Source organism: Actinomadura sp. GC306 (assembly GCF_004348665.1).
Lineage (GTDB): Bacteria > Actinomycetota > Actinomycetes > Streptosporangiales > Streptosporangiaceae > Spirillospora.
The window spans coordinates 1-42949 of sequence record NZ_SMKM01000023.1 but is presented as its reverse complement, the minus strand read 5'-3'; the positions used below and the strand labels follow the sequence as shown (position 1 = coordinate 42949).

Annotated in this window: 43 protein-coding genes; 29 read left to right on the top strand and 14 right to left on the bottom strand. The window is 74.0% G+C overall.

Annotation, left to right across the window (positions count from 1 at the left end):
* Positions 1–131: 131 nt before the first annotated feature.
* The gene (locus tag E1200_RS06015) at positions 132–398 is read right to left on the bottom strand and encodes a hypothetical protein (protein WP_131950785.1); all 267 of its coding nucleotides are present in this window, start codon (positions 396–398) and stop codon (positions 132–134) included.
* Between the two features lie 143 nt (positions 399–541).
* Positions 542–964 (bottom strand): ATP-binding protein, encoded by a 423-nt coding sequence (locus tag E1200_RS06010; RefSeq protein WP_207933202.1) that lies wholly within the window; start codon positions 962–964, stop codon positions 542–544.
* Between the two features lie 516 nt (positions 965–1480).
* On the opposite strand from E1200_RS06010, the gene E1200_RS06005 reads away from it, so the two are divergent.
* Both E1200_RS06005 and E1200_RS06000 read left to right on the top strand, forming a co-directional pair.
* The gene (locus E1200_RS06005; RefSeq protein ID WP_165950213.1) at positions 1481–2371 is read left to right on the top strand and encodes a helix-turn-helix transcriptional regulator; all 891 of its coding nucleotides are present in this window, start codon (positions 1481–1483) and stop codon (positions 2369–2371) included.
* Positions 2372–2389: 18 nt separating this feature from the next.
* On the top strand, positions 2390–2593 hold the full coding sequence (locus E1200_RS06000) for a DUF397 domain-containing protein (protein ID WP_131950783.1): 204 nt from the start codon (positions 2390–2392) through the stop codon (positions 2591–2593).
* A 141-nt stretch (positions 2594–2734) separates the two neighbouring features.
* On the opposite strand, the gene E1200_RS05995 is transcribed toward E1200_RS06000, so the two are convergent.
* Genes E1200_RS05995 through E1200_RS05970 form a run of 6 tightly spaced genes read right to left on the bottom strand, consistent with a single transcriptional unit; the run spans position 2735 to position 9374 of the window.
* On the bottom strand, positions 2735–3457 hold the full coding sequence (locus tag E1200_RS05995) for a neocarzinostatin apoprotein domain-containing protein (protein ID WP_131950782.1): 723 nt from the start codon (positions 3455–3457) through the stop codon (positions 2735–2737).
* Between the two features lie 10 nt (positions 3458–3467).
* Positions 3468–4058, bottom strand: coding sequence for a neocarzinostatin apoprotein domain-containing protein (locus E1200_RS05990; protein ID WP_131950781.1), 591 nt, complete (start codon positions 4056–4058; stop codon positions 3468–3470).
* Positions 4055–5896 carry a hypothetical protein gene (locus E1200_RS05985; RefSeq protein WP_131950780.1) on the bottom strand — a complete coding sequence of 614 codons (1842 nt, stop codon included), beginning with the start codon at positions 5894–5896 and terminating at the stop codon, positions 4055–4057. The genes E1200_RS05990 and E1200_RS05985 overlap by 4 nt, the downstream gene beginning before the upstream one ends.
* Positions 5893–7017, bottom strand: coding sequence for a hypothetical protein (locus E1200_RS05980; protein ID WP_131950779.1), 1125 nt, complete (start codon positions 7015–7017; stop codon positions 5893–5895). The genes E1200_RS05985 and E1200_RS05980 overlap by 4 nt, the downstream gene beginning before the upstream one ends.
* The gene (locus E1200_RS05975) at positions 7014–8030 is read right to left on the bottom strand and encodes a DUF916 domain-containing protein (RefSeq protein ID WP_131950778.1); all 1017 of its coding nucleotides are present in this window, start codon (positions 8028–8030) and stop codon (positions 7014–7016) included. Before E1200_RS05975 ends, E1200_RS05980 begins: the two co-directional genes overlap by 4 nt.
* A 24-nt stretch (positions 8031–8054) precedes the next feature.
* Positions 8055–9374, bottom strand: a complete 1320-nt coding sequence (locus tag E1200_RS05970) for a WxL domain-containing protein (RefSeq protein WP_131950777.1) — start codon at positions 9372–9374, stop codon at positions 8055–8057.
* Positions 9375–9558: 184 nt separating this feature from the next.
* Here E1200_RS05970 and E1200_RS05965 point away from each other — a divergent pair, with 184 nt between their 5' ends.
* Both E1200_RS05965 and E1200_RS05960 read left to right on the top strand, forming a co-directional pair.
* Positions 9559–10233, top strand: coding sequence for a class E sortase (locus tag E1200_RS05965; protein ID WP_131950776.1), 675 nt, complete (start codon positions 9559–9561; stop codon positions 10231–10233).
* A 67-nt stretch (positions 10234–10300) separates the two neighbouring features.
* Positions 10301–11008 (top strand): hypothetical protein, encoded by a 708-nt coding sequence (locus tag E1200_RS05960; protein WP_131950775.1) that lies wholly within the window; start codon positions 10301–10303, stop codon positions 11006–11008.
* A 31-nt stretch (positions 11009–11039) separates the two neighbouring features.
* On the opposite strand, the gene E1200_RS05955 is transcribed toward E1200_RS05960, so the two are convergent.
* A complete protein-coding gene (locus E1200_RS05955) occupies positions 11040–11864 on the bottom strand; it encodes an IclR family transcriptional regulator (protein WP_243708366.1) in 825 nt (274 codons plus the stop codon).
* 159 nt (positions 11865–12023) lie between these two features.
* On the opposite strand from E1200_RS05955, the gene E1200_RS05950 reads away from it, so the two are divergent.
* The 16 genes from E1200_RS05950 to E1200_RS05875 all read left to right on the top strand — a co-directional run bounded on the left by E1200_RS05950 (position 12024) and on the right by E1200_RS05875 (position 29111).
* Complete coding sequence (locus E1200_RS05950) at positions 12024–13277, top strand: flavin reductase (RefSeq protein ID WP_131950774.1); 1254 nt, start codon at positions 12024–12026, stop codon at positions 13275–13277.
* 23 nt (positions 13278–13300) lie between these two features.
* Positions 13301–14581 (top strand): acyl-CoA dehydrogenase family protein, encoded by a 1281-nt coding sequence (locus tag E1200_RS05945; protein ID WP_207933201.1) that lies wholly within the window; start codon positions 13301–13303, stop codon positions 14579–14581.
* Positions 14578–16041, top strand: a complete 1464-nt coding sequence (locus tag E1200_RS05940; RefSeq protein WP_131950773.1) for an aldehyde dehydrogenase family protein — start codon at positions 14578–14580, stop codon at positions 16039–16041. Before E1200_RS05945 ends, E1200_RS05940 begins: the two co-directional genes overlap by 4 nt.
* Positions 16041–17192 (top strand): FAD-dependent oxidoreductase, encoded by a 1152-nt coding sequence (locus E1200_RS05935; RefSeq protein WP_243708365.1) that lies wholly within the window; start codon positions 16041–16043, stop codon positions 17190–17192. Before E1200_RS05940 ends, E1200_RS05935 begins: the two co-directional genes overlap by 1 nt.
* Positions 17189–18616, top strand: a complete 1428-nt coding sequence (locus tag E1200_RS05930; protein WP_243708364.1) for an aldehyde dehydrogenase family protein — start codon at positions 17189–17191, stop codon at positions 18614–18616. Before E1200_RS05935 ends, E1200_RS05930 begins: the two co-directional genes overlap by 4 nt.
* Before the next feature lie 138 nt (positions 18617–18754).
* Entirely contained in the window at positions 18755–19735 is a 981-nt protein-coding gene (locus E1200_RS05925; RefSeq protein ID WP_131950772.1) for an alpha/beta hydrolase, read from the top strand.
* 169 nt (positions 19736–19904) lie between these two features.
* Positions 19905–21533 (top strand): nitrilase-related carbon-nitrogen hydrolase, encoded by a 1629-nt coding sequence (locus E1200_RS05920; RefSeq protein WP_131950771.1) that lies wholly within the window; start codon positions 19905–19907, stop codon positions 21531–21533.
* Positions 21534–21547: 14 nt separating this feature from the next.
* Complete coding sequence (locus E1200_RS05915) at positions 21548–22351, top strand: oxidoreductase (protein WP_131950770.1); 804 nt, start codon at positions 21548–21550, stop codon at positions 22349–22351.
* A complete protein-coding gene (locus tag E1200_RS05910) occupies positions 22348–23313 on the top strand; it encodes a dienelactone hydrolase family protein (RefSeq protein WP_243708363.1) in 966 nt (321 codons plus the stop codon). Before E1200_RS05915 ends, E1200_RS05910 begins: the two co-directional genes overlap by 4 nt.
* A 12-nt stretch (positions 23314–23325) precedes the next feature.
* Entirely contained in the window at positions 23326–24474 is a 1149-nt protein-coding gene (locus E1200_RS05905) for an aromatic ring-hydroxylating dioxygenase subunit alpha (RefSeq protein ID WP_131950769.1), read from the top strand.
* Complete coding sequence (locus E1200_RS05900) at positions 24471–25217, top strand: hypothetical protein (protein WP_207933200.1); 747 nt, start codon at positions 24471–24473, stop codon at positions 25215–25217. Before E1200_RS05905 ends, E1200_RS05900 begins: the two co-directional genes overlap by 4 nt.
* The gene (locus E1200_RS05895; RefSeq protein ID WP_131950768.1) at positions 25210–26163 is read left to right on the top strand and encodes a hypothetical protein; all 954 of its coding nucleotides are present in this window, start codon (positions 25210–25212) and stop codon (positions 26161–26163) included. Before E1200_RS05900 ends, E1200_RS05895 begins: the two co-directional genes overlap by 8 nt.
* Entirely contained in the window at positions 26160–26942 is a 783-nt protein-coding gene (locus E1200_RS05890; protein WP_131950767.1) for an SDR family oxidoreductase, read from the top strand. Before E1200_RS05895 ends, E1200_RS05890 begins: the two co-directional genes overlap by 4 nt.
* Complete coding sequence (locus E1200_RS05885; RefSeq protein WP_131950766.1) at positions 26939–27568, top strand: hypothetical protein; 630 nt, start codon at positions 26939–26941, stop codon at positions 27566–27568. The genes E1200_RS05890 and E1200_RS05885 overlap by 4 nt, the downstream gene beginning before the upstream one ends.
* Complete coding sequence (locus E1200_RS05880) at positions 27565–28308, top strand: arylmalonate decarboxylase (protein WP_131950765.1); 744 nt, start codon at positions 27565–27567, stop codon at positions 28306–28308. The genes E1200_RS05885 and E1200_RS05880 overlap by 4 nt, the downstream gene beginning before the upstream one ends.
* A 14-nt stretch (positions 28309–28322) precedes the next feature.
* Positions 28323–29111: an alpha/beta hydrolase gene (locus tag E1200_RS05875; RefSeq protein ID WP_165950212.1), complete on the top strand. Its 789-nt coding sequence runs from the start codon at positions 28323–28325 to the stop codon at positions 29109–29111.
* A 22-nt stretch (positions 29112–29133) separates the two neighbouring features.
* On the opposite strand, the gene E1200_RS05870 is transcribed toward E1200_RS05875, so the two are convergent.
* Complete coding sequence (locus tag E1200_RS05870; protein ID WP_131950763.1) at positions 29134–29670, bottom strand: hypothetical protein; 537 nt, start codon at positions 29668–29670, stop codon at positions 29134–29136.
* A gap of 80 nt (positions 29671–29750) precedes the next feature.
* Between E1200_RS05870 and E1200_RS05865 the strand changes: the two genes are divergently transcribed.
* On the top strand, positions 29751–30854 hold the full coding sequence (locus E1200_RS05865; protein ID WP_131950762.1) for an FAD-dependent oxidoreductase: 1104 nt from the start codon (positions 29751–29753) through the stop codon (positions 30852–30854).
* A gap of 4 nt (positions 30855–30858) precedes the next feature.
* Here the strand turns inward: E1200_RS05865 and E1200_RS05860 are convergent, their stop codons facing one another.
* Positions 30859–31833, bottom strand: a complete 975-nt coding sequence (locus E1200_RS05860) for a YihY/virulence factor BrkB family protein (protein ID WP_243708368.1) — start codon at positions 31831–31833, stop codon at positions 30859–30861.
* Between the two features lie 62 nt (positions 31834–31895).
* A complete protein-coding gene (locus E1200_RS05855) occupies positions 31896–33491 on the bottom strand; it encodes a peptide chain release factor 3 (RefSeq protein ID WP_131950786.1) in 1596 nt (531 codons plus the stop codon).
* A 118-nt stretch (positions 33492–33609) separates the two neighbouring features.
* Between E1200_RS05855 and E1200_RS05850 the strand changes: the two genes are divergently transcribed.
* From E1200_RS05850 to E1200_RS05825, 6 genes are all read left to right on the top strand, one after another.
* Complete coding sequence (locus tag E1200_RS05850) at positions 33610–34326, top strand: spermidine synthase (protein WP_131950760.1); 717 nt, start codon at positions 33610–33612, stop codon at positions 34324–34326.
* A complete protein-coding gene (locus E1200_RS05845) occupies positions 34316–34630 on the top strand; it encodes a GNAT family N-acetyltransferase (RefSeq protein ID WP_131950759.1) in 315 nt (104 codons plus the stop codon). The genes E1200_RS05850 and E1200_RS05845 overlap by 11 nt, the downstream gene beginning before the upstream one ends.
* Before the next feature lie 105 nt (positions 34631–34735).
* Positions 34736–35794 carry an NAD(P)-dependent alcohol dehydrogenase gene (locus tag E1200_RS05840; protein ID WP_131950758.1) on the top strand — a complete coding sequence of 353 codons (1059 nt, stop codon included), beginning with the start codon at positions 34736–34738 and terminating at the stop codon, positions 35792–35794.
* A gap of 186 nt (positions 35795–35980) precedes the next feature.
* Entirely contained in the window at positions 35981–36664 is a 684-nt protein-coding gene (locus tag E1200_RS05835; RefSeq protein ID WP_131950757.1) for a CBS domain-containing protein, read from the top strand.
* 97 nt (positions 36665–36761) lie between these two features.
* A complete protein-coding gene (locus tag E1200_RS05830; RefSeq protein WP_207933199.1) occupies positions 36762–38279 on the top strand; it encodes a molybdopterin-dependent oxidoreductase in 1518 nt (505 codons plus the stop codon).
* Positions 38280–38307: 28 nt separating this feature from the next.
* On the top strand, positions 38308–38529 hold the full coding sequence (locus tag E1200_RS05825) for a heavy-metal-associated domain-containing protein (RefSeq protein WP_131950755.1): 222 nt from the start codon (positions 38308–38310) through the stop codon (positions 38527–38529).
* Positions 38530–38570: 41 nt separating this feature from the next.
* Here the strand turns inward: E1200_RS05825 and E1200_RS05820 are convergent, their stop codons facing one another.
* Together E1200_RS05820 and E1200_RS35155 are read right to left on the bottom strand one after the other, a co-directional pair.
* Positions 38571–39359, bottom strand: a complete 789-nt coding sequence (locus tag E1200_RS05820; protein ID WP_131950754.1) for a crotonase/enoyl-CoA hydratase family protein — start codon at positions 39357–39359, stop codon at positions 38571–38573.
* Between the two features lie 71 nt (positions 39360–39430).
* Positions 39431–40198: a TetR family transcriptional regulator gene (locus E1200_RS35155; protein WP_131950753.1), complete on the bottom strand. Its 768-nt coding sequence runs from the start codon at positions 40196–40198 to the stop codon at positions 39431–39433.
* Positions 40199–40300: 102 nt separating this feature from the next.
* On the opposite strand from E1200_RS35155, the gene E1200_RS05810 reads away from it, so the two are divergent.
* Entirely contained in the window at positions 40301–41215 is a 915-nt protein-coding gene (locus E1200_RS05810) for an ABC transporter ATP-binding protein (RefSeq protein ID WP_131950752.1), read from the top strand.
* Positions 41212–42855 (top strand): anibiotic ABC transporter, encoded by a 1644-nt coding sequence (locus E1200_RS05805; RefSeq protein WP_131950751.1) that lies wholly within the window; start codon positions 41212–41214, stop codon positions 42853–42855. Before E1200_RS05810 ends, E1200_RS05805 begins: the two co-directional genes overlap by 4 nt.
* The last annotated feature ends 94 nt before the right edge of the window (positions 42856–42949 follow it).

The window sequence follows — 42949 nt, the reverse complement described above, 5'->3', positions numbered from 1 at the left end:
TATAAGAGACAGGATCAGGAGGGCGGCTCCGCCGGCCATCACCAGCGCTGAGGCGATCATGGCGTAGGTGGGCAGACCGTCCGGGCTGCCGGTGTTCGGCAGGTCACCGCCACCGGTAGTGCCGCCACCGGTCAATGCCCGCCTTCACCGGCTTGTCGCTCGTACTCGTCCCACAGCTCAAGCGCCTCGATCAGCACCTCTTCCACGTGCTCGGCCGCCGCCCGGTACGCCTGCGCCCGTCCGGCACACACCCCCGCGTCCCACACCCGGCCATGCCCCAGCCACACGCGCGCCCGCGTCGCCTCCATCTCCGCCAGTGCCCGCCATGCCCCGGCCTCTCGTGGGAAAAGCTCCAAAGCCTTGCGCGCCCCCGGCCCCGATCCACCGAACAGGAACACCGCCCGGGGGTACGGCTCTGGGAACAGGTCATCGGGCCATTGGCGATCAGGTCCTTCCCCTCCGGACTCACGATGCCCCCCGCTCCGCCGCGCCCGCTTGGCCCATCGACCCCGCAGCACCCGTACCGCTGATTCCTTCCTGCTCATCGCGTCACCTCGAACCACACCGTGAACCGGCCGTCGCCGCCCGGCAGCGTCCCCCACCGGTCCGCCAGCCCGTTCACCACGAGCAGCCCCCGCCCATGCTCGTCCCAGCCCGCACCCTGTGCCGGGATTCGCGGACGCCCCGCCGAGCCGCCATCGTCCTGGATCTCCACTCGTAGGCGTTCGCGCGAGACCAGCACCGTCACCCATACCCCGCCGCCGCGCCTGCCGCTGGCGCTATGGCGGACCGCATTCGTGGCGATCTCGCTGACCATCAGGTCCACGTCGTCCAGGTCGAAGCCGTCCACGCTGCCCGCGAGCGCACCGGTCAGGGTCCGCTGCACCCGCGCCCGGACCTCCCGCACGTCCAGGACCCCGCCTGAGCACATGCGCTCGGTGTGCACTCCGTCCCAGACGATCACCGGTCCACCGACGCGATCTGCCGCGCCGCGATGAGCGTGCCGTCCGCCGCGGCCTTCTGGCCGCCGTCCCACAGGTACGACCAGCCGCCGCCGTCCTGCACGCCCAGAACCGCCATCTGGCGGGCGCCCGAACGGACCCGGACGTACAGAACCGGTTCTCCCGTGACCGGAAGAGCCAGCCAAGACCCACGCCCGAGCGCGCGCAAGTCCGTCATCAGCCGGACGAGAATCCTCAGCCGCTCCAGCTTCCCCTCGGCCGCGGCGTCCGCCCCCGCCGCCGGCGGTGTCCCGCCGTGAACCTCAGCCCGAAGACCCGGCCGCGCATGCTCCGCCGCCAACGCTTCCAAGGGGTTGCCCGTACCATCTGTCATTGGTCCGACTCCTTCCAGTCGGGCTAGGCCCCGGATTCCCCGACGTTCCAGCGTCGGTCCGGGGCCGCTTGCTCTCCCGCGTCACCCGTCCTCGCGTCGAGACGCTGCGTCAGACAGCATGCACTCATTGCGACTGTCGTGCAATATGCTCACGAAGAACAAATTGCTGATTGGAGTGATCGTGGCCGGGTCTCCGACCATGAGGCGACGCCGTCTTGCGGCGGAACTGCGACGAATACGGACAGATGCCCAGATGTCGATCACGGACGTGGTCGCTCAACTGGGCTGGCAAGGCTCAAAGCTGTCTCGAATCGAAAATCGGCAGATCGGGATCAGTACCACCGACGTCCGCAGGCTTCTCGACCTCTACGGCGTGGACGACCCGCAGCAGATACACCGCCTGGTGGAGATGGCCCGCAGGGCAAAGGAACGAGGTTGGTGGGAGTCGTACAGCGCATCGCTGCCGACCGAAACCCGGACCATGATCGGCATCGAGACCGACGCCTCGCTGATCCGCACCTACCAGCAGGCGCTCATCCCGGGCCTGCTCCAGACACATGACTACGCACGCGCCGTGATCCGCGCGGCCCGCCCTACCGACCCTCAGGAGGTCATCGACGAGCGGGTGGAGGTACGGCTTGCTCGTCAGGCACTCCTCAAAGAGAGGGAGGCCCCGCAACTGTGGGTCGTGGTCAACGAAGGAGCGATCCGGCAAGTAGTGGGGAGCCACGCGATCATGGCTGCACAACTGGAAAGCCTGATCGAAGAGCGAGACAGACTCAACGTGGTGGTGCAGGTCCTCCCGTTCGCCGCCGGAGAGCATCCGGCCATGGTCGGCTCCTTCTCGCTGTACAGCTTCCCGGCCGAGGAGCAGACGGGAGCGGTCTACATCGAGACCATGAACAGCGCATTGATCCTGGAAACGTCGCACGAGTTGGAGACCTACGCAGACGCCTTCGACCGCCTCCGCGCGGCGGCGCTGTCCCCCAGAGACAGTCAGGACCTCATACGCGCTCTTGCGGCAGATACGATTTAGCCGCAGGAAGGAGCGCGCATGCGACCAAACCCGACCACGGTGAAGTGGCGGACAAGCAGCTACAGCGGGGGGACTGGAGACTGCGTCGAGGTAGCCGACCTGATGGCGAACGTCGCAGTGCGCGACAGCAAGGACCCGGACGCCGGGCACCTCACCTTCACCGTGCGCACCTGGACGGCGTTCATGGCCGAGGTACGGGACGGCCGGTTCAACCTCCCGTGAGCTAGCCGGCCAGGGAGCCCACCCCCGCACGCCTCCGCTCAACCTTGTCGTCGGCGGGGGGACCGTTGACTTGCGGCGTGTTGTTGTTATCCGGCTCGTCATAACAACAACACGCCGCAAGTCAACGAACTCGGGGGCGGGTCAGGAGTGGTCGCGGCGGCGGCGGGGGATGATCAGCAGGGCTGCGCCGCCGGCCATCACCAGTGCTGAGGCGATCATGGCGTAGGTGGGCAGGCCGTCCGGGCTGCCGGTGTTCGGGAGGTCGCCGCCGCCGGTGGTGCCGCCGCCACCGCCGCCCGAGCCGGTGCCGTCGCCCGTGCCGCCGCCGGAGCCGTCATCGTCGCCGCCACCGCCACCGCCGCCTCCGCCGCCGGTGAAGGTGAGCGGGATCTCGGCGGTGTTCGGGCCCTGGTTGCCGGGGGCGGTGACGGCCAGGACGCAGGCGCCGGCCTTGGCGGTGCAGTCGGCGCCGCCCGCCTCGGCGACGAGCTTGATCTTGGCGTCCTTGGAGCCGTCCTTGGTCACGAAGTTGCCCTGGGCGTCGGTGGCCCCGAGGATCGCGCCCCCGGTGTCCTGCCCCGCGCAGTCGTTGGGGAGCTTGGGTCCGGGCTTGCACTGGCCCAGCGTCACGAAGGTCTCGTTGGGGCTCATGCCGGTCACCTGGACGGTGATCGTGTCGCCGACCTTGAGCCCGGTGGTCTTGCTCGCGTTGATCTGCGGTGCGGCCAGCGCGGGCGGCGCGAACGCCAGGACGCAGGCCCCGGCCAGCGCGGCCACGGCGCCGGCACGCCTCCCGAATCCGGCGGAGCCGGTCCGGGGGGTGCGGGGGGTCGCCCCCCCTCGGATGATTCTGTCTCCGGTCACGGCTTGCTCCTTATAGTTGTCTGCTGCGGCGTTGGACTACGGTGACGACTCCCCCGGCGAGGACGAGGAGCGCGACGGTGGCGGCCCAGAGCGGTGTCGAGGGGCCTCCGGTGCCCGGCTCGTCCGCGGCGGCGGGCGCCGCGGAGGTCCGCACGGCGGTGCCGCCCTTGAACGACGAGCCCTTGAAGCCCACGTGGACGACCGCGGTGTTGGTGTCGTAGACGGCGTCCGGCACGGTGCCCGGCAGCGGCCCGGCGCCGATGACGCACTGGCGGGTCATGCAGTCGATGCCGCTGAACTCGGGACGGGCCTTGAGCGTGACCTTGGGCAGCGCCCCGTGCGCGTCGATGTTGACGAAGGTCGCGCCGCCACCGAGGTCGCAGTCCTTGAGCCCGTTGGTGTAGCCCTCCCGGCAGAGCCCGACGGCGACCGCCTTCAGGCCGGGCCGGAACCCGGTCCCGGTAACGGTGATCGTCTCGCCGGGGGTGAGGTCGGCGGAGCGGCTGACGTGCAGCTCGGGCGCGGGCGGCGCGGCCGTCCCGGCCGGGGCGGCCGGGGCGGCCGGGACGAGCGCCAGCGCGGCGAGCACGATGCGGATCACGGGACGGGACCTCCGGTGCTGGCGGCCACGGCCGGCGGGTGCGGTTCGTCGTGCGCCGGGACGGGGACCTCCGCGACGCGGCCGGGCTCGACGGTGTAGGCGCGGTGGACGAGCGCGAGGATCTCCGGGGTGGCCGGTCCGGCGACGACCACGGCGGTGCCGGCGGCGGCGAGCCGGCGCAGCACGGCGTGCGCGGCGGTGGCGCCCGGGCCGCCCGCGATGCCGTCCAGCAGCAGGAGCCGGGGCCGGGTGAGCAGCGCCTCGGCGAGCGAGAGCAGCGCCTTCGGCGCGGCGGGAAGCGTCCCCGCGGGTTCACCGCCCAGTTTGCGGAGCGAGGGGAAGACGTCCAGGACGGAGTGCGCGGCGGCCTCGGGGTCGGTGTGGCCCATCGCGCGGGCGTGCCCGGCCAGCCCCGCCGCGACCGGCGCCTCCCCGGGAGCACGCGGTTCGGGGCCCGCGTGGTGGCACAGGCCCAGCGCCATGCGCTGCCCGGCGTCGAGCGCGGTCAGGTCGGCGCCGCCCAGCACGATCCTGCCCTTGCAGGGCGTCCCGCCGGCGAGGGCGGCGGCGAGCGTGCCCGCGCCGGGGCCGGACAGCGCGACGATCTCGCCCGCCGCCATCCGCAGCCGCACCCGGCTCAGCCGGACCGGGCCGCGGGTGACCGACAGGTCCCGGACGTCGAGGAACGGCGGCGGCTGCGCGCTGCCGGGGCCGCGCACGCGCAGCGCCAGCAGCGCGCCGAGGATCGGCGGCAGTGCCGTCAGCGTCAGCGCGGACCCTTCGGCGAGCAGCCCGCGCAGGATCGCCGCGCAGCCGAGACCGGCGAGACCGCCGACCGCCGCCGCGATCCCGGTGAGACCGGCCGCTGCCAGAAGGCGCGGTTCTGGCAGCGGCCGGAGCACTGCGGCGTCGAGGGCGGCGACGGCCAGGCACGCGGCGGGCAGGGCGACGGCGAACCCGGCCGCGAGCGCGGCCGGGCCGGGGGCGCTCGCCATCAGGACCGGCGCGGCTGCGCCCGCGAGCAGCAGCCACGGGACGGTCTGCGGCGTCCCGGCCGTGCGGCGGCCGAGGACGACGAGCGCGACGGCCGGGAGCAGCGCCCACGCCAGGTGCCGGACGGGTTCGTCCCCGATCAGGTTCCAGCGGAAGGTGAGCAGGTGCAGCCCGCCCATGAGCGGCGCCCCCACCACCCAGCCGGCGAGCAGGTACACGGGGAGGGACGCCTTGACCTCGGGGAGGCGGGCCACGTCCCGTACCCGCGCGACGGGCCGGCCGGCCTCCGCGGGCGCCTCGCGCAGGAGCAGGGCGGCCGCGGCGGCGAGCGCGGCGGCGCAGCAGCCCGCGATCAGCAGCGCCGACCCGGGCTCGGCGGACCGGAACACCGCGATCCAGGCCGCGGCGGCGAGGCCCGCGAGCGCGGCGGCCTGCCCGAGCGCGGGCCGACCGGCCGACCGGGCGGCGTGCGCCCTCGGCACGGCGAGCAGCGGCCCCGCGAGGGCGCCCGCCACCATCAGCGCGGTGGCGAAGACGGGGACGGCCGGGACGAGCCCCGCCAGCGCGACGGTGAGCCCGGCCAGCGCGCCGCACACCGCCGCCGCCCGGCCGGGGCGCCGCCGCCCGGCCGTCCACAGCAGCGGGAAAAGCGCCGCGCAGGCGAGCAGCAGGCCCGTGAGCGCCATGTAGGTGACCACGTCGCCGGGGACCTTCACCACGCCGCCGAGCGCGTCGGTGAGCAGCAGCACCGTCCCGCCCGCCAGTGGTCCGGCGACGGCCAGCACGATCGGCCCGGCGACGCGGGGAGGGGCGGGGTCGGTGACGGGCGGGAGCGGGAGCGTCATACCGCCTCTCCCCTCGGCGGGGCGAGGAACCGGTCCAGCGCCTCGGCGTCGACGGGTTCGAGGACCTCGCCGCTGCGCCGTTCCAGGTAGCCGATCAGCTCGGCGCGGTCGACCACGTACGCGCCGCTCGGCGACGGCGCCACCGAGTCCAGGTAGCCGAGCACGTCGGTGAGCTCCACCGCCGGGGCGGCGCTCGGCGCCACCGGGTGGTGGACGGGCGCCGCCGCCGCGCGGCGGCGCCTGCGGCGGCGCTCCGCCGCCCAGCGGCCGAGCGCCAGCCGGATGCCGAACAGCAGGAGCAGCGCGGCCAGCAGGTTCGCGCCGAGCAGGCCCCAGGGGTAGGTGCTGAACGTCGTCTCGAACGGGACGGACCCGGCGTACCGCCCGCCGACCACGAACTGCCCGAAGGCCGCCGGCGGCAGCTCCACCGGGATCCGGTACGTGGCGGTCTGGCCGGGTTGCAGGGTACCGGTCCGCGGCGCGTCGAGCGGGCTGTCGGGGGTGTCCTCGGCGCCCCAGCCGACGACCAGCGGGGCGTTCTCGATGGGTTCGGCGCCCGAGTTGCGGATCCGGAGCAGCAGGGTCCGGCGCGGCCTGCCGCCGAACAGCTCGGCGCGGTCCCCGCCGCCGACGACGTCCAGGCCGACGACGTCGGCGCGGACGGGCACGACGTCCCGGACGATCCGCTCGACGGGGTGCCCCTCGACGGTGAACCGCGCCGTCGCGGTCGCGGCCGGGCCCGTCCCGCCGGGCAGGGTGCCGACCCGGACGACGCAGGGGCACGCGACGGGCGGCGCGCCCACGGTGAGGCCCGCCTCGAACGTCCCGGCCGGGGCGACCATCGCGGTGACGGCGCGCTCGGTGTCGCAGTCGGCCGAGCCGTGCACCGCGTTCGCGCCGCAGACCTGGACCTGCACGGTCGCGCCCGGCGTCCAGGAGCTGCCGCGCACCAGGGCGGTCGTGCCCGCGGCGGCGGCGCCGGGCTCCACGCTCACCCCGGGCTCGGCCGCACGGGCGGGCGCGGCCGAGGCGGGCGCGGCCGAGACAGGCGCGGACACCGCGGGCTGGACGGCCACCGCCGCGGCGGCGGCGAGCAGCACGGCGATCGTTCGGAGCCTCACATGAACACCCCCGTCTCACCGGAGGTCAGCCCCGCCCGTTCCCGCCAGCGGCGGATCAGCCGGGGCAGGACGGACCACACCACGAACACGGTGCCCGCGAGGACGAGCAGCGCCGCCCAGGGCACCGCCGTGAACCGGGTCTGCGTGCGGACGTCGATGCCGCCCGCGGCGGTCAGCTCGACCCGCACGGTGACCCGGTCGAGGGCGGGCGGGCCGTCCCAGGGCAGCGTGATCTCGGTCCGCTCGCCGGGCAGGATCTCCGGGATGCGCCGGTCGGGCCACCGCTTGACCTCGCGGCCGAACACGCCGGTGGCCCGGACGCGGGCGGTCGGGGAGATCCGCTGGTTGCCGGTGTTGACGATGGTGTAGCGGACCGTCCCGCGCCCGCTCCGCACGAACGGGACGAGCGGCTCGGTGCGGGCGACGCCGAGCCCGTCGGCGCGCATGCCGGGCGTCAGCGGGCCGGTGACCCGCAGGTACACGCGGGCGCCGACGGCGCGCCGGATGCCGACGCGGGCGCCGCCGCTCTCCTGGACGCTCTCGACGGCCGTGTTCAGCGCGACGATCCCGCCGATGTGCTCGCCGGGCGTCGCGTTGCCGGGGACCTTCAGCGTGAAGGGGATCTCCCTGGCCTTACCGCCGGGGATCTTCGGCGACGCGGCCTTCAGCGAGATCCAGGCGCCGACGTCGCTGGACGTCTCCTCGGCCGAGCGCAGCGCGAACCCGGCGTCGCGGGGGGTGTTGTAGGCGTCGGTCCCGTACACCTTGAAGGAGATGGGCGCCTCGGTGAGGTTGGTGATGCGGACGACGTCCCGGACGGTGGCGCCGGCGGGGGCCTCGAACGAGAAGAAGGGGCGTGCCGCCGGGGCGGCGCTGCGGTTCGCGGGTCCCACCGACCATGCGCCGTTCCCCGTCGCGGGGCCGGGCGCCGCGGCGGCGGCGCCGGGCACGGCGGTCACCGCGGCCAGGCCCGCCGCCGCCGCGGCGGCGGCGATCCGGAGCAGGGGACTCATCGATCACCTCGTGCGGCCGGGCGGTCAGGACAGGGTGAGGGTGAGGACGGCGGTGTAGCGCCCGGCGCCCGTGAGCGGCGGGACGGTGAGGTTGAGGCCGGCCCCTGCGGAGAACGTCCCGCCGACGACCTGGCCGGTGCCGCCGGGCGCGGTGCACAGCGTCGCGGCGGTGGTGGTGTCGAGCGGTCCCGCGCTGCCGGGGGTGACGGCGCTGGCGCCGGGCGCGGCGGTGCAGGCCGGCGTCCAGGAGAGGTTCCCGGCCGGGATCTTCGTGCCGGCGGACGAGGTGAAGTCGGTGAGGGTGCCGGTGAGCGACCAGCCGGCGGTGCCGCCGCGCGCGTCGATGACCTCGACCCGCTTGAGCGAGCCGGTGGCGGACTGCTCGGTGCCGTTCAGGGTGACCGGGGTGAGCTCCACCTCGCCCGCCTCGCGGGACATGGTGAGCGGGCCGCCGTTGACGGTGAGGTTGATCTGCTGCTCGCCGCACCGGTCCGGGTCCTCGTCCGCGCACGCGCCGGTCGGCGGCGGCGTCTTCTCGGTGACGGTCAGCGGCACGCGCGTGCTCGCCTCGCCCTGCGCGACGACGATCGTGCGGGGGCCCGGCGCGGCGGCCTCGGCGATGGTCACTGAGCCGGTGAGCTTCCCGGCGGCATCGGCGGACGCGGTCACGGCGGTCAGGTCGTCCGGCATGCACGCGGCCCCGGCGGCGTCGCAGAGCGCCACCTCTACAGCGCCCGGCTGCCAGCCCGAGCCGGTAAGGGTGACGGTGCCGCCCTGGACGACGTTCGGGGGGCTGACCGACGCGCCCGGCCCGCCCGCGGTGACGTCGATCGTCGCGAGGTGCCCGGGGGTGCTCTTGGGCGTGCAGGCGATGGTGGCCTGCGCCCCGGCCTCGGCGACGACCGTCAGCCCGGCGGGGGCGATCCGCACCTGGCCGGAGCCGGTGAGGGTGAGTTCGCCGGAGACCTTGCCGATCGGGAGCTCGCCGTAGGCGGGGATCGGCCCGGTCCGCTTCGGCGCGCTGATCGGCACGGACCCGGACTGCGCGCCGGAGACGGCGAGCGTGCCGGACGTGACCCAGGAGTTGACCGGCAGCGGCGCCACACCGGGCATGTCGGAGAAGTCGGCCTCGACGGTCACCGTGTCCCCGGCGCCGGCCGAGGCGGGCGCGGTGATCGTCACGGTCGCGTCGTAGTCGAACACGGAACCGAAGATCTGGCACTGGTAGGGGACCTGTCCGGTGGCGGCGTACGCGGTGCCCGCCTGCATCGCGGGAGCCGCGACGGCGCCCGCCGCGGTGATCACCGCCGCGGCTCCGCGCAGGGCCGTGCGTGTGCGTCTCATCTGCCGCTGCTCCTCACTCCCGGCCATGCGCAGCTTTGTTTCTCATCGGGAAACAAAGTTTCGCAGGACGGACATAGCGAAACCGCACCGGAGCGGCGCTGTCAAGGCCCGTGAGCGGGCGGCAACCCAATCGTTTCACTGAGGGGATCGCCGTTTCCCTACCGAAGGGTTACGGTTTCCGACCATGCGCACGGTGCTGCGGAGCCTGGCGGAGCTGTCGATGACGGCCGGCCTCGTCCTCGCCATGTTCGTCGGCTACCTGGCCTGGGGCACCGGCCAGTACACCCACCGGGAGCAGGGCGACCTGCACAGCGAGCTGGAACGGCGCTGGAACGCGACCCAGACGCGCAGGCTCGCGGCGGCCGGGCCGCAGCGCGTGGGCGGGGGCGCGAGCGCGGCCGCCGCGCCCGCCGCCGGGGAGGCGTACGCGCTGATCCGCGTCCCGAAGTTCGGGCCGTCCTACCGGTACGCGGTGGTGGAGGGCGTGGGGACGGCCGACCTGCGCCGGGGCCCCGGGCACTACCCGGGGACGGCCGAGCCGGGCCAGGTCGGCAACATGGCGATCGCGGGCCACCGCACCACCTACGGCGGGCCGTTCGAGCGCAACGGCGAGCTGGCCCGCGGCGACGAGATCCTCATCGACACCGCCGCCACGACGTTCGTCTACCGCGTGACGCGGCGCATCGTGGTGCGGCCGAGCCGGACCGACGTGACCGCGCCGGTGCCGGGCAAGCCGGGGCGCAGGCCGCGCAAGGCGATGCTCACGCTCACCACCTGCCATCCGAAGTTCTCCGCCGCCTACCGCCTCGTCGTCTTCGCCGAGCTGGCGGGCCGCCGGGCGCGCACCGCGGCGGCCTGATCCGCCGTTCCACCTCTCGTGTTACCGTTCCCCACGTTGAAACAGTGTTTCCATATGGGGAGGTGCCGTGGGAGCGCACGCGCACGGCTGGTGGATCCTGCTGCACCTGGTGCTCTTCGTCTTCTGGCTGGGCGGTGACCTCGGCGTCTTCTACTCCAGCCGGTACGTCCTCAAGCCCGACCTGACCCCCGCCGCCCGCGCCACCGCGCTCAGCGTGATGAGCGGGCTCGACCTCGGCCCGAAGATCTGCCTCGTGCTGTTCCTGCCGAGCGGCGTCACGCTCATGGCGCTGGACCCGCACGGCGCCGAGCTGTTCGGCATGCCCCTCTTCGGCTGGTGGCAGGTCGTGCTCGTCTGGCTGCTGGCCCTGGGCTGGCTCGCCGCCACGATCGCCGACCACCGCACGCACGGGCGCTTCCCGTGGGTGCGCCGCGCCGACTGGGCGGTCCGGATCGGGCTGGTCGCCGCGCTCGCCGCCGTGTCCGCCTACACGCTGCTCGCCGACCGGCCGTTCGGCGTCACCACCGACCCGCGCTGGCTCGGCGGCAAGATCGCCCTCTACACCGCCGCCATCGCCTGCGGGCTCGGCATCCGGCTCACGCTGCGCCCCTTCGGGCCCGCGTTCGGCGCGCTGATGAGCGGCGGCTCCACCCCGGAAGTGGAGCGGACGCTGAAGCGCGCCGTGGACGGCTGCCTGCCGTACGTGTTCGGCATCTGGGCGTCGGTCCTGGGCGCCGCCGTCCTCGGCGTGCTCAAGCCCGGCGCCGACCTGTGACGCGGGGCCGGCCCGCGAGGTGAGCGGCGGGTCAGCCGCCGCCGTGGCCGAGCTTCCCGGAGACGCGCGCCGCGGCCTCCATCACCGGCGGCGCGCACTCGGCCAGCCGGGGCCGGAACCGGGTCTGCGGGCCGGCCACGGAGAGCGCCGCGATCACCCGGCCGTCGTGGTCGAAGACCGGCGCGGCGACCGAGGCCGTGCCCTCCTGGCGCTCGCCCTGGGACGAGGCGTAGCCGCGCTTGCGGATCGCGGCGAGCTCCTTGCGCAGGCGGTCCTCGTCCACGATCGTCCGGTCGGTCAGCGCCTCCAGCCCGTGCCGGCCGAGCAGCGCGCCGACCTCGGCCTCGTCCAGGAAGGCCAGGATCGCCTTGGACGAGCTGCCCGCGTGCAGCGGGTACGGGATGCCGAGGCTGACCTCGACCCGGAGCTCGTGCGGCGGCACGACCTGGTCCACGTAGAGCCGGGTGTCGCCGCGGCGGATCGACAGGGTGGCGGTCTCCCCGAGCTGCTGGGCGAGGCGGCGCAGCTCCGGCGCCGCGAGGGCGCGCAGGTCCATCCGGGCGAGGTAGGCGCGGCCGAGCGCGATCGCGGCGTGCCCGAGCGCGTACCGGCGGGTCACCGGGTCGACGGCGATCAAGTCGCGGCTGCGCAGCGCGGTGAGGATGCGGTGCACGGCGGCCTTGGTCAGCCCGAGCTCGGTGGCGATCTCGGTCACCCCGAGGTCCGGCCGGCCGCTGCGGCCGAACAGCAGCAGGACGTCCATCGCGCGCTCGACGGCGGCGATCGACCGGCTCTGCCCCTCGCCCTCCTCGGCGGCGGGCGCGGAGACGCTCCGGGAGGTCGCGTTACGCGACACGGCGGTTCCTTCCGACGGGGTGGGTTCAGCCGAAGTCTAGGCCATCGCGTTTCCCTTGCCGGAACACTTGTCACCGCCGGGGGCGTTGACACCCGCTCCGCACCGTCGTTACCGTGAGTGGGACGGTGTTTCCGTTAGCGAAACGAAGGGCACGGTGCCGTGGCGGTCGACGCACAGACCTTCCGTTCGGTGCTCGGCCAGTGGCCGACCGGCGTCGCCGTGGTCACCACCACCTCCGGGGACGGCTGGCACGGCATGACCGCCGGCTCGTTCTGCAGCGTCAGCCTCGACCCGCCCCTCGTCCTGGTCTGCCTGGCCCGCGACATCCACACGCACGCGCTCGTCGAGCGCAGCGGCGTCTTCGCGGTCAGCGTCCTCGGCAAGGACCAGGCGCACATCGGCCACCGGTTCGCCGGGCGCGAGACCGGCGACCGGTTCGCGCGCGGCACCTGGACCCCCGCCCCCGGCGGCGCGCCCGTGCTGGCGGAGGCGCTCGCCTGGCTCGACTGCCGGGTGGCCCACGCGTACCCGGGCGGCGACCACACCATCTTCGTCGGCGAGGTGCTCACCGCCGAGACGCGGCGGCGCACAGCACCGCTGCTGTTCCACTCCCGCGCCTGGGGCCAGCTGGCCGACCCGCTGCCGGACGAGGTGACGATCGCCGACACCGGGCTCGCCGCCGCGCTGCACCGCCGGCTCACCGCCTCCGGCAGCGCACCCGCCCGCGTCACCCGGGCCGGCGCCGCCCGGCTGCTGGAGTCGGTCCGCGCGGCGGGCGTCCGCGTCCGCACTCCGGTGCCGCCCGGCCCGCACCTCAACGGCGCGGCGGACTCCGGCCGGTCCTGGTCGACCCTGGTCGAGGACGCGGCGGCCCTCGCGCACGTCCCCCGCGACTCGCCGGTGACGGCCGAGATCGTGGACGGGCCGGCCGCGCCCCGGCTGATCGAGGCGGCCCGCGCCCGCGGCCTGGCGGTGGTCGGCCGGGTGAGCGACGTCTTCGCCCCCGCCCGCGAGGCCGCCGTGCTCGCCGCGGTCGACCGGCTCGCCGCCGCCGGATGCGCCGAGATCGCGCTCGACGAGGGCGCGACGGCCGCCTCGCCGCTGCTCGTCCGCCACGTGCTGCAGGAGGCGGTGGCGCGGGCCCGGCCGGTGCCGCTGCGGGTGCGGCTGCGCGAGGCGTACGGGCTCGGCCTCGCCAACGCGCTGACCGCGATGAAGAGCGGCGTGCGGAGCTTCGACGTGACGCTCGGCGGTATCGACGGCGGCCTGTGCGCCGAGGACCTGCTGTACCTGGCCGGCCGGCTCGACGTCGCCACCCCGATCGACAGGGCCGCCCTGGTGGCCGCCGCCGCGGACCTGGAGGCGCTGTGGGGGTCGGCCCTGCCGGGCCGCACCTACCGGGCCGCCTCCTGACCAGTTGGAAGGGAATGCAGCCGATGACCCAGCCGAGGACGCCGACCGGCGCACGGCTCGTGGAGCAGATGACCGACGCCGAGCGGGAGCGGGCGGAGCGCGTGGAGGCCGTGCTGCCGCGGCTGCGCGAGGCCGCCGCGGCGGCGGACGCCGCCGCCGAGTTCCCGTCCGGGCACGTGGCGCTGCTGCGCGACGCCGGGCTGCTCGGCCTCGTGGTGCCCGCCGAGTACGGCGGGCTCGGCGGCGGCCTGCGCGACCTGGCCGCCGCCACCTACGCGATGGGCACGGCCTGCCCGTCCACCGCGCTGTCGTACTTCTTCCACAACACCAGCGCCTCGCGCGGGCTGCTGCCGCTGGAGGCCATCGACGCCGGGCTGTTCGAGGGCGACGAGGTCAAGCCCGTGCGGGCGTTCGCCGAGAAGGTGCTGAACCGGATGGCCACCGGGACGTGGATGGCGAACTTCGCGAGCGAGGAGGTCAAGTCCTCCAGCGCCAACATCGCGATCGCGACCACCGCGTCCCCCGCCGAGGGCGGCTGGCTGCTCAACGGCGTGAAGTCGTTCGGCTGCGCGACCGGCGTCGCCGACACCTACCTGGTGACCGCCCGGCTCGACGGCACCACCGACGCGGACGGGCTGGCGCTGTTCCTGGTGCCGCGCGAGGCGCCCGGCGTCGTCTCCCGCGAGCCGTGGAACGGTCTCGGGATGCGGGCCTCCAACAACCACGGCGTGACGCTCACCGACGTGTTCATCCCGGCGGAGGAGGCGCTGACCGTCCCCGGCGCGTTCGTGCGGATGCTGCGGATGAGCCGCGGCAGCTTCGTCGGCAACCAGCTCGCCATCGCGGCCTGCTACCTGGGCGCGACGCAGAACGCCTACGACTTCGCCGTGGAGCGGCTCACCCGGCGGACCTTCGCCGACTCCGGCCGGCCGATCGCGTCCTCGCCGATGCACCAGGTGATCATCGGGGACATGACCGAGCGGCTGGAGACGGCCTACCTGTGGATCCGCCGGCAGCTGGAGCTGGAGACCTCCGAGCCGCCGCTGCTGCCGAAGAGCGATGTCTACCGGCAGTGGCGGATCGCCAAGGGCGACATCACCGAGGCGTGCTTCCAGGTCGTCATGGGCGCGTTCAAGGCGTGCGGCACCTCCGCCGCCACGATGGACGGGGTGATCGGGCGCGCGATGCGCGACCTCGCGATGGGGCTGGTGATGACCTTCCCGGCCGAGCGCGGCCGGCTCGAAGCGGCGCAGGTCATCACGGAGCACAAGGAGAACGAGCTGTTCGCGAGCGTCCAGCGGTGACCGCCCCGCAACGAGCCCCGCACCGGGATCTGGTGGCCGGGCTGTGGGCCGCCGCGCCCGGTGCCGGGCCCGTCCTGGAGGACCCGGCGACCGGCGCGGAGCTCGGACCCGCCCCCGTCACCGGCGGCGAGCGGGTGGAGCGGGCGCTGGCCGCGGCCGGCGAGGCGGCGGACGGCTGGGCCGCGCGCCCCGCCGCCGAGCGCGCCGACCTGCTGGACGCCGTCGCCGCCGCACTCGAACCGGTGACCGGCGAGATCGCCGCCCTGGAGGCGGCGGCCACCGGCGTCCCGATCCGGCAGGCGGCCCCGCTCGGCGTCATCGTGTCCGGGTCGTTCCGGCTGGCGGCCGAGCAGCTGCGCGGCGGCGGGCTGGCGACGTCCTTCACCCGCGAGGACGGCCGGGCGGCCGAGGTGCGGCGGCTGCCGTGGGGGCCGGCGCTGTGCCTGGTCCCGTGGAACGCGCCCGCGCCGATGGCCGCGCACAAGGTGGCCAACGCGCTCGCCGCGGGCTGCCCCGCCGTCCTCAAGCCCAGCGAGTACGCGCCGTACGGGGCGCAGCGGTTCGCCGAGGTCGCCGCCGCCGTCCTCGCGGACGGGGGCGTGCCCGGCGGGGTCTTCCAGCTCGTCCACGGCACCGGGGAGACCGGCGCGCGGCTGACCGCCGACCCGCGGATCCGCGCGGTGTCGTTCACCGGCGGCGCCGCGGGCGGCCGGGCGGTCGCCGCCGCCTGCGCCGCCGGGATCAAGCCCGTCCAGCTGGAGCTCGGCGGCGACAATCCGCTGATCGTCATGCCGGACGCCGACATCGGCCGCGCCGCGCGGACCGCCGTGGACCTGCTCACCACGCTCAACGGCCAGTGGTGCCGGGCGCTCGGCAGGCTCATCGTGCCCGAGGCGCTGCGGGACGCGCTGCTGGACGCGATCGGCGAGCGGCTCGCGGCGCTGCGCGCGGGCCCGCCGCTGGACGAGGCCACCGACCTCGGCCCGCTGGTGCACTCGCGGCACCGCGACCTGGTCGCCGGCCGGCGGGACGCGCTCGGCGGGCGGATCCTGTCCACCACCAAGGTGCCGGACGAGGGCAACTACCTGGCGCCCGCGCTCGTCACGGGCGTGGACCCCGGCGACGCCACCGAGGAGATCTTCGGTCCCGTCGCCACCGTCCACCCCTACCGGACGCTGGACGAGGCCGTTGCCCTGGCCAACGGCACCGCGTACGGGCTGGAAGGGTACGTGGCCGGCACCGACGAGGACGCGGCGCTCGCCGTGGCGCGGCGCGTCCGCGCCGGGGAGGTGAAGGTCAACGGGTCCAGCGTGCTGAGCCTGCACCTGTTCGCGCCCCGTCCCGCGTGGGGCGCGTCCGGGCTGGGCGAGGAGGGCACGGCGGAGACCCTGCGGTTCTTCACCAACCCGCGGGTCGTCGGCGTGGAGGACGGGTTCGCCCTGCACTCCCGGGAGCCGTGATGGAGCCCGTGCTGGAGCCTGTGCTGGTGGCCGGGGCCGGGCCGGTCGGGCTCACCGCGGCACTCGCGCTGGCACGCCGCGGCGTCCCGGTCACCGTGCTGGAGGCGGAGCCGGAACTCGCCGCGGAGTCGCGTGCGTCCACCTTCCATCCGCCGTCGCTGGAGATGCTGGACGGGCTCGGCGTCCTCGGCCCGCTGCTGGAGCGCGGCCTCGTCTCCCGGACCTTCCAGTACCGGGAGCGGCGCGGCGGCGTCGTCGCCGAGCTGGACCTGTCGGTGCTGGCGGGCGACACGCCGTACCCGTTCCGCGTCCAGTGCGAGCAGGGCAAGCTCACCCCGATCCTGCGCGACCACCTCGTCCAGGCGGGCGGCGAGGTGCGGTTCGGCGCGGCCGTGCGCACGGTCGAGCCGGAACCCGGCGGCGTGACGGTGACGACGTCCGCCGGCGAGCGGGTGCGCGGCGGCTGGCTGATCGGCGCGGACGGCGCCGGCTCGGCGGTGCGGCAGGATCTCGGCATCGCCTTCGAGGGCATGACCTACCCGGAGCGGTTCCTGGTCGCCTCCACCCGGACCGCCGTCGAGGACCTGCTGCCCGGCATCGCCGCGGTGAACTACGTCTTCGACCCCGGCGAGTGGCTGGTGCTGCTGCGCACCCCGGACCACTGGCGGGTCCTGTTCCCCACCCCGGAGGGCACCCCCGACGCCGAGGAGCTGGCGCGGCTCCCCGAGCGGCTGCGCGGGGTCGCCGACGCCCCCTGGGACGTCGCGCACGCCAGCCTGTACCGCGTCCACCAGCGCATCGCCGCGACGTTCCGGACGGGCCGGGTGCTGCTGGCCGGGGACGCGGCGCACGTCAACAATCCGCTCGGCGGCATGGGCATGAACAGCGGCATCCACGACGCCGTCCTGCTGGCGGGCGCGCTCGCGGACGTCCTGGCGGGCGGGCCGGAGTCCGCGCTCGACGCCGCCGCCGAGGCGCGCCGCGACGTCGCGCGGTCGTTCGTCGGCCGGCTGACCCACGCCAACTGGGAGCGGATGCGCGACCCGGACGGGTACCGGGACGAGCTGCGCCGGCTGGCCGCAGACCCCGCCGAGGCGCGCCGGTACCTGCTGCGCACGTCGATGATCGCCTCCCTGCGGGACGTCGCTTGACGGCCGGTGAGATCGTCCGGGAGAACCCGGCCCGCGCGGACGAGATCGTCGGCCGGGTCCCGGTCTCGGACGAGGCCGAGGTCGACCGGGTCGTGCGGGCGGCCGAGTCCGCGCAGCGCGACTGGAGCCGCGTCCCGGCCGCGGACCGGGCCGCCGCGCTGCTGACGGCCGCCGACGCGCTCGACGCGATGCCCGGCGTCGCGGAGCTGCTGGCCCGCGAGTCCGGCAAGCCGCGCGCCGACTGCGCCGGGGAGCTGCGGTTCGCCGCCGCCTACCTGCGCTGGGCGGCGGAGCGGGCGCCCGCGGTGTTCGCGGACCGCGAGACCGACGACGCCGCCGGGCGGCTCGTCCTGCGGCACCGGCCCTACGGGGTCGTCGCGGCCATCACCCCGTGGAACGCGCCCGTCATCCTCACCCTGCTGAAGGTCGGTCCCGCGCTGGCGGCGGGCAACACGGTGGTGGTCAAGCCGTCGCCGCTCGCGCCGCTGGCGGTCACCCAGGCCATGGGGGCGTTCCCGCGTGGGCTCGTGCGGGTCGTGCACGGCCATGCCGGGACGGCGCGGGCGCTCGCCGGCCACCCCCGCGTGCACCGCGTCGCGTTCACCGGCGGCGCCGAGGCGGGCCGCGCCATCGGGACGGCCGCCGCCAAGGCGATCACGCCGACGCTGCTCGAACTCGGCGGCAACGACCCGGTCGTGCTGCTCGACGACGCGGACCTCTCGGACGCGGCGATGGACCGGCTGGTGATGGCGTCGTTCGCCACCGCGGGCCAGGTCTGCATGGCCGCCAAGCGCCTCTACGTCCCGCGGCCGCGGCTGGCCGAGTTCCGCGCCGCCTACCTGGCGGCGGCCGGGCGGACGCTCGTGCTCGGCGATCCCCTCGACGCCGCGACCACGGTCGGCCCGGTCATCTCGGGCGCGGCGGCGGACCGCGTCCGGGCGCTGGTCTCCGACGCGCGGCGGTGCGGCGGCACCGTCACCGAGCTGGGCGCCGTCGCGGCCGACCTGGACCGCGGCTACTTCGTCCGGCCCGCCCTGGTCACGGACGTGGCCGACGACGCGCGGGTGGTCGCCGACGAGCAGTTCGGCCCGGTCGTGCCGCTGCTGGCCTACGACGACGAGGACGAGGTGGTCGCGCGCGCCAACGCGGGCGACCTCGGCCTCGGCGCGTCGGTCTGGTCCGCCGACGAGGACCGGGCGTTCGCGTTCGCCCGCCGCTTCGACGCGGGCTTCACCTTCGTCAACACCCACAACCGCACCGGGATGGCGCTGCGCGCGCCGTTCGGCGGAGTGAAGCGCAGCGGGCACGGCCGCGAGTACGGCACCGAGGGCCTGCTGGAGTACGCGCAGACGTGCGCGATCCACGCCCCGGCCGCGTTCCGCGCGGGCGGCGCCGGAATGGGCGCGGGCGCCTACCCCTCCTGACCTCCGCCGGGGAGCCGCGCCGCCGATTCGCGGCACCGGGCCATTGCCTTCGCCCGTCCCGGCGTGCTTAATGGAGAGGTCCATAATGGAAACTCTGTTTCGGTGTCCGAAACAGACCCCCGCCCCCTCGGAGACTGCATGCGCCCCGTACGTGTCGTCCGGACCCTGGCCGCGGCCGGCGCCGCCGCCCTCGCCTTGACCGCCCTCGGCCCCGTGGCCCCCGCACAGGCCGCGGTCACCCGCGTCCAGACCACCGTCGAGATCCGCTGCGCGTTCACGACACTGAACCAGAACGCCGACTGGTACTTCCCCTCCGGCTCCCCGCAGGGCCTCGTGTGGCTGCAGCACGGCTTCGCCCGCTCCAACGGGAACGTCGCCGACCTCGCGTCCAAGTACGCGACGGCCGGGTACCTGGTCTTCGCGCCGAGCCTGCCCAGCGCCAACCTGTTCGGCTGCACGCTGCAGAACATCGGCAACAACACCGACTTCCTCGGCAACGTCGCCGACCTGTTCGCCAAGATGGGCGACCCGAACGACAAGCTCGGCCGCAGCTTCACCAAGGCCAAGACGCAGGCGGGACGGCCCGGCCTCACGCTACCCGGCTCCCTCGTCCTCTCCGGGCATTCGGCGGGCGGCGAGGCCGTCAGCTACGTGGCCGGGCGCCTGCGCACCGACAGCGCGGCGGGGTGGGCCCGGGTGCGCGGCCTCGTCCTGCTCGACCCGGTGAAGTCGTTCCTCGGAAGCAACCTCGACACCGGACTGCGGGCGGTCGACGGCACCGGCCGCATGGTCCGCACGATCTCCGCGCCGGACGGCACCTGCAACAACAGCGGCAGCGGCACCGACGCGGTGCAGGCCAGGATGCACGCGCCGTTCGTCGGCGTCCGGCTGACCGGCGGCGCGCACACCGACGCCGAGGGCGCGAGCACCGACACCGTGGGAACGATCGCCTGCGGGACGCCGAAGGCGGAGAACATCGCGGTCCTGCAGACGTTCGCGGTCGCCTGGGCCACGGACGCCTTCCGGGGCACGCAGACCGCCGCGTACCTGCCCGGCGGCTCCTACTACCAGGCGCAACTGGGCGCGGGCCGGATCCAGACCCTCACCGGCGCCTCCTAAGCCCGGTCACCGGTAGGGGGCCGACCCCCCACACCCCCCGGAACGGCCCCTTACCAGCGACCGCCAGGGCCCGTGAGCGGGAAGTTTCCGCCCGCGGGCTCTGGCGGTCCCGGGACCGCGATTGTAGTGTCATGGAAACAGCGTTTCGCTAGAGGAACCGGGAGGCCGGATGGGTCCGGTCCGCGTGGCCGCCGTGCAGTTCGCGACCGGCCGGGACGTGCCCGGCAACCTCGCCGCCTGCCTGCGCCTGATCGACCGCGCCGCGGCCGAGGGTGCGAGCATCATCGTGCTGCCGGAGTTCTGCAACCGGCTGTCCTGGTACGCGGACAAAGCGGAAGCCGTCCGGTACGCCTGCACCCCGGACGGGCCGTTCCTCACCGCGATCCGGGAGCGGGCCGTCGCGCACCGCGCGCACATCAAGGTCAACGTCACCCTGACCGAGGGCGGCCGGGTCACCGTGGGCAACCTGCTCTACGGGCCGGACGGCGCCCTGCTCGGCCGCTCCGACAAGCTCACGCTGATGGGCGCCGAGGGCGACCACCTCGACCCCGGCACCGCCGCCGGGCCCGTGATCGCCACCCCGCACGGCCGGCTCGGCATGTACGCGTGCATGGAGGGCGTCACCAGCGACGTCCCCCGCGACCTGGCCGTGCGCGGGACGCAGGTGCTGCTGAACAGCCTCAACTCGTTCGCCACCGATGAGGCCGCGCTGCACGTCCCCGTCCGCGCGGCCGAGAACAAGGCGTGGGTGGTGGCGGCCAACAAGGTCGGCCCGCTGCTGCCGGCCGAGCTGCTGCCCGCCATCGCCGAACGGCTCGGCGTCCCGGCCGGACTGCTGGACGGGGCGGGCGAGAGCCAGATCGTCGCCCCGGACGGCACGGTCGTCGCGAAGGGGCCGCGGACCGGCGAGGCCGTCGTCGTCGCCGACATCGACCCCGCGCTCGCCGACGACAAGACCCGCCCGGACGGCACCGACCTGTTCGCCGCCCGCAGGCCGCGGCTGTACGCGCCGATCGTCGCGGCGCCGCGCCCCCGCGCAGCGCCGCCCGGCGACGCGAAGGTGGCCGCCGCCGTCGTCCGCTCACCCGGTGCGGTGCGCGACGCGGCGCTCGCGGGCGCAGAGCTGATCGTCCTCCCGGAGCTGGCGTTCGGCGCGGACGCCGACCCCGGCGCCGTCGTCTCCGCCCTCGCCGCCGCGCTCGCCGGCACCACCGCGCACGCGGTGACCAGCGTGCGTGCGGGCGCCGCGCACACCGCCTACCTGGTGAACGCCGGCGGCCTCGCCGGGAGCCAACCCCAGCTGCACGCCTGCGTCCGGCACTCCGGCTGGGCCGCCGAGTACGGCGAGCGGCTCGCCGTCTTCACCCTCCCCTGGGGCCGGCTCGCGCTCGTCACCGGCGACGACGCCCTCTACCCCGAGGTGTTCCGGCTCGCGGCCATCGCCGACGCCGACGCCGTCGCGGTCCCGTTCACCCCCGCCGAGGAGTGGGAGATCGCGCTCGGCCTGCCGGAGCGCGCCGCCGAGAACCGGCTGAACATCGTCGCCGCCGGGCCGGACGACGGCGTGATCCTCGCGCTGCCCGCCGACTTCACCCTGTGGACGTCCTGGACGGGCCCCTTCGAGGGCCGCATCAGCCACCCCCTGGTCACCCGCGCGACCGGGCCGGTCACCGTGGCCGCCGTCCATCCCGCGCAGGCCGTGAACCGGCTCGTGTCCAAGAACACCGACCTGGTCGGCGGGCGCCCCGCGCACGCGGTCGCCGCACTGGCCGAAGAAGCGAGCGGAGAACGCCGTTGAAGGAGACCCAGCCGTTGAAGGAGACCCTGCAGCACGTCGAGCAGATGGTGGACGAGTCCCCCACCGTCGACGTCACCGACACCTTCCACCGGTTCGGCGCCATCCTGGACCGGCTCAAGGCCCGGATCGACGCGCGGTTCGAGCTGGCGCGCGACCCGTCCACCGAGGACCTGGAGTCGTACGGGAACCCGCCGGAGAGCCCCGGCGGGCGCCTGGCCGCCTACAGCGGGCCCGAGGTCGACTGGATGGTCCACTCGTGGCTCGGCAACCCGACCGCCGGGTTCGCCAACCTGCACCTGACGGTGTGGCTCGGCCCGCAGATCCGGGTGCCGCACCTCGGCATCGCGCTGCTGGTGTGGCCGGAGGGCTGGTTCTACGTCGATTCGGTGCCCCGCACCAACCTGCTCGCGGACGGCGCGTACTACGACGCCTACTACGAGCCCCTCAACGAGGACTGGCTGACGGTCCGGGAGCAGAACCCGCAGCTCGAATGGTTCACGAGCCGCGCGGGGTTCATCCGGGCGAGCCTGTCGCCCACCGCCCACTGCCACTCCTTCCCTCGCGAGGAGGAGAACATCGACCTGGTGGAGCGGCTGCTCACCGAGCACGTGGACCGCTGGCTCGGCTGGGTGGACGAGGCCGAGCCCGTCCCCGCCGCCGAACGCGACGCGCTCGCCGCCACCGACCTCGCGACCCGCCGCAACATCGCCGAGCGCGACCCGGCGAACGTGATGGGCGTCCGGTACTTCGGCCCGGAGATGACCGACCGCCTCGTCCGCGCCCTGTGGGGCGGCGACCGGAAGCTGCCCCGGCCATGACCACCGCCCCGGAGAAGCCCCCGGCCACGGGCACGATGGTCCGGTCGCTGTGGTGGTCGGCGGACACCGGCGGCCCCGCGCCGTTCGGCACCGCGCACCTCAAGGTGTACTACCCGGCCCGCGCGGAGGGCACCGACGCCGAGCGGCTGTCGGGCGAGTTCCCGGCCGACCCGAGCGGCGCGCCCTACCCGGTGGTCGTGTTCTGCTCCGGGGTGAACGTCGAGCAGGCCGCCTACCGCCCGCTGGCCGCCGCCATCGCGGAGGCCGGGTTCGTCGTCGTGACGTTCGACCGGGTCGCCGAGCTGTTCGGCGGCCGGTACGGCCTCACCCCCGGCGTCGACCTGGACGCCGCCCGGCCCGACGCCTACGGCACGCGGCCGACCTGCCCCGCCATACCCGCCGTCCTGGCCGCGCTGAACGAGATCGAGCTGCTCAAGGGGTCGCTCGACCCGACCCGCATCGCGCTCGGCGGGCACTCGGCGGGCGGCACCGTGGTGCTGCAGTCCGCCCGGTTCGTCCCCGGCGTCCGGGCCTGCTTCGCCTACGGGACGCACACCATGGTCGCCACCATGCTCGGCTGGCCCGCCGGGACCGTCCTGCCGGCGCAGGCCGACTGCCCGGTGCTGCTCGGCGTCGGCACGCGCGACGGCGTCATCCTGGGCAGCTCCGACCGGTACGGGCAGGACGCGCCGTCCGACCCCGTCACCCGCACCTTCACCGAGGCGCTGCGCGATCCGCGCGACCTGCTCGCCGTCGTGCGGGGCGCCAACCACTTCGCCGTCGCGGACCCGGTCGACCCGACCGCGGCCCGCGCGTTCCTCGACCTGCCGCCCGAGACCGACCCCGCCGAGGCACGCCGCGCCTTCACGGACCTGGTCGTCGCCTTCCTGCGCGCCCACGTGCGCGGGGAGGACGCGGCACCCTCCGCCGACCCGGCGCTGATCGACCTGCGGCGACGATAGGGAGAGCCCGTCATGCTCAAGAACTTCTGGTACGCGGTCGAGTTCGCGCACGCGGTCACCCGGGCCCCGAAGCGGGTGACCTGCCTCGGCCAGGACTTCGTCCTCTACCGCAAACGCGACGGAAGCGTGGTCTGCCTGTCCGACCTGTGCGCGCACCGGGGCGCGGCGCTGTCGGGCGGCACCCTCATCGAGGACCGGATCGCCTGCCCGTACCACGGCTGGCAGTACGAGGCGGACGGCGCGTGCAGCAAGATCCCCGCCAACCCGGAGGGCCGCGGCATCCCGAAGCGGGCGCGCGTCGACTCCTATCCCGTCCGGGAGGAGTACGGGATGGTCTGGGCGTTCCTCGGCGACCTGCCCGAGGACGAGCGCCCGCCGCTCCCGCACTTCCCCGAGCACGACGACCCCGCGTTCCGCACCGTGTACGTCGAGATGGTCATCGAGGCGAACTACGAGCGGACGTTCGAGAACGTCGTGGACGCCGCGCACACGCCGTTCGTCCACGGCACCCGGTTCGGCAACCCGGACAAGCCGGAGATCCCCGACTACGACGTCACCGAGGACGAGTGGTCCGCGACCGCCGACATCCGGCTCAGCCCGCCGCCCGCGGGCGGCCTGTGGAAGCGGCTGTACAAGGGGCGGCCGGAGGAGGTGATCGTCACCAACGGCTGGTACCTGCCGAACATCGTGAAACTGCACGTCCGGCTGCCGTTCGGGGACATGATCCTCTACGACCACAACGTCCCGCTCGACCGGCACCGCACCCTCGTCAAGATCGTCGGCTACCGGAACTTCTTCACCGGCAAGTGGGCCGACAACGACGCCCGCAAGCGGATCCGCAGCATCCTGCTGCAGGACAAGGTCGTCGTGGAGACCCAGCGGCCCGAGCTGCTGCCCTACGACCTGCCCGACGAGCTGCACCTGCGCTCCGACGCCCTCCAGGTCGCCTACCGGCGGCGCCGGCAGAAGCTCATGGCCGACGGCTGGTGGCTCGGCGAGGACGAGGAACTGCCGGTCAACGGCAAGCGCGGCAGCGCGACCGTCATCCCCTCCCCCGCCCGCCGGGAGAACCCGGAACTGGCCCGCGCCTGGCAGCACCGCCCCCGCGGCGGCACCCCGGTGCCCCTCGACACGTCCGCCGGCAAAGGAGAGAGCAAGTGAGCGTGTCCGCCCCCAAGGCGCTGAACGACCGGACGCTGGCGGCCCTGGCCGGCGTCGAGCCGCTGACGACGGTCCGCGAGAAGGTGCTCACGAGCGTCATGTCCCCGGAACCGGCCGGCACGCTGACGGTCCTGCGCGGTGAGCGGATCGCCAAGGTCGTCTGCATCGGGCTGACCGTCGAGCGGATCGGCATGGACAGCCACATGATCTTCGCGTTCACCGGCGCGGACTCGGCCGTCCCGCACTTCACGCTGGACTCGGTGCTGGCGGGCGGGCAGCTCGCGTACCACATCGACCTCGTCCCGCGGGTCGACCTCGGCGCGCACCTGCCGTACCTGAACGCGGTGTTCCAGCCGCTCACGCCGGTGTACGAGGAGGTCAAGGAGCGGTTCGGGCCGTCCACCGCGGCGATCGGCCCGCGCCAGCACGCCATGATGTCGCCCTGGATGCTCGTCAACCGCGCCGACGACGAGCACTTCGCGCAGATCGGCGCCTATCTCGACCGCTACTTCGAGCACTGGCGCGAACTGCTGGTCAAGGGCGTCCCCGATGACGTCCTCGGCACGCTGACCCCTGCCGACCTCGCCGAGCGCGACGCCCGCAACCGCGCCGCGCTGTTCAGCCCGGAGGTCGACCCGGTGTGGGCGAACGTGGCCCGGCTGCTCGGCGACGAGCAGGCCGAGGAGCTGCGCGCCGAGCTGCTCAGCAACGATCTGCGGGGCGGAAGCGGCGCCGATGGCTGAACCGAGCGAGTGGCAGCGCCGCATCGAGGGCGAGTGGCACGGCCGCCCGTCCCTGTTCGACGCCGCCGGCACCTGGCAGGGCTACGAGGACATCCGCCGCTCCTCGGTCTTCGAGGACGGCGTCACCACCTACTACATGGACGGCGGGCTCGAAGGCGGCGGTCCCCTGGCGGGCCGGTTCCGGCTCGGCGCGCCGTTCGCGTTCGGGGTGGTCGACTCCGACGGCGACCGCGTCTACACCGGGCCCGACTTCCACGGCACCGGGCAGCCCTACGGCGGGTTCGTCGACGCGAACTACTACGGGCCCGGCTGGCAGGTGGACCTCAACACCTGGAACCACGTGCTGCCGGACGGTGAAACGCAGGTGTACTCGTCCACGCTGTACCAGGGATGGGCGGTCGTGGGCTGCTTCAACGGCGTCTACAAGCGCACCACCGACTACGACACCAACCCCGCGACCAGGGACGTGATCGAGCGGTTCCTCGCGGACGAGACCCGGCACGGCCCGATCCCGTTCATCCTGCCGACCAAGCAGCGCGGCGCCTACAGCGGCACGTGCGAGCTGTGGGGCGCCGACCAGAAACCGGCCGGCGAGGTCACGGTGTCGATCGGGCTGGAGCCCATCGACCTCCTGCGCACCCGCCACCACGTCACCTGGACCGGCGCCCTCGACCGCGCCTACACCGTCGAGGCCCGCCGGGACGGGACCCGCGCCTTCTACGAGGGCCCGGACGCCTGGGGCAACGCGCAGGCGTTCGGCCGGGCCAACTACCCCGTCCTGCACTTCTCCGGCGACGTGTGGAAGGTCAAGGGACGCGAGTTCATGATCGACGCGACCCCCGGAATGACCGCGGGCGAGACCCTCACCGTCGTGTACGAGCTGTTCCGGGGGAACGTCCTGCATTCCGTTCTGCACGGCGTCCTGACCTGGGAGGCGGGCGTATGACCGGGCAGGCGGTCGTGATCACCGGCGGGACCCGCGGCATCGGGTACGGCCTCGCCGCGGAGTTCCTCGCGCGCGGCGTGCGCGTCGCGATCTGCGGCCGCTCCGACGAGTCGGTCGGCAAGGCCCTCGCCGAACTCGGCGAGGGCGCGATCGGCATGGTCTGCGACATGGCCGACCGGGACCAGGTGCAGGCCCTCTGGGACGCGGCGGCCGACGCGTTCGGGCACATCGACCACTGGATCAACAACGCCGGGGTGTCCACCTCCCGCCGCCCGCTCACCGAGCTGCCGCCCGGCCAGCTCGAAACCGTGGTGTCGGCGAACCTGCTCGGCGTGATGCACGGCAGCGCCGTCGCGGTGCGGGGCATGACCGCCCAGGGCGGCGGCACCGTGTGGAACATGGCGGGGCTCGGCAGCGACGGCCGCACCGTCCCCGGCCTCATCGCCTACGGCGCCACCAAGCGCGGCACCGACTACCTCACCACCGGCCTGGCCAAGGAGGTCAAGGGCGGCCCGGTCAAGGTGGCGCACCTGTCGCCCGGCATGGTCGTCACCGACCTGCTGCTCCGCGACTACTCCCCCGACGAGCTGGCCAAGGCCAAGAAGATCTTCAACATCCTCGCCGACCGGGTCGAGACGGTGACGCCCTGGCTGGCCGCGAAGATCCTCGCCGGGACGAAGAACGGCGGCACGGTCGCCTGGCTCACCACCCCCAAGATCATGACCCGGTTCATGCTGGCCCGGTTCCGCAGGCGCGACCTGTTCGGCGCGGACGCATGACCGACTACCCGGTCGCGCTCGCCGCCGAGGACTTCGTGCCGGTGGCGCTGACCGCGCTGGGCATGGCGATGCTGCGGCACCGGCACCCGCTGGTGCCCGCGGCGGCCGCCCTGGTCGTCGCGGGCGGGTTCGGCAAGGCCATTTGGAAGCTGATCGTCGCGCTCGGCGGCCCGGACCTGCCCTGGCTGCGCGGCGCCCTGTTCCCGCTGCTGGCGATCGGCTTCACGGCGTTCGCGTACGCGCTGTCCCGGGAGTCGCGCCGCCCGCCGCATCCAGCCGTGCTCGCGGTCCCGCTGCTCGCCGCACTGGCCCTGTCGGCCGTCCTGCGCGACACCTGGCCCGCGCTGCTGTGGACGATCGTCGCGGTGACGGTGGCCGCCGTCCTGCTGGCGCGGACCGCCGCGCGGGCGGGCGACCCGCTCGCGGCGACGCTCTTCGGACTCTGGCTGGCAGGGCAGTACCTGCTCGGCCCGCTGGCGGCACGCGCCGAGCAGTCGATCTCCCTCCAGTGGGTGGAGCAGTCCTGCAACACCTTCGCCCAGGCGGCCTTCGCGTTCGCCGCCTGGCACCTCACCAGAACGGCACGGACCCCGGACGAACGGGACGAGGAAAGGGCGGCGGCGTGACGGACGCACTCGGCTGGCGGCGCAAGTTCGGCGTGATCGCGCCGTCCACCAACACCATCGTCGAACCCGACTTCTACCGGATGGGCGTCCCCGGCGTGACGTCCCACTTCTCCCGCATCCACATCCGCGACCAGGACATGGCCGGGGACGAGGGCATGGAGCGGCTGCTGGCGCAGATCCGCGACGAGATCGGCGCGGCCTGCGAGCGGGTTCTGACCTGCGAGCCGGACTACATGGTGATGGGCATGTCCGCCGAGACGTTCTGGGGCGGCATCGAGGGCAACAAGCAGTTCGTCAAGCAGATCACCGACATCACGGGGCTGCGGGTCGCGACCGGCGCCGAGGCGTGCGAGCGGGCGCTGAAGCTGTTCGGCGCGCGGCGCATCGGGGTCGTCACCCCGTACCAGCCGGTCGGCGACGCCAACGTCCGGCGGTTCTTCACCGAGCTCGGCTTCGAGGTGGACCGCATCATCGGCCTGAAGTGCCCGACCGCCGTCTCGATCGCGCACGTCACCGACGCCGAGCTGCGCGCGGCGCTGCGCGAGCTGGCCGCCGGGGAGGTCGACGCCCTGGTCCAGTGCGGCACCAACCTGTCGATGGTCGCCACGGCCGACGAGGCGGAACGCTGGCTCGGCCTGCCCGTCATCGCCATCAACGCGGCCACCTGGTGGATGGCCCTCCGCGACAACGGCATCGAGGACCGCGTGTACGGCGCGGGCAGCCTCCTGCGCGAGCACTGATGACGCGGGCAACGATGAGCAGGGGCTACGTCGACACCGAGTGGGGCCAGGTCCACTACCGCGCCAGCGGCGACTCCGGTCCCTGGATCGGCCTGTTCCACGAGTCTCCCTTGTCCTCCCGCGTCTACGAGGACGTCCTGCCCCTGCTCGGCCGCCGCGCCCGCGCCGTCGCCTTCGACACCCCCGGCTACGGCGCGTCCGACCCGCCTCCCGGTCCGGGCTGCGAGATCCCCGACTACGGCCGCGTGCTGGCGCAGGCCGCGGCCGGGGTCGGGATGGCGAAGCCCGTCCTCGCCGGCGTGCACAGCGGAGCGTCCCTCGCCCTCGCCGCCGCCGAGCACCTGCCGGCCGCCGGGCTGGTGCTGAGCGGCGTCCCGCTGTTCACCGCGGAGGAACGGGCCGGCTTCATCGCGAACTGGACGCCCGAAGTCCCGGTGGACGACCAGGGCTCCCAGTTCGCCTGGGCCGTCGAACGCTACCTGCGGAGCTGGGGCCCGGACGTCCCCCGCGACCTCCTCCACCTCGCCGTGGTCGAGATGATGCGGGTGGCGGAGCGCTACGACTGGGGCTACCAGGCGGCGTTCCGCTTCGACCCCTCGGACGCGCTCGCGGCGGCGGACGTCCCCGTCCTCCTTCTCAACGCCCAGTTCGACAGGCTCGCCTCCAAGGACGCCCAAGCCCTGGACCTGGCCCGCGACGCCCGCCTGATCGTCCTCCCGGACCTCCCCGGCCAACCCCACCTACGCGCCCCCACCGACTTCGCCACCACCCTCCTGGCCTTCACGCTGCAGATCCAAGCCTGACGGCCGGCCCCATGGCGAACGGCTAGGGCGTGGCCTCCTCCAGGACGGATTGGATTCGGCTCCAGGCGTGCTCCAGGTCGGTGTCAGGGGCCGGCTCGAAGACCAGCACGCCGTCGCCCAGGTCGATCGTGAGGACCGGGCGGCCCGACTCGGTGCGCATCGGGTCCCGTGCCTCCACGCCGTACGGTGCCTCCAGGACGCTCATCTCCGCGTCGCCGCGCGGGTCGAACATCAGGAGGCCGGACGCCACCCACAGGGCTCCGCGCTGGAGCACGTTCTCGTGTACGACGCCCTCGCCGTACGGGAGGGGGCCGCACAGCCGGCCGATCAGGCACAGGCGGGGGCGGCGCCCGGCCGTCAACTCGGCCACGATCTCGTCGGTGTCGCCCAGGCCGGGCGGGATGACGTAGAAGGCAAGGCCGGGGCGCGGGCCGGTCAGCTCGCGGCGGAACGACCGGAGCGAGGGGCGGCGCCGCAGCACCCGGTCCGCGGCCGGCCGGAGCAGCAGGCCGCCCGCGAACCCCAGCAGTACCGCGATGATCGCCATGACGATGGACACCCGCGTCACCCTAGCTTTCGGAGCTGACGCACGGGTGTCCGTCGTGCGTGGCTCGGCACGGCGGCTGTCATCCTGAAGGCATGCGGATCGTGGTCGTGGGAGCGGGAATCATCGGGGCCGCGCTGGCGGACCGGCTGGCCTCGGGCGGACGGGACGAGGTCACCGTCGTCGAGGCGGACGCGCCCGGCGCCGGGACCTCGGGCGCCAGCTACGCCTGGGTCAACGCCGCCGATCCCACCGATCCCGCCTACCACCGGCTGCGGACCGCGGCGATGGCGACCTGGCGGGACCTGGCCGCCGGGTTCGGCGACCCGCCCTGGTACCGGCCGGCGGGCAACACGACCTGGGCGGTCGATGAGGACGCCAAGGCCGCGCTGGCGGAGCGGATCGCGCGCCTTGCCGAGCTGGGCTACGCCGCCGAGCTGATCGACGTCGGGCGGCTGGGCGAGCTGGAGCCGCGGGTCCGGGTGCCGCAGGACGCCCTCATCGCGCACTGCCCTGGCGAGAGCTACGTGCACGGGGGCGCCGTGGCGCGGGCGCTGGCCGGCCGCGCCGAGGAGGCCGGGGTCGTGATCGTCACGGGGCACCGCGCCGACGGTCTGGCCACCGACGGCGACCGGGTCACCGGGGTGCGGCTGGACGACGGGCGGGTGCTGGACGCCGACCTGACGATCTGTGCCGCCGGGCGGCACAGTCCGGCGCTGCTCGCCACGGCCGGTGTCGCCCTTCCGCTCGTCGACCCGTCCGAACCGGGCTCGGCCGCGCCGTGCCTCATCGCCACCACCACGGCGGTGCCGGGCGTCATCAACGGGCTCGTCCACGCGCCCGGCCTGGCCGCCCGGCCCGCGCCGGAGGGAGGGCTCGTCCTGGAGGCCACGGACCTGGACGCCGGTGTCGACGAGTCCGCCTCCCCCGAGCTGATACGGACGGTCGGCGACGAGCTCCTCGCCCGGGCGCGGGCCGTCCTCCCGGGGGTCGAGATGGACATCGCCGAGGTCCGGCGGTGCGTGCGTCCGCTGCCGGTGGACGGGTATCCGCTCATCGGCTTCCAGCGGCCCGGCCTGTACACCGCCGTCACCCACAGCGGCATCACGCTCGGCCCCCACCTCGCGCTGCTGATCGAACGGGAGATCCGCGAAGAGGCGGCGCCGGAGCTGGCCCCGTACCGCCCCGATCGCGGCTGAGCGATCAGTCCGGGTCGTCGCGGGGCGGCGGGTCGAAGTCGACGTCGACGTTCTCGAAGCCCTTGTGGCGTTCGGTCTCGGCGTAGGAGGTGTAGGCGCGCCGGTCCGCGGAGGTCAGCTCGACGTTGTCGGTGAACGGCGTCAGCAGGCTGCGGGGCCACATCCGCCGCTCCCGGACGACGTTGATCTCGGCGCTCAGCACGAACGCGACCGCGCCCAGGTAGATCCACGCCAAGAGGCCCAGCACGATGCCGAACATGCCGTAGGTGGCGCTGGCGCCCTTGAGCCAGTTGCCGAGCAGGAAGGTGCCCGACCACTGCAGCAGCTGCCAGACGAGCGCCGCCACGATCGCCCCCGTCCGCACCTGGGCGATGGTGAGGGGCCGGGCGGTCAGCATCCGGAACGTCACCGTGAACAGCACGACGTTCAACGCGATCGCCGCCACGATCGCCGCCGCCCGCACGCCGGCGCCGAAGTCGTCGTCGGCCGTGCCGACCTGGGACAGCAGCGCCGTCCCCAGGATCACCGTGCCGCCGACCGCCAGCAGCGCCAGGCTGCGCACCCTGGCGAAGATGGGATTCGGACGCGAGTTGCGCGGCACGCCCCACATCTTGTTCAGGGCGTTCTGCGCGGCCTGCACGACGCCCAGGGCGCCGTACACGCTGCCCACGACGCCCGCGGCGAGCGCGAGCCGGCTGCCGCGGAACGATCCGATGTTGTCGCCGATCTGGTCGCCGATGACCGGGAACTGCGCGAGCGCCGACTCCAGGACGCGATCCTGCAGCCCCGGATTGCCCTCCAGCACGAAGCCCAGCACGGTCACGAACAGCAGGAGCAGCGGGAACAGCGACACGAACCCGTAGTAGGTGATCATCGCGGTGAGGTACGTGCCCTGGTCGTCCACGAACTTGTACACCACCGCCAGCGGAAAGCCCGCCCAGCGGTGCCGCCGCTGGAAGGCGTCCAGGCGGCCGACCATTCCCACACGGCCCTCTTGCCCTTTTCAGCGCGCTCCCAACGCGCCCGACACCCCGGGGCGGATCAGTCGGCGACGCCCGCGGCGAGCATCCGGTCGAGGGTGACGCCGGGGTACTCGCGTTCGAGGGCGCGCAGCCGCCACTTGTCCACGAACACCGCGATGAGCGCGCCGTCCAGCGACCGGGTGAGCACCTCGACGCCGCGCCGGCCGGCCAGCGTGTCGGCGGACTCCTTGTCGGTGACGCGGGCCGTGGTGTAGTCGAGCCGGTTCAGCACCACGGGCGCGCCGAACTCCTCGGCCATCCGGGCGGTGACCACGTCGAACTGCAGCGGCCCGACCGCGGCGAGCACCGGCGCCTGGTCACCGCGCAGGTCGCTGCGGAGCACCTGGACGACGCCCTCGCCGTCGAGCTGCTCGATGCCCCGGCGGAACTGCTTGGCCCGGCTGTTGTCGGTGGCCCGCGCCACCATGAAGTGCTCCGGGGCGAACGCCGGGATCGGCGGGAAGACCACCGGGTTCCTGGCGTAGAGGGTGTCGCCCACGGTCAGGCCCGCGGCGTTCGGCAGGCCGATGACGTCCCCGGGGTACGCGGCGTCCAGGGTGGAGCGGTCGCGGCCGAACACCGTCTGGGCGTACTTGGTCGCCAGCGGGCGCCCGGTCCGGGCGTGGGTCAGCGACATCCCCCGCTCGAAGCGGCCCGAGCAGACGCGGACGAACGCCAGCCGGTCCCGGTGCGCCTTGTCCATCCCGGCCTGCACCTTGAACACCTGCCCGGCGAACGGCGCCGACACCGGGCGCTCCCGGCCGGCGTCGTCGGGACGCGCGGACGGCGCGGGGGCCAGCCGGCACACCGTCTCCAGCAGCGCGCTCACGCCGAAGTTCGGCAGCGCCGCGCCGAACAGCACCGGCGTACACGTCCCGGCTTCGAAGGCGTCCATGTCGAGGGTCGCGCCGATCTCGTCCAACAACGCCAGCTCCTCGACCGCGGTGCCCCACGCCTCGCCCTCCTCCTCGGCGGCCTGCTCGGCGGGGACCTCCTCTGCGATCGCGCGCCTGGCGCCGCCGGGGGTGCGGCGGAACCGGGTGAACGCACCGCTCGCCCGGTCGAGCAGGCCGCGGAAGTCGCCCGCGACACCGACCGGCCAGTTCAGCGGCGCCGGACGCAGCCCGATGCGCTGCTCGACCTCGTCCAGCAGCTCCAGCGGCTCGCGGCCGGGCCGGTCCCACTTGTTGACGAACGTGATCACCGGGATGCCGCGGTGCCGGCAGACGTCGAACAGCTTGAGCGTCTGCGCCTCCAGGCCCTTGGCCGAGTCGAGCAGCATGATCGCGCCGTCCACCGCGGCCAGCACCCGGTAGGTGTCCTCGGAGAAGTCGGCGTGCCCGGGGGTGTCGAGCAGGTTCAGCAGCACGTCGCCGTACTCGAACCGCAGCACCGACGAGGTGATGGAGATGCCGCGCGCCTGCTCCATCTCCATCCAGTCGGACCGCACCCCGCGCCGCCCCGCCTTGCCGTGCACCGACCCCGCCTGCTCGATCGCCGCCGCGTGCAGGGCGAGCGCCTCGGTCAGCGTGGACTTGCCCGCGTCCGGGTGGCTGATCACCGCGAACGTCCGGCGCCGCGCCGCCTCCGCCGCCACGTCCGGCGACGCGCCCATGCCCCCGCTCACGCGTTCCCCTCTCGTGTCCGCGTTCCGGCCGATCAGCCTCACGCCACGTTAGGGTATTCGGCGCGAGGCCGCCGGATCACCGGCGACCGCCGGGTACGGGGGACGCATGGGCGCACTGTTCGAAGAACTCGACTGGCGGCCGACGCCGATGGGCGCCATCAGCCTGCGGCGACGCCGCGACCCCGCCACCCGCGCCGACGTTTACGAGATCAAGCTCGACGACGACTTCCTCATGTCGAGCCTGTGGACGGACGGCGAGGTCGAACTCGCCCGGCTCGGCCTGGCCGCGACGGCGGGCGACGGACTCGACGTCCTGGTCGGCGGGCTCGGGCTCGGGTACACCGCCGGCGCCGTCCTGGACGACCCCCGGGTGCGCTCGCTGATCGTGGTCGAGACGCTCACCGAGGTGATCGAGTGGCACCGGGCGAAGCTCGTCCCGCTCGGCGAGCGGCTGAGCGGCGACGACCGCTGCCGGCTCGTCCACGGCGACTTCTTCGCGATGGCCGCGACGGAGCCCGAGACCCGCTTCCACGCGGTGCTGCTCGACATCGACCACTCGCCGCGCCACGTCCTCAACCCGGCGCACGAGGCGTTCTACCGGCCCGAATCGCTGGGCCGGCTCGCCGGGCGCCTCCACCCCGGCGGCGTCTTCGCGCTGTGGTCGAACGACCCGCCCGACGACGACTTCACCGCCGTGCTCGACGGCGCCTTCGCCGAGGCGGCGGCGCACGTCGTCGAGTTCCCCAACGCCATCCAGGGCGGCACCTCGGCCAACACCGTGTACGTCGCCCGCACGTCCCCGGAGGTGGGCCATGGCCAGTGACGACCGGACCGAAGGCGACAGCGTCGTCGACGCTCCCGAACGCAGCCGGTACGAGATCGTCCGGGACGGCACCGTGCTCGGCTTCGCGGCCTACCAGAAGGCCAAGGACTTGATCGTCTTCACCCACACGGAGATCGACCCGGGCCACGAGGGCCAGGGCCTCGGCGGCCGGCTGGTGCGCGCGGCGCTCGACGACGTCCGCACCCAGGGCCTCCCCGTCCTGCCGACCTGCCCGTTCGTCCAGAGCTGGATGGCCAAGCACCCCGACTACGCCGACCTCGACTACCGCCGCCGCCCCCGGTGAGGGAGAACGAGTACCGCTGACCCGTGCGTCCCGTCCGGGGACCTTCGTCCGTTGTGCGCCTGGTGAACGGGGTAGTTCGCTGGGAGGAGAGGAAAGGACGAGGAGATGCGAGCGCTAAGGCTGCGGGAATGGAAGTCCGATCCGGTACTGGTCGAGGTGCCCGATCCCGAACCCCGCCCCGGGCAGGTCGTCATCCGGGTCGGCGGCGCGGGGGCGTGCCACTCCGACCTCCATCTCATGCGCGACTTCGAGGGCGGGCTGCTCCCCTGGGGGCCGCCGTTCACCCTCGGCCATGAGAACGCGGGATGGGTGCACGCCCTCGGGGACGGCGTGACCGGCCTCGAAACCGGGCAGCCGGTCGCCGTGCACGGGCCGTGGGGCTGCGGGACGTGCGCCCGCTGCCGCCTCGGCGCGGAGAACTACTGCGAGGACCCGGCGAACGCGCCAGTGCCGTCCGGCGGCGGCGGGCTCGGGCTCGACGGCGGCATGGCCGAGTACATGCTGGTCCCCGACGCGCGGCTCCTCGTCCCGCTGCCCGACGGCCTGGACCCGGTGGCCGCGGCGCCGCTCACCGACGCCGCCCTCACGCCCTACCACGCCGTCCGCCGGTCCTGGGGGAAGCTGCCGCCCGGCACGACCGCGGTCGTGATCGGCGCCGGCGGGCTCGGGCACCTGGCGATCCAGATCCTCAAGGCCACGACCGCCGCGTCCGTCATCGCCGTCGACACCCGGCCGGAGGCCCTCGAACTCGCGCTGCGGGAGGGCGCCGACGCCGCGCTCCCGTCCGACGAGGGCACGGCGGCGAGCATCCGCGCGGCCACCGGGGGACGCGGTGCCGACGTCGTCCTGGACGTCGTCGGCACCGACGCGACCCTCGCCATGGCGGCGGCCGCCGCCCGGACGCTCGGGGACGTGACGATCGTCGGCATCGGCGGCGGCACCCTCCCGGTGTCCTTCTTCTCCGTCCCCTACGAGGTGTCGCTGCAGACGACCTACTGGGGCACCCGGCCCGAGCTGATCGAGGTGCTCGACCTCGCCGCACGCGGGCTGCTGCGGCCCGACATCGTCGAGTTCCCCTTGGAGCGGGCAGTGGACGCCTACCGGCAGCTGGAGTCCGGAAAGCTCACCGGGCGGGCGGTGGTCGTCCCCTCCTCGGCCGGGTGACCGGCGCCGCGGGCTCTTCGGCCGCCGAAAAGGCCGAAGGTCCCGCGATCGCGGGACCGCCGCCTCTGACCTGCGCGGCCGCCGCGAGAGAGGCTGGAAGTGGCCCGGGGAGGACGCGGACCGCGGGGCGATCCTCCAGCACCGCGTCACCCGGGAGCCGCGACGACGACCCACGAGGAGAAGACCATGAAGCGCCGCACGGTCCAGGACATCATGACCAAGGACGTTGTGACGGTGACCGAGCAGACCCCGTTCGCCGAGATCGCCGAGCTGCTGACCGAGCATCGCGTCAGCGGCATGCCGGTCGTGGACGACGCGGGCCGCGTCATCGGCATCGTCACCGAGTCGGACCTGCTGCACAAGCAGGAGTACAAGGACCACACCGAGGGCCGGTCGCTGCGGGCCCTACTGCGGCGCAACGCCCAGGCCGAGGCCAAGGCCGCGGCCGTCGACGCCGGCGGGCTGATGAGCGCCCCGGTCGTCTCCGCCGCCCCGGGCACCTCGACCACCGAGGCGGCCCGGCTGCTGAACGCGCACGGGTACCGGGCCCTGCCCGTCGCCGACGAGGACGGGCGTCTCGTAGGGATCGTCGCGCGCCGCGACCTGCTGGGCGTGTACCGGCGGCCCGACGCGGAGATCCGGGAGGAGATCATCAAGGACGTCCTGGTCAAGAAGCTCTGGCACGACCCGGACATGCTCGACGTCCGGGTGGGGGACGGGATCGTCCACCTGTCCGGCCGCGTCGAGACCAAGAGCCTCGTCCCGATCGTCGCCCGCATGATCGGCCGCGTGGAGGGCGTCGTGGACGTCGTGAACGACCTCGGATACGCCCTCGACGACACCGCCGCCCGCAAGTACACGAGAATCTGAGCCCGCTGACCCCGTTCACCGGCGCTCCTGGTTTGCGTTCCGCCGCAAAAGGCTAATGATCAGTACAACCTGGTCAGCTGCCGACGATGGAGACCGCGTGGACCCCGACTTCCCGCTCTGGCTGCGCAGCACCCACCTGCTCAACTTCGTGCTCATGGGCATCGTCCTGCGCAGCGGGTGGGAGATCATCTCCTCGCTGCCGCGGTTCTGGTGGCGCAACGACTGCAAGCCGGGCACCGAGTGGATCAAGTTCACGCGGCGCAGGCTGCCGCAGGAGGAGGGCGTCTACACGTCCCTGATGGACGAGCGCACCGCCAGCCCGCTGCTCACCCTGCCGGGCCGGAAGAACATCGGCCTCGGCCGGCACTGGCACGGGCTGGGCGTGACGCTGTGGCTCGTCAACGGATTCGTGTACGTGGTCCTGCTCTTCGCCACCGGACTCTGGCGCCGGATCGTGCCGACGTCGTGGGACGTGTTCGGCGAGGCGTTCGACTCGCTCAAGGTCTACCTCGGTTTCGGCGTCCCGTCGATCGAGCACTTCCAGCCCTACGACGCGCTGCAGATGCTCATGTACACAGCGGTCGTCTTCCTGCTCGCGCCCTTCCTGATCCTGACGGGGATCGCCATGTCCCCGGCCGTCCGCTCCCGCTTCCCCCGGTACGTCAAGTTCTGGGGCGGCCACCAGGGGGCACGCTCGCTGCACTTCATCGGCATGGTGCTGATGACGGCGTTCATCGTCATGCACGTCGGGCTGGTCTTCATCGTCCACCCCGAGTACAACCTGCCGCACATCGTGTTCGGGGTGACGGACACGTCCCGGTACGCCCAGGCGTTCACCATCGCGATCATCACGATCGTCGCCGTGATCGGTTTCTGGATCGCGCTGAGCTACGCCACGCTGGCGGACCGGGCGCGCTCCCAGCGGGTCCTCGTCGCGCTGACCGAGCCCATCCGCAAGCTCACCCTGAACTGGATGAAGCCCCGCATGGGCCGGCAGAACGTCTACACCGAAAAGGACATCTCCGAGTTCCACTGGACCAACGGACTGCCGCCGACGGAGGACGAGTCCACCGAGTGGCTCGCGCACCGGGATTCCGGGTTCCGCGACTGGCGCCTGGAAGTCGGCGGTGAGCTGAGCGGGAAGACGCTGCACCTCGGGCTGGCGGAACTGCGGCGGCTGCCCAAGACCGAGTACGTCGCCGTCCACACCTGCATGCAGGGCTGGTCGGCCACGTCGAAATGGGGCGGGGTGCGCCTGCGCGACCTCCTGGAGGTCCTCGGCCCTCGCCCCGAGGGCGCGAACTACGTGATGGTGACCTCCTACGGGCTGGCCCAGGAGATGTACGACCACCGGCCGCGCGAGCCGTTCTACGCCGTCCTCGACCTGGAGATGGTCGAAGAGGACGACACGATCCTGGCCTACGAGCGCAACGGCCGCCCGCTGGAGGTCCACCTGGGTGCGCCGCTGCGGCTGCGGGTGGAATCCAACCACGGCTACAAGATGGTCAAATGGGTCAGATCCGTCGAGTGGATCACCGACTTCGCGGACCACGGCGACGGGCGCGGCGGCACCCGCGAGGACGCCGCGCTGCAGGCGTTCAACGGCCGGATCTGACCCGCGCCCGATCCGAACGGGAGGCTTCATGATCAGCACGACGTTCCGGATCGCCGGGATGACCACCGCGGCCGACGCGCGCGCCGTCAAGGACCGGCTCAGCGCCGTGCCGGACATCGGCGCGGTGGCCACGGAACTCGTCCCCGGCGGCGACGCGCTGGTGATCCTCAAGCACAAGGACGACGTCGTCCTGGACCGCGCCGCCCTGCAGGCCGCCCTACGCGACGCAGGCGACTACACGCTCTCCTAGCCGGTCTCCACCAAGTGCGCTGACTTGCGGCGGCGACCGGGCTAGGTGGGGTCTGCTTCGGTGAAGGTTCCGTGGCGGCCTTCGCCCGCCACGAAACGGGAGGCGCCCGCCGCACCCTCGCGCGCCACGATCGGGACGCCCGCGGCGCCTTCCGCGCGCAGCGCCTCGGCGAGCGGCAGGTCGAGGCCGGCGTAGGTGGAGGCCCGGTCGGTCAGGACGCACTCGAACGGGAAGGCCGCGATCCGGTCGGCCAGTTCGCGGGCGGCGTCCACCGCCTCGCCGGGTTCCACGACCCGGTTGGCCAGGCCCATCGCGAGCGCCTCGTCGGCCGCGACGGGACGGCCCGTCATGATCAGGTCCAGAGCGCGGCCGAGGCCGATGATTCGCGGGAGCCGGACGGTGCCGCCGTCGATGAGCGGCACGCCCCAGCGGCGGCAGAAGACGCCCATCACCGCGTCGCGCTCCACGATCCGCAGGTCCGCGAGCAGGGCGAGCTCCAGGCCGCCCGCCACGGCGTGGCCGGCGACGGCCGCGATGAGCGGCTTGCCGAGCGCCATCCGCGTCGGGCCCATGGGGCCGCCGCCACCGCCCTCGGGGTCGAGTTCGTTGCGGCGAGCCGGGTCGGCCACCGCGGTGAGGTCGGCTCCGGCGCAGAACGTCCCGCCGGCTCCGGCGAGCACCGCCACCCGCTGTCCCGGATCGGCCTCGAACTCCGCGAAGGCCGCCCGCAGCTCGGCGGCCATCGGCCGGTCGACGGCGTTGCGCCGGTCGGGGCGGTTCATCCAGATCGTGGTGGTCGTGCCCGTCTTCTCGACTCGCACGTCGGCCATCGTCACCTCCGCGTTCGCGCCGGCGCCGGTCTCGGAACCCGTCGCACAACTGTCTCACATTTGTCTCAAATCTAGGCGGGCGGGGTGCGGTCGCCCAGGTGCCGGTAGAGGGTGGCGCGGGAGACGCCCAGCCGCTCGGCGATCTCGCCGACGGTGCCGGCGCCCTCCGCGTACATGCGGCGGGCGGCCTCGGCCTTCGCCTCGTCCAGCGCGCGGGGGCGGCCCGGCCGGCGGGCGGCGGTGCGGGCGGCCGACGGCTCCGGCTCGTCCCGCGCGACCAGGCCGGACGTGGCGGGGTCGTCCAGCAGCGCCCACGCGCCGCGCAGGATCTCCGCGCGCAGCCGGTCGACCGGGACGTCCCGGCACAGGAACACCGGGTCGCCCAGCGTCGCGAAGATCTGCACCGTGCGGACCTGGAGCGTGACGTCCGGGTACGGGCCGGTGAACTCGTCGTGGACCTGCTGGATCAGGTCGACGTAATGCTGGAAGGCGCGGTCGTGCGCCAGCGTCGTGAGGTCCTGCATGATCACGTACAGCAGCTTGCGGTTCTGGATGTAGACGTCCAGCGTGCCCTCGATGAGCTGCCGCCGGGCCGCCGCCCGGTCCGCGGTGAGGCGCGCGCGGGCGAGGACGTCCTCCAGGCCCTCGGAGAGCGGTTCGCACAGCGTCGCCAGGAGCACGGACTTGGCCGGGAAGTGGTAGAAGACGGCCGCCTTGGTGAGCTGCAGCCGGTCCGCGATCTCCCGCATGGAACCGGCCTGGTAGCCGCGCTCGGAGAACACGTCGAGCGCGGTCTCCAGGATCCGGGTCCGGGTGTCCGGCGGCTTCGACTCGTCCACCGCTTCAACCTAACCGGTTGGCCCGGCGCGGGCCTCCGGTCTACCATCGGTTACTGACCGGCGGTCAGTTCGCCGGGCCGGCGAGACGAGGGGACGGTGCGCATGACCGACGCGATCCGCGTGAGCGGACTGACCAAGACCTTCGGCGACGTGCGGGCGCTCGACCGGCTGCGGCTGACCGTCCGCACGGGCGAGGTGCACGGCTTCCTGGGCCCGAACGGCTCGGGGAAGTCGACCACGATCCGGGTGCTGCTGGGCCTGCTGCGCCGCGACTCCGGCGAGGTGGACCTGCTCGGCGGCGACCCGTGGCGGGACGCGGTCGAGCTCCACCGCCGGCTCGCCTACGTCCCGGGGGACGTCAGCCTGTGGGGCAACCTGTCCGGCGGGGAGGCGATCGACCTGTTCGGCTCCCTGCGCGGCGGGCTCGACCCCGCCCGCCGGGACGAGCTGGTCGCGCGCTTCCAGCTCGATCCGACGAAGCGGTGCCGCACCTACTCCAAGGGCAACCGGCAGAAGGTGGCCCTGGTGGCGGCGTTCGCGTCCGACGTGGAGCTGTACATCCTGGACGAGCCGACGTCCGGGCTCGACCCGCTGATGGAGGCGGTGTTCCAGGAGTGCGTCGCCGAGGCCAAGGCGCGCGGCCGCACCGTCCTGCTCTCCAGCCACATCCTCGCCGAGGTCGAGAAGCTGTGCGACGGCGTGTCGATCATCCGGGACGGCCGGACGGTCGAGTCCGGCACGCTGGCGGAGCTGCGGCACCTGACGCGGACCACGATGACCGTGCGGACCGCGCAGCCGCCCACCGGCCTGGACCGCTTCGAGGGCGTGCACGACTTGCGCCTCGACGGCGACGGCACCGGGGCGGCCTTCGAGGTGGAGACCGGGGCGCTGCCCGAGGTCCACCGGTACCTCGCGGAGTGCGGCGTGCTGGACCTGACCAGCCACCCGCCCACGCTCGAAGAGCTGTTCATGCGGCACTACGGCGACCGCGCCGCCGGGCTGGAGGGCGTCCGATGAGGCCGTCCGCGGGCCCGGCGACGTTCACCGGCACGATGCGGCTGACCCGGCTCGCGCTGCGCCGCGACCGCGTGCAGCTGCCGGTGTGGCTGCTCGGCCTGACCGCGGTGACCGGCACGGTGGCCTCCAGCGTCCTCGGCCTCTACGGCAGCGAGGAGGAGCAGGCCGCCTACGCCCGGTCGAGTGCGCTGAGCGCGGTCTCGCGGGTGTTCAACGGCGTCGTCCCGGAACCGGGCCTCGGCGCCATCGTCGTCGCGGAGTCCTACGGCCTCGTCGCCGTCCTCGCCGCGCTGATGAGCATCATGGCGGTGGTGCGGCACACCCGGCAGAGCGAGGAGACCGGGCGCGCGGAGATGATCGGCTCGATGGTCGTCGGACGGCACGCGATGCTGACGGCGGCGCTGCTGGTGGCGGTCGGCGCGAACGCCGTGCTGGCGGTGCTGGTGGCTGCCGTGCTGCCGGCCGCCGGGCTGCCCGCCGCCGGATCGCTGCTGCTGGGCGTCGCGATCGGCGCGTCCGGCGCGGCCTTCGCGGGTGTCGCCGCCGTCGCCGCGCAGATCACCGAGAGCGCCCGCGCCGCCAACGGCATCGCCGCCGCCGTGCTCGGCCTGGCGTTCCTGCTGCGCGGCCTCGGCGACGGCTTCGGCACGGCCGGCGCGGACGGCCTGCGGGTGACGAGCCTGTGGCCGTCCTGGCTGTCGCCGCTCGGATGGGGGCAGCGGACCGAGCCGTTCACCGCGGACCGGCCCTGGCCGCTGCTGCTGCATACCGCGCTGCTGATCGTGCTGGCCGGCACGGCGTACCGGCTCACCGACCACCGCGACGTGGGCACCGGGATGCTGCCGGTCCGCCGCGGCCCGGCCACCGCCCCGCGCGCCCTGCTCAGCCCGCTGGGGCTGGCCTGGCGGCTGCAGCGCGGCGTCCTCTACGGCTGGACGGCCGCGCTGCTGGTGGTGGGCGGGATGCTCGGCGCCCTCGGCGACCAGGCCGAGGAGCTGCTCGGCACCAGCGACGAGCTCGCCGAGGCGATGGCCAGGCTGGGCGGCACGGGCGATCCGGTGGACGTCTACTTCGCCGCGATGATGGGCTTCACCGGCGTCCTCGTCGCCGGGTACACCGTCCAGGCGCTGCTGCGGATGCGCGCCGAGGAGACCGGCCCGCTGGAGGCGGTGCTGGCCACGGCGGTCAGCAGGCCCCGGTGGATGGCGGCGCACATCACCTGCGCGGTGCTCGGGACCGCCGCCGTCCTCGCCGGCACCGGGCTGGCCAACGGCCTCGCGTACGCGGTCGCGGCAGGTTCGGCGGACCGGGTGCCCGCGCTGCTCGGCGCGGCGCTGGTGCAGCTGCCCGCGACGCTGGCGCTGGCCGGGTTCGTCGTCGCGGTGATCGGGCTGCTGCCGCGATGGTCGGTGGCGATCTCCTGGACCGCGCTGGCCGGCTGCCTGCTGATCGGACAGATCGGGCCGCTCCTGGAACTGCCGCGCTGGGCCGCCGACCTGTCCCCGTTCGGCCATACCCCCGCCCTGCCATCGGCCGACCTGACCGTGACACCCCTGGCCGCCCTGATCGCGTGCGCCGTCGCCCTGGGCGCAGCCGGCCTAACGGCCTTCCGCCGCCGGGACCTGTCCCTCTCCGCCTAGCCCTGAGGCGTTGACTTGCGGCGTGTTGTTGTTATCCGGCCTCCCATAACAACAACACGCCGCAAGTCAACGAATCGGGGGGCGGGGTTAGAGG

Excerpts from the sequence above, each read along its gene's own strand:
- E1200_RS06005 (WP_165950213.1), top strand. The coding sequence starts at position 1,481 with ATGCTCACGAAGAACAAATTGCTGATTGGAGTGATCGTGGCCGGGTCT.
- E1200_RS06000 (WP_131950783.1), top strand. The coding sequence starts at position 2,390 with ATGCGACCAAACCCGACCACGGTGAAGTGGCGGACAAGCAGCTACAGC.
- E1200_RS05985 (WP_131950780.1), bottom strand. The coding sequence starts at position 5,896 with ATGACGCTCCCGCTCCCGCCCGTCACCGACCCCGCCCCTCCCCGCGTC.
- E1200_RS05975 (WP_131950778.1), bottom strand. The coding sequence starts at position 8,030 with ATGAGTCCCCTGCTCCGGATCGCCGCCGCCGCGGCGGCGGCGGGCCTG.
- E1200_RS05970 (WP_131950777.1), bottom strand. The coding sequence starts at position 9,374 with ATGAGACGCACACGCACGGCCCTGCGCGGAGCCGCGGCGGTGATCACC.
- E1200_RS05965 (WP_131950776.1), top strand. The coding sequence starts at position 9,559 with ATGCGCACGGTGCTGCGGAGCCTGGCGGAGCTGTCGATGACGGCCGGC.
- E1200_RS05945 (WP_207933201.1), top strand. The coding sequence starts at position 13,301 with ATGACCCAGCCGAGGACGCCGACCGGCGCACGGCTCGTGGAGCAGATG.
- E1200_RS05935 (WP_243708365.1), top strand. The coding sequence starts at position 16,041 with ATGGAGCCCGTGCTGGAGCCTGTGCTGGTGGCCGGGGCCGGGCCGGTC.
- E1200_RS05925 (WP_131950772.1), top strand. The coding sequence starts at position 18,755 with ATGCGCCCCGTACGTGTCGTCCGGACCCTGGCCGCGGCCGGCGCCGCC.
- E1200_RS05920 (WP_131950771.1), top strand. The coding sequence starts at position 19,905 with ATGGGTCCGGTCCGCGTGGCCGCCGTGCAGTTCGCGACCGGCCGGGAC.
- E1200_RS05910 (WP_243708363.1), top strand. The coding sequence starts at position 22,348 with ATGACCACCGCCCCGGAGAAGCCCCCGGCCACGGGCACGATGGTCCGG.
- E1200_RS05905 (WP_131950769.1), top strand. The coding sequence starts at position 23,326 with ATGCTCAAGAACTTCTGGTACGCGGTCGAGTTCGCGCACGCGGTCACC.
- E1200_RS05895 (WP_131950768.1), top strand. The coding sequence starts at position 25,210 with ATGGCTGAACCGAGCGAGTGGCAGCGCCGCATCGAGGGCGAGTGGCAC.
- E1200_RS05890 (WP_131950767.1), top strand. The coding sequence starts at position 26,160 with ATGACCGGGCAGGCGGTCGTGATCACCGGCGGGACCCGCGGCATCGGG.
- E1200_RS05885 (WP_131950766.1), top strand. The coding sequence starts at position 26,939 with ATGACCGACTACCCGGTCGCGCTCGCCGCCGAGGACTTCGTGCCGGTG.
- E1200_RS05875 (WP_165950212.1), top strand. The coding sequence starts at position 28,323 with ATGAGCAGGGGCTACGTCGACACCGAGTGGGGCCAGGTCCACTACCGC.
- E1200_RS05865 (WP_131950762.1), top strand. The coding sequence starts at position 29,751 with ATGCGGATCGTGGTCGTGGGAGCGGGAATCATCGGGGCCGCGCTGGCG.
- E1200_RS05860 (WP_243708368.1), bottom strand. The coding sequence starts at position 31,833 with ATGGTCGGCCGCCTGGACGCCTTCCAGCGGCGGCACCGCTGGGCGGGC.
- E1200_RS05855 (WP_131950786.1), bottom strand. The coding sequence starts at position 33,491 with ATGGGCGCGTCGCCGGACGTGGCGGCGGAGGCGGCGCGGCGCCGGACG.
- E1200_RS05850 (WP_131950760.1), top strand. The coding sequence starts at position 33,610 with ATGGGCGCACTGTTCGAAGAACTCGACTGGCGGCCGACGCCGATGGGC.
- E1200_RS05845 (WP_131950759.1), top strand. The coding sequence starts at position 34,316 with ATGGCCAGTGACGACCGGACCGAAGGCGACAGCGTCGTCGACGCTCCC.
- E1200_RS05840 (WP_131950758.1), top strand. The coding sequence starts at position 34,736 with ATGCGAGCGCTAAGGCTGCGGGAATGGAAGTCCGATCCGGTACTGGTC.
- E1200_RS05835 (WP_131950757.1), top strand. The coding sequence starts at position 35,981 with ATGAAGCGCCGCACGGTCCAGGACATCATGACCAAGGACGTTGTGACG.
- E1200_RS05825 (WP_131950755.1), top strand. The coding sequence starts at position 38,308 with ATGATCAGCACGACGTTCCGGATCGCCGGGATGACCACCGCGGCCGAC.
- E1200_RS05820 (WP_131950754.1), bottom strand. The coding sequence starts at position 39,359 with ATGGCCGACGTGCGAGTCGAGAAGACGGGCACGACCACCACGATCTGG.
- E1200_RS05810 (WP_131950752.1), top strand. The coding sequence starts at position 40,301 with ATGACCGACGCGATCCGCGTGAGCGGACTGACCAAGACCTTCGGCGAC.
- E1200_RS05805 (WP_131950751.1), top strand. The coding sequence starts at position 41,212 with ATGAGGCCGTCCGCGGGCCCGGCGACGTTCACCGGCACGATGCGGCTG.